The organism is Mycobacterium colombiense, assembly GCF_001672755.1.
In the GTDB taxonomy this organism is placed as follows: Bacteria; Actinomycetota; Actinomycetes; order Mycobacteriales; family Mycobacteriaceae; genus Mycobacterium; species Mycobacterium colombiense_C.
The window spans coordinates 1-57671 of sequence record NZ_LZKI01000115.1 but is presented as its reverse complement, the minus strand read 5'-3'; the positions used below and the strand labels follow the sequence as shown (position 1 = coordinate 57671).

At 65.3% G+C, this 57671-nt stretch carries 47 protein-coding genes, 3 tRNA genes and 1 pseudogene (1 of these 51 running past the window's edge); 26 read left to right on the top strand and 25 right to left on the bottom strand.

Annotated features, from left to right (window positions below):
- Both A5708_RS15530 and A5708_RS15525 read left to right on the top strand, forming a co-directional pair.
- A protein-coding gene (locus tag A5708_RS15530; RefSeq protein ID WP_065029475.1) for a pirin family protein crosses the window boundary here: on the top strand, positions 1-699 show its 3' portion. 297 nt of this gene lie to the left of the window's left edge; only the last 699 of its 996 coding nucleotides appear in the window; the start codon falls outside the window, past its left edge; the stop codon is at positions 697-699.
- Positions 686-1015, top strand: a complete 330-nt coding sequence (locus A5708_RS15525; protein WP_065029474.1) for a GNAT family N-acetyltransferase — start codon at positions 686-688, stop codon at positions 1013-1015. Before A5708_RS15530 ends, A5708_RS15525 begins: the two co-directional genes overlap by 14 nt.
- Positions 1016-1234: 219 nt before the next feature.
- On the opposite strand, the gene A5708_RS26310 is transcribed toward A5708_RS15525, so the two are convergent.
- Both A5708_RS26310 and A5708_RS15520 read right to left on the bottom strand, forming a co-directional pair.
- Positions 1235-1666 carry a hypothetical protein gene (locus A5708_RS26310; RefSeq protein ID WP_081292976.1) on the bottom strand — a complete coding sequence of 144 codons (432 nt, stop codon included), beginning with the start codon at positions 1664-1666 and terminating at the stop codon, positions 1235-1237.
- A 2-nt stretch (positions 1667-1668) separates the two neighbouring features.
- A complete protein-coding gene (locus A5708_RS15520; protein ID WP_065029473.1) occupies positions 1669-3522 on the bottom strand; it encodes a hypothetical protein in 1854 nt (617 codons plus the stop codon).
- Between the two features lie 291 nt (positions 3523-3813).
- Here A5708_RS15520 and A5708_RS15515 point away from each other — a divergent pair, with 291 nt between their 5' ends.
- Positions 3814-4311: a DinB family protein gene (locus A5708_RS15515; protein ID WP_081292975.1), complete on the top strand. Its 498-nt coding sequence runs from the start codon at positions 3814-3816 to the stop codon at positions 4309-4311.
- Between the two features lie 40 nt (positions 4312-4351).
- Positions 4352-4711 (top strand): nuclear transport factor 2 family protein, encoded by a 360-nt coding sequence (locus A5708_RS15510; protein WP_065029472.1) that lies wholly within the window; start codon positions 4352-4354, stop codon positions 4709-4711.
- Between the two features lie 79 nt (positions 4712-4790).
- Here the strand turns inward: A5708_RS15510 and A5708_RS15505 are convergent.
- Positions 4791-4873, bottom strand: a tRNA-Leu gene (locus tag A5708_RS15505).
- A 253-nt stretch (positions 4874-5126) separates the two neighbouring features.
- Here A5708_RS15505 and A5708_RS15500 point away from each other — a divergent pair.
- The 7 genes from A5708_RS15500 to pknB all read left to right on the top strand — a co-directional run bounded on the left by A5708_RS15500 (position 5127) and on the right by pknB (position 14917).
- Positions 5127-6782, top strand: a complete 1656-nt coding sequence (locus tag A5708_RS15500) for a DUF3662 and FHA domain-containing protein (protein ID WP_065029471.1) — start codon at positions 5127-5129, stop codon at positions 6780-6782.
- Positions 6783-6906: 124 nt separating this feature from the next.
- Positions 6907-7374 carry an FHA domain-containing protein FhaB/FipA gene (locus A5708_RS15495; protein WP_007771646.1) on the top strand — a complete coding sequence of 156 codons (468 nt, stop codon included), beginning with the start codon at positions 6907-6909 and terminating at the stop codon, positions 7372-7374.
- Positions 7371-8879 carry a PP2C family protein-serine/threonine phosphatase gene (locus tag A5708_RS15490; protein WP_065029470.1) on the top strand — a complete coding sequence of 503 codons (1509 nt, stop codon included), beginning with the start codon at positions 7371-7373 and terminating at the stop codon, positions 8877-8879. The genes A5708_RS15495 and A5708_RS15490 overlap by 4 nt, the downstream gene beginning before the upstream one ends.
- Positions 8876-10282 (top strand): FtsW/RodA/SpoVE family cell cycle protein, encoded by a 1407-nt coding sequence (locus tag A5708_RS15485; protein WP_065029469.1) that lies wholly within the window; start codon positions 8876-8878, stop codon positions 10280-10282. The genes A5708_RS15490 and A5708_RS15485 overlap by 4 nt, the downstream gene beginning before the upstream one ends.
- A complete protein-coding gene (gene pbpA, locus A5708_RS15480; RefSeq protein WP_065029468.1) occupies positions 10279-11757 on the top strand; it encodes a D,D-transpeptidase PbpA in 1479 nt (492 codons plus the stop codon). The genes A5708_RS15485 and pbpA overlap by 4 nt, the downstream gene beginning before the upstream one ends.
- Complete coding sequence (locus A5708_RS15475) at positions 11754-13040, top strand: serine/threonine-protein kinase (protein WP_065029467.1); 1287 nt, start codon at positions 11754-11756, stop codon at positions 13038-13040. Before pbpA ends, A5708_RS15475 begins: the two co-directional genes overlap by 4 nt.
- On the top strand, positions 13037-14917 hold the full coding sequence (pknB, locus tag A5708_RS15470) for a Stk1 family PASTA domain-containing Ser/Thr kinase (protein WP_065029466.1): 1881 nt from the start codon (positions 13037-13039) through the stop codon (positions 14915-14917). Before A5708_RS15475 ends, pknB begins: the two co-directional genes overlap by 4 nt.
- Here pknB and A5708_RS15465 read toward each other — a convergent pair.
- Together A5708_RS15465 and A5708_RS15460 are read right to left on the bottom strand one after the other, a co-directional pair.
- Positions 14895-15581 (bottom strand): aminodeoxychorismate/anthranilate synthase component II, encoded by a 687-nt coding sequence (locus A5708_RS15465; RefSeq protein ID WP_065029465.1) that lies wholly within the window; start codon positions 15579-15581, stop codon positions 14895-14897. The two genes, pknB and A5708_RS15465, sit on opposite strands and share 23 nt — an antisense overlap.
- Positions 15582-15619: 38 nt before the next feature.
- Positions 15620-16363, bottom strand: coding sequence for a DUF881 domain-containing protein (locus tag A5708_RS15460; protein ID WP_065029464.1), 744 nt, complete (start codon positions 16361-16363; stop codon positions 15620-15622).
- Between the two features lie 129 nt (positions 16364-16492).
- Here A5708_RS15460 and crgA point away from each other — a divergent pair, with 129 nt between their 5' ends.
- Positions 16493-16774 (top strand): cell division protein CrgA, encoded by a 282-nt coding sequence (gene crgA / locus A5708_RS15455; protein WP_065029463.1) that lies wholly within the window; start codon positions 16493-16495, stop codon positions 16772-16774.
- Positions 16775-16929: 155 nt separating this feature from the next.
- Positions 16930-17355, top strand: a complete 426-nt coding sequence (locus tag A5708_RS15450; protein ID WP_065029462.1) for a PH domain-containing protein — start codon at positions 16930-16932, stop codon at positions 17353-17355.
- A gap of 23 nt (positions 17356-17378) precedes the next feature.
- Here the strand turns inward: A5708_RS15450 and A5708_RS15445 are convergent, their stop codons facing one another.
- Positions 17379-17927: a peptidylprolyl isomerase gene (locus tag A5708_RS15445; RefSeq protein ID WP_065029461.1), complete on the bottom strand. Its 549-nt coding sequence runs from the start codon at positions 17925-17927 to the stop codon at positions 17379-17381.
- A 124-nt stretch (positions 17928-18051) separates the two neighbouring features.
- On the opposite strand from A5708_RS15445, the gene cwsA reads away from it, so the two are divergent.
- Positions 18052-18486, top strand: a complete 435-nt coding sequence (cwsA, locus tag A5708_RS15440; protein WP_065029460.1) for a cell wall synthesis protein CwsA — start codon at positions 18052-18054, stop codon at positions 18484-18486.
- Positions 18487-18488: 2 nt separating this feature from the next.
- Here cwsA and A5708_RS15435 read toward each other — a convergent pair whose 3' ends face one another.
- Positions 18489-19703, bottom strand: coding sequence for a cytochrome P450 (locus A5708_RS15435; protein ID WP_065029459.1), 1215 nt, complete (start codon positions 19701-19703; stop codon positions 18489-18491).
- 196 nt (positions 19704-19899) lie between these two features.
- On the opposite strand from A5708_RS15435, the gene A5708_RS15430 reads away from it, so the two are divergent.
- Positions 19900-20445, top strand: a complete 546-nt coding sequence (locus A5708_RS15430) for a TetR/AcrR family transcriptional regulator (RefSeq protein ID WP_065029458.1) — start codon at positions 19900-19902, stop codon at positions 20443-20445.
- Between the two features lie 42 nt (positions 20446-20487).
- Here the strand turns inward: A5708_RS15430 and A5708_RS15425 are convergent, their stop codons facing one another.
- The gene (locus tag A5708_RS15425; RefSeq protein WP_065029457.1) at positions 20488-23661 is read right to left on the bottom strand and encodes an ATP-binding protein; all 3174 of its coding nucleotides are present in this window, start codon (positions 23659-23661) and stop codon (positions 20488-20490) included.
- 128 nt (positions 23662-23789) lie between these two features.
- Positions 23790-24746 carry a phthiotriol/phenolphthiotriol dimycocerosates methyltransferase gene (locus A5708_RS15420; protein WP_231117922.1) on the bottom strand — a complete coding sequence of 319 codons (957 nt, stop codon included), beginning with the start codon at positions 24744-24746 and terminating at the stop codon, positions 23790-23792.
- Here A5708_RS15420 and A5708_RS15415 point away from each other — a divergent pair.
- Both A5708_RS15415 and A5708_RS15410 read left to right on the top strand, forming a co-directional pair.
- Positions 24676-26403, top strand: coding sequence for an AMP-binding protein (locus A5708_RS15415; RefSeq protein ID WP_065029456.1), 1728 nt, complete (start codon positions 24676-24678; stop codon positions 26401-26403). The two genes, A5708_RS15420 and A5708_RS15415, sit on opposite strands and share 71 nt — an antisense overlap.
- A complete protein-coding gene (locus A5708_RS15410; RefSeq protein WP_065029455.1) occupies positions 26403-27455 on the top strand; it encodes a rhamnan synthesis F family protein in 1053 nt (350 codons plus the stop codon). Before A5708_RS15415 ends, A5708_RS15410 begins: the two co-directional genes overlap by 1 nt.
- A gap of 14 nt (positions 27456-27469) precedes the next feature.
- On the opposite strand, the gene A5708_RS15405 is transcribed toward A5708_RS15410, so the two are convergent.
- From A5708_RS15405 to dnaA, 13 genes are all read right to left on the bottom strand, one after another.
- Entirely contained in the window at positions 27470-28174 is a 705-nt protein-coding gene (locus A5708_RS15405) for a GAP family protein (protein ID WP_065029454.1), read from the bottom strand.
- The gene (locus tag A5708_RS15400) at positions 28171-29427 is read right to left on the bottom strand and encodes a glycosyltransferase (RefSeq protein WP_065029453.1); all 1257 of its coding nucleotides are present in this window, start codon (positions 29425-29427) and stop codon (positions 28171-28173) included. Before A5708_RS15400 ends, A5708_RS15405 begins: the two co-directional genes overlap by 4 nt.
- Positions 29424-30866: a condensation domain-containing protein gene (locus A5708_RS15395; RefSeq protein ID WP_065029452.1), complete on the bottom strand. Its 1443-nt coding sequence runs from the start codon at positions 30864-30866 to the stop codon at positions 29424-29426. Before A5708_RS15395 ends, A5708_RS15400 begins: the two co-directional genes overlap by 4 nt.
- Positions 30867-30877: 11 nt before the next feature.
- On the bottom strand, positions 30878-37276 hold the full coding sequence (gene pks2 / locus A5708_RS15390; protein WP_269199397.1) for a sulfolipid-1 biosynthesis phthioceranic/hydroxyphthioceranic acid synthase: 6399 nt from the start codon (positions 37274-37276) through the stop codon (positions 30878-30880).
- A 255-nt stretch (positions 37277-37531) separates the two neighbouring features.
- Positions 37532-37604: transfer RNA gene (locus A5708_RS15385), tRNA-Ala, on the bottom strand.
- Positions 37605-37752: 148 nt separating this feature from the next.
- Positions 37753-37826 (bottom strand) — tRNA-Ile (locus tag A5708_RS15380).
- A gap of 71 nt (positions 37827-37897) precedes the next feature.
- On the bottom strand, positions 37898-38779 hold the full coding sequence (locus A5708_RS15375; protein WP_065029450.1) for a DUF3566 domain-containing protein: 882 nt from the start codon (positions 38777-38779) through the stop codon (positions 37898-37900).
- Positions 38780-38868: 89 nt separating this feature from the next.
- The gene (gene gyrA, locus A5708_RS15370; RefSeq protein WP_065029449.1) at positions 38869-41388 is read right to left on the bottom strand and encodes a DNA gyrase subunit A; all 2520 of its coding nucleotides are present in this window, start codon (positions 41386-41388) and stop codon (positions 38869-38871) included.
- Positions 41389-41431: 43 nt separating this feature from the next.
- On the bottom strand, positions 41432-43465 hold the full coding sequence (gene gyrB, locus A5708_RS15365; RefSeq protein WP_065029448.1) for a DNA topoisomerase (ATP-hydrolyzing) subunit B: 2034 nt from the start codon (positions 43463-43465) through the stop codon (positions 41432-41434).
- Between the two features lie 257 nt (positions 43466-43722).
- The gene (locus A5708_RS15360; RefSeq protein ID WP_065029447.1) at positions 43723-44280 is read right to left on the bottom strand and encodes a DUF721 family protein; all 558 of its coding nucleotides are present in this window, start codon (positions 44278-44280) and stop codon (positions 43723-43725) included.
- Positions 44277-45434 carry a DNA replication/repair protein RecF gene (recF, locus tag A5708_RS15355; RefSeq protein ID WP_065029446.1) on the bottom strand — a complete coding sequence of 386 codons (1158 nt, stop codon included), beginning with the start codon at positions 45432-45434 and terminating at the stop codon, positions 44277-44279. The genes A5708_RS15360 and recF overlap by 4 nt, the downstream gene beginning before the upstream one ends.
- Positions 45435-46634: a DNA polymerase III subunit beta gene (gene dnaN, locus A5708_RS15350; RefSeq protein WP_065029445.1), complete on the bottom strand. Its 1200-nt coding sequence runs from the start codon at positions 46632-46634 to the stop codon at positions 45435-45437.
- A 569-nt stretch (positions 46635-47203) separates the two neighbouring features.
- On the bottom strand, positions 47204-48739 hold the full coding sequence (gene dnaA, locus A5708_RS15345) for a chromosomal replication initiator protein DnaA (RefSeq protein WP_065029444.1): 1536 nt from the start codon (positions 48737-48739) through the stop codon (positions 47204-47206).
- A 598-nt stretch (positions 48740-49337) separates the two neighbouring features.
- Here dnaA and rpmH point away from each other — a divergent pair.
- From rpmH to A5708_RS15310, 9 genes are all read left to right on the top strand, one after another.
- Positions 49338-49481, top strand: a complete 144-nt coding sequence (gene rpmH, locus A5708_RS26305; protein WP_003874369.1) for a 50S ribosomal protein L34 — start codon at positions 49338-49340, stop codon at positions 49479-49481.
- Between the two features lie 23 nt (positions 49482-49504).
- Positions 49505-49864 carry a ribonuclease P protein component gene (gene rnpA, locus A5708_RS15340; RefSeq protein ID WP_065029443.1) on the top strand — a complete coding sequence of 120 codons (360 nt, stop codon included), beginning with the start codon at positions 49505-49507 and terminating at the stop codon, positions 49862-49864.
- Complete coding sequence (gene yidD / locus A5708_RS26300) at positions 49861-50208, top strand: membrane protein insertion efficiency factor YidD (protein WP_081292972.1); 348 nt, start codon at positions 49861-49863, stop codon at positions 50206-50208. The genes rnpA and yidD overlap by 4 nt, the downstream gene beginning before the upstream one ends.
- Positions 50192-51286 (top strand): membrane protein insertase YidC, encoded by a 1095-nt coding sequence (yidC, locus tag A5708_RS15335; RefSeq protein ID WP_081292971.1) that lies wholly within the window; start codon positions 50192-50194, stop codon positions 51284-51286. Before yidD ends, yidC begins: the two co-directional genes overlap by 17 nt.
- 82 nt (positions 51287-51368) lie before the next feature.
- A complete protein-coding gene (locus A5708_RS15330) occupies positions 51369-51935 on the top strand; it encodes a protein jag (RefSeq protein ID WP_065029442.1) in 567 nt (188 codons plus the stop codon).
- A gap of 77 nt (positions 51936-52012) precedes the next feature.
- Positions 52013-52753 carry a 16S rRNA (guanine(527)-N(7))-methyltransferase RsmG gene (rsmG, locus tag A5708_RS15325; RefSeq protein ID WP_065029441.1) on the top strand — a complete coding sequence of 247 codons (741 nt, stop codon included), beginning with the start codon at positions 52013-52015 and terminating at the stop codon, positions 52751-52753.
- The gene (locus tag A5708_RS15320) at positions 52750-53766 is read left to right on the top strand and encodes a ParA family protein (protein WP_081292970.1); all 1017 of its coding nucleotides are present in this window, start codon (positions 52750-52752) and stop codon (positions 53764-53766) included. Before rsmG ends, A5708_RS15320 begins: the two co-directional genes overlap by 4 nt.
- A 23-nt stretch (positions 53767-53789) precedes the next feature.
- A complete protein-coding gene (locus A5708_RS15315) occupies positions 53790-54776 on the top strand; it encodes a ParB/RepB/Spo0J family partition protein (protein ID WP_064953460.1) in 987 nt (328 codons plus the stop codon).
- A 266-nt stretch (positions 54777-55042) separates the two neighbouring features.
- Positions 55043-55852, top strand: coding sequence for an acetyltransferase (locus tag A5708_RS15310; protein WP_155766036.1), 810 nt, complete (start codon positions 55043-55045; stop codon positions 55850-55852).
- Here the strand turns inward: A5708_RS15310 and A5708_RS15305 are convergent.
- The 3 genes and pseudogenes from A5708_RS15305 to A5708_RS26870 form a co-directional block, all read right to left on the bottom strand.
- On the bottom strand, positions 55799-57037 hold the full coding sequence (locus A5708_RS15305; RefSeq protein ID WP_065029438.1) for an N-acetylmuramoyl-L-alanine amidase: 1239 nt from the start codon (positions 57035-57037) through the stop codon (positions 55799-55801). The genes A5708_RS15310 and A5708_RS15305 overlap by 54 nt on opposite strands.
- Before the next feature lie 132 nt (positions 57038-57169).
- Positions 57170-57523, bottom strand: coding sequence for a thioredoxin (gene trxA / locus A5708_RS15300; protein WP_065029437.1), 354 nt, complete (start codon positions 57521-57523; stop codon positions 57170-57172).
- A pseudogene (locus A5708_RS26870) lies at positions 57520-57671 on the bottom strand (thioredoxin-disulfide reductase); the annotation flags it as partial. The pseudogene A5708_RS26870 and the gene trxA, both read right to left, overlap by 4 nt.

Here is a 57671-nt window from a genome sequence, read left to right as displayed (position 1 = left end):
GTGCACGCGGTTGTCAGGCCCGGCGAGCTGAACCTGATGACGGCGGGGGCCGGCATCTGCCATTCGGAAGTCTCACTCGATTCCGGTGCCCTGTTGCACGGCGTCCAGCTCTGGGTCGCGCTGCCCGCAGCCGATCGCGACACCGGACGTGACTTCGCCCATTACACGCCCGCGCCCGTGGCGCTTCCGGGCGCCACCGCGCGGGTCTTTCTCGGCAAGCTGGCCGGCGACCGATCACCGGTGCCGACGGCTACGCCATTGCTGGGTGCCCAGATCGATCTCGACGCCGGGGCCGCCCTGGACATCGACGTGAACCCGGCCTTCGAGCACGGGGTGCTCTGCGATTCCGGGACCGTACACGTGGACGAGGTGGTCCTGGCGATCGCCGAATTGGCGTACCGCAGTCCCGGCCGCGCGCGGCTGCAGGTACGCAATGCGGGGGAGGGCCCCGCGCGGGTGCTGCTGCTCGGCGGCACACCGTTCACGGAAGAGTTGGTGATGTGGTGGAACTTCGTCGGCCGAAGCCACGAGGACATCGTCGATTACCGACAACTGTGGGAGGACGCCGACGACCGATTCGGCGCCGTCCAGGGATACCGGGGAGCGCTCGCCCGACTGCCCGCCCCGCCGCTGCCGACCGCCCGGCTGCGGCCCCGACCGACACCGCAAAGAAAGGGGAGCACAGATGACAACCGATAAGACCGGCGCCGAAGCCACGGTTCGCCTCGAGGAGGGCAAATACACGATCGCCGTCGAGGGTAAGACGGTGGGGCTGGCCGATTTCGCCGACCGCGGCGATCAGCGCGTCTTCTACCACACCGAAATCGATCCGGCTTACGGCGGACGCGGGCTGGCGACAATCCTTGTCGAGGAGGCGCTCAACGAGGCGCGGGATGAGGGCAAGCGCATCGTTCCGGTGTGCTCGATGATCGGCACGGTGCTCAAGAAGCATCCCGAATTCGACGACATCACGGATCCGGTGACGCCAGAGATCACGCAGTGGGTGCGCTCGTAGCGGGGTTGCGAATCATCGGTTGTTGAGCCGATACACGTCGCTCGGCCTCGGTCGTGCAATCAGCAGGGTGAATACTTTTTCGAATCTTATTACGTTGCGACGGGCGTTTGGCACGCCTCGACCCTGAGCTTCACCCCTAAATCACGCCGGCAGTCCGTAGCGCCAGGAAACAGCGATCGTTTCCGACAGCCTCGTGAGATCAGCAGTTGGGGGTCGCAGCTAGTTTGCTTCGTCTGGTTTCGGCCATCCCCACTTTTTTGATGAGTTCGAAAGGCGCAAAGTGGCAAGCTCGTCGCACACGCGCGACGCAGTCGGCTTATCCGCGAACAGCTCCTCAACTTCGTTTAAGTTCTGGGACAGCCAATTAGCCTGCTCCATAGGCTGAGCCACTCCTGCGTCGTCGCTGCGCTCCAAGTACTGACGGATGAGTGAAAGCGGAAACCAATCGGGGCTATCTTGATGTACTGGCACTGCTGCGAAGTAAATGATGCCACGATCATTAACAACATCCCATTTGAGTTGCTCGCTGGAAAAGGAAATCGACGCATCGATATCCGCGAGGCCTCGGTTAGAAGAGTCCGTGATTCTGTATTTAGGGTTGAGATAAAGAAACTCGACGTAACGCACGATAAATTCCAAAAGCGTCTTCACCGCTAATCTCCGATCTTGGGGGGTACGAGAGTATAGCCATCGATCACTTGGTATCCGTGCGCCTTCAGATAGTTGAGCTCGGCGGCCGTATATGTGTTGTCCAAAACCCTATCGATAGAAGTCGACAATCTAATAGTGTCGCGATTCGCGATTGCAATGTCGAGGACATGCTGGTTGGCCGCAAGTCGCTCAACGGGCGTAGCCGAACCCCACGCGTCGCCGATGTCGAAGTAGCTTGCCCCCCGCTGTTGAGCGACGTCGATGTAGGAAGGTCCACCCATGGGGTTTTTAAACGGTCCGAGGACGGTTTCTCCGCTCCCGGTCAGGTGCTGTTCCGATAGCGCCCGCAACTCGGGTGGCATGTAGTTGAGAGGATTGTCGAGGTGGAACTCCGGATGCGCCGGATCAATCGCAACGGGTGGCGGGCTGTCGGGCAACACAGGTGCGTGAGGCCCAGCTGGCGCATGGTCGAGGGGTGCATCGGCGGCCGGCGGAGCTTGCTCGACCGGAGGCGGCTCAAGAGAATGCGTGCCGGGGACGGGTTCACCTCCAACCCCAGGTGCACCGTGCGGAGGGAGATCCGCCTCGGCCAGGGCGGCACGCAACTCTGGCCCGCTCATCCCACTGGCCGTGAGACTTTCGGACGTCAGGCCCTCAAACGCTTCTCGACCGAATAGCGCCTTCGCGCCCTGTAAAAGCGCCTCCCCGCCAGCCTTCAGCCCCGGCCCCCCGACCGCCAGGGTGATGGCGGTCCATAGCGGTTCGGGGGTGGCTTCCACTTGCCCGGGATCCGGTGTGCGCATGCCGGTCAACTTGCCGCCGTTGAAGCTGTAGTAGGTGCCGGTGGCCTGGTCGAAGAACTCGCCCGTTCCGTTCTTGAGCTGGCCGGTGACCTGTACGGGCTGTCCCTTCTCGTTGTAGGTGAACATGAAATGCCCGTCGGGGGTGATGCTCACCGACGCGGGATCGATGCCGGTGTAGTCGGGTATCTTGCGCAGGTCGTCGAGAGCCTTCGCAAGATCGTCCTTGAGCTTGGGCAGCCTGGCATTGGCGGCCTCGGCTTCCGGTGACCCTGGGCCGTGGGTGTACGCGTCGGCCGCGGCCTTATTGAGAGCGTCCCGCGCAGCGCGTACCTTGGCCAGCTGGTCCGCCACCGCCTGTTTGGTGACTTGGCGGATCTCCGCCAGTGCGGCTTGTTGGGCGGGAGACGGCGGGGCGACACCGTCGGCGTCGGCGCCATGAAGGGGCGCGCCGTCATATCCTTCGGCATGAAGGCTGTTCAGCGATTTCTGCAGGCCGTCGGAGTAGCCGTTGCGAATTGACTGCAGTGCAGCGAGCGCCGCCTTGGTGTCCCGGAGGGCGTCGCCTTCGAGCGTGTCGATGAGGGCATGCAAGGCCTGTTGGTCCGCCGGACTGAGGCTCTTGTCCTGGTTCAACATGTCGACGGCCTCGGCAACCAAGTCCGAAATATTCTTCAACTGCGCATCTAAGGTGGCGATCCGCGCGGCCCCGGCCTTTTGCGCGTCGGCCAACCCCGCTGCGATGCCCTCCAGGTCCGCTCCGATCTTGGGCAGCCGCAAGGACTGCGCTCCCAATGCCTTCGTCACCCGCTGGACCTCTTCGGAGTCGTTGATCGGGTGACCGCCATCCTGGTGATTCCAGGCAGCTTGGAAGCGCGTACGGGCTTGCTCGAACGCGTTGTTGGCCTCCTGGGTGCACCGGCCCGCGCGATGAAAGGCTTCAGCCAAATTCGAAATTTGCAGCGGGCTGCCCGCCTGCAAACTTGCGTTGATCGCCCACGGGTCACCACCGGCTTCGGCGACCAACGCCTGCTCATCTATATAGGGAAGGCCCACGGCTCCGCCTCTGGTTGCGCAGCCCCAAGCATCCGCCCCGCGGATCCCGTCCCGAGCATTTCCGACCCTTCCTGAGCTGGTCATCAGGGTACTAACACCGACACTCCCGTCAATTCACTTTCGTCGTATCCGGCCGCCAGGGAAGTTGGACACCGCATAAAATGGGCCTGCACAGTGGCCGTCGGATGAAGCGATCTGCTATTTGGCGCGTTCCATTGCGCGACAACCAGATCCGGCCCATTCGGGCGCCGTTGCCTTCACACAACTATCGGGATTTGAAAAGATGGTCGGGTGACAGATCCGTGTGCGGGTTGCGCGTTCGTCTACGACCTGCGTCAAGCCGGGACCGCCGGTGTTTATATCTGCGCCCGGGCGGCCGCAGTCGTTGAGATACTGCGCGACAACGCAATTGACGTCCGGTCCCGCCCATGTCCCGACGTCTGGTCTCCACTGGAGTATGCATGTCATCTGCGCGATGTGTTGCTCGTGCAACGCGAACGGGTGCTCGCGGCGCGGCGCGTCAACGGCGCCGACTGCGCGTCCATGGGTCGCGAAGAGCGTGCCGAGCACGACGGCTACAACGAGCAGGATCCGCTCGCTGTCGCCCGCCAACTCAGCGACGCCGCAACGCTATTCAGCAATGTACTGGCGCGGCTTGCCGGCGACGACTGGGAGCGCACGGTGGTCTATCACTATCCCGAAACGAGTGAGCGGTCGTTGCGCTGGGTTGCGGTACACACCGCACACGAACTGCAGCACCACCTCCTCGACATTCGCCGCCAACTCTGAGCCGGCGCCGGCGTCTGCAGCCCGGCGCTAGAGTGCCGGCATGAATGTCGATGCGGCCGCTTTCAGCGACCGGTGGGTGCGCAACTGGAACGCCCACGACGTCGAAGCCGTTCTCGCCGACTTCCACGACGACGTCGTGTTCACGTCGCCGGTGGCCGCCAAACTTTTCCCGGAAACGCGCGGCGTGGTCCGCGGTAAGGCCGCGTTGCGGCGATACTGGACCGAGGCCCTCGCACGCATTCCGGATCTGCGGTTCTCCGTTGACGGCGTTTATCAAGGCATCGACACGATCGTCATCGCGTACCGCAACCAGAACGGCGACCCAGTCAACGAGGTCTTGAGCTTCAGGGACGACGCGGTCATCGAGGGCCACGGAACGTACCGGGTATCCGACTGGTAGCGCTCCGCCAGACCCACCCACAAAACACGAAAGTCACGACCTCTTTTCGAGGCCGTGACTTTCGTTGAACCGCTCAGTGTGGGCGAAGGGGGACTTGAACCCCCACGTCCCGAAGGACACTGGCACCTGAAGCCAGCGCGTCTGCCATTCCGCCACTCGCCCGGAAAAACAACCGATGGACCATATCACTCTAATGGCCCAATCCCCGAACCGCCGAAGTGGGCCCCGAAGCCGCGCCGCACCGCGCACCCGTCGACCCGCACCGGCCTGAGCTGCGCCGATGCGATTCTCACGATTTCGAAAGTGCCGCGCCGGCACGGTGTCCCGATACCATGCGAAAGTGATCCAGCTCCGGGGTGGTTCGTTTGCCGTCCACCGGCAATACCTGATGGCAAGTGCACGCGAACGGTAGGACATGAGTAGCCAACGGGGGCTGGTTGCGCGGATCGAGCGCAAACTCGAGGCGACGGTAGACAATGCCTTCGCCCGGGTATTCGGCGGATCGATCGTTCCGCAGGAGGTCGAAGCCCTGTTATGCCGCGAAGCGAGTGCCGGAGTCCAGAAGCTCCACGGAAATCGCCTTTTGGCCCCCAACGAATACATCATTACCCTCGGTATGCACGACTTCGAGAAGGTGAGCGCCGATTCGGATCTCACGTCGAGCGCTTTCGCGAGGTACTTGGCTGACTACATCCACGAACAGGGGTGGCAAACGTATGGTGAGGTGGTCGTTCGGTTCGACCAGGCATCGAACCTGCGCACCGGCCAGTACCGCGCCCGCGGTGCTGTCAACCCCGATGTCCAGCCCCGCCCGACGGTCGACGACCCCGTCCGGCCACAATCAAATAACGCGTTCGGCGAAGAACGAGGAGTAGCACCAATGACTGACAATTCTGGCTACCGCGGGGCTCAGGGGCCGGGGCGATCCGGCGACGAGTATTACGACGACCGCTACGGGCGTCCGCAGGACGACGCGCGCGGTGGCCCGGACCCGCAGGGAGCACCCGACCAGCGAGGTGGATATCCACCCGAGCAGCAGGGCTACCCGCCACAGCAGGGCTACCCGCCACCCCGCCAACCCGAGCAGGGTGGTTACCCGGAACAGGGCGGCTACCCGGAACAAGGGCACGGTGGCGGCTATCCGCCGCAGCAGGGCTACCCGGATCAGCGCGGCTACCCCGACCAACAGGGTCAGGGCGGCTACCCCCCACAGCAGGGCTACCAAGACCAGCGCGGCTATCCCGAGCAGGGACAGGGCGGCTATCCGCAGTCGTACGAGCAGCGTCCGCCCGCTCCCGGCGGCTATGGCGGCCAGGGTTATGACCAGGGCTACCGCCAGGGTGGCGGCTACGGCCCTCCCGGCGGCCAGCAGGGCGGCGGTCAGCAGGGCTACGGCGGTTACGGCGACTACGGTCGCGGTCCGGGCCGCCCGGACGAGGGCGGTTACGCCCCGCCCGAACACCGACCCGGCTACCCCGAGCAGGGCGGCGGGTACGACCAGGGCTACCAGCAGGGTGGCGGGTACGGCCGCCAGGACTACGGTTCCGCCGAGTACACCCAGTACTCCGAGCATGTGCAGGGCGGAACGTACGGCGGCCAGGGCGGGGGCTACCCCGACGCCGCCAGCCCGGAGTACGAGTACGGCCAGCAGGCGGAGTACGGCCAGCCGGCCGACTACGGCCAACAGGCGGACTACGGTCAACAGGCTGACTACGGCCAACCCGCCGACTACGGCCAGCAGGGCGGTTACGGCGGCTACGACCAGGGCGGCTACGGCGCCGGCGGGACCACGATCACCCTTCAGCTCGACGACGGCAGCGGCCGCACCTACCAGCTGCGCGAAGGCTCCAACATCGTGGGCCGCGGGCAAGACGCCCAGTTCCGGTTGCCCGACACGGGCGTGTCACGGCGTCACCTCGAAATCCGCTGGGACGGACAGGTCGCGCTGCTGTCGGATCTGAACTCGACCAACGGCACCACGGTGAACAACGCACCGATCCAGGAGTGGCAGTTGGCCGACGGCGACGTGATCCGCTTGGGCCACTCGGAGATCATCGTCCGGATCCACTAAGCCACTGGGCTTAACGCTGCCGTGCTTCGCCCCGTGTCGTCCGCCGTCCAAGTATCGTGACGTAGCCGATGTGCTCGGAGTCACGGGCGCCAGGGATGCGACGCTAGGACGGAAAGGACGCCAGATGCAGGGACTGGTACTGCAGCTGACGCGCGCCGGCTTTTTAATGCTGCTGTGGGTATTCATCTGGTCCGTGCTGCGAATCCTTCGGACCGACATCTACGCGCCCACCGGTGCTGTCATGGTGCGACGCGGTTTGGCGCTGCGGAGCACGCTGTTGCCTTCGCGCCAGCGCCGCCACGCGGCTCGGTACCTGGTGGTCACCGAAGGCGCGCTGGCCGGCGGACGCATCACGCTGAGCGGACAGCCGGTCTTGATCGGTAGGGCCGACGACTCCACGCTGGTGCTTACCGACGACTATGCCTCGACGCGGCACGCCAGGCTGTCTCAGCGCGGCTCGGAGTGGTACGTCGAGGATCTAGGATCGACCAACGGCACTTACCTTGACAGGGCGAAGGTGACGACTGCGGTACGAGTTCCGATCGGAACACCGATTCGAATCGGCAAAACGGCGATTGAGTTGCGCCCGTGACCCTGGTCCTGCGATATGCCGCGCGGAGTGATCGCGGCCTGGTACGCGCCAACAACGAAGACTCTGTCTATGCCGGCGCACGGCTGCTCGCGCTGGCCGACGGCATGGGTGGTCATGCCGCCGGCGAGGTGGCATCCCAGCTGGTGATCGCCGCGCTGGCCCACCTCGATGACGACGAGCCGGGCGGCGACCTGCTGGCCAAACTCGACAATGCGGTGCGCTCCGGCAACGCGGCCATCGCCGCACAGGTGGAGGCCGAGCCCGAGCTGGAGGGGATGGGCACCACGCTCACCGCGATCCTGTTCGCGGGCGACCGCATCGGGATGGTGCACATCGGCGACTCGCGCGGCTACCTGCTGCGCGACGGGGAGCTGACCCAGATCACCAAGGACGACACGTTCGTCCAGACCCTGGTCGATGAAGGCCGCATCACCCGGGAAGAGGCTCATAGCCACCCGCAGCGGTCGTTGATCATGCGGGCGCTCACCGGCCACGAGGTCGAGCCGACGTTGACCATGCGCGAGGCGCGCGCCGGTGACCGTTATCTGCTCTGCTCGGACGGGTTATCGGATCCGGTCAGCGACGAGACCATCCTCGAGGCCCTGCAGATTCCCGACGTCGCCGAGGCCGCCTACCGCCTCATCGAGTTGGCGCTGCGCGGCGGCGGCCCGGACAACGTGACCGTCGTGGTCGCCGACGTGGTCGACTACGACTACGGGCAGACTCAGCCGATCCTCGCCGGCGCGGTGTCGGGCGACGAGGATCAGATGACCCTGCCCAACACCTCGGCCGGCCGCGCCTCGGCGATCCGGCCCCGTGAAGAGTCCGCCAAACGCGTTGCGCCGCAACCGGAAACACCGAATCGGCCGCGCTGGTCGCCCCGGAAGATGTATATGGCAGTCGGCCTGGCGGTGCTGTTGGTGTTCGCGGGCCTCACCGTCGGATGGTGGATCATTCAGCGCAACTATTACGTCGCGGAGTACAGCGGCCGGATCTCGATCGTCCGCGGGATCCAGGGCACTCTGCTGGGCATCCCGTTGCAGGAGCCCTACCTGGTGGGCTGCCTCAACGCCCGCAACGAGCTCTCCCTGATCAGCTATGGGCAATCCAGTGGCCACCCCAATTGCCAGCTGATGACGCTGCAAGATTTGCGACGCCCCGGACAAGTGCAAGTCCAAACCGGACTGCCGGGCGGCAGCCTGGACCAGGCCGAGTCGCAGCTGCGGCAGCTTCTGGCCGAGTATCTGTTGCCGATCTGTCCGCCCCCGCGCGCGACGTCGCCGCCCGGCTCACCGGGCGCCCGCAGCGGAACACCAGAATCCGGCACCACAGCACCGCCCGCACCACCGACCACCAGCTCTTCGAGCGCCAGCCCCTCACCGAGCACGAGCGCCAACGGCCCCGCGAACTCTGCGCCGGCAGGTCCGACGACCACGTCGCAGACAGTCACCGCGCTTCCCGGGCCGCCACTTCAACCGGGCATCGATTGCCGGACGGTGGCATGACGACCCAACTTCAGCCGCCGGTCGCGGTCACGCCCCCGTTGCCTACCCGGCGTAACGCCGAGTTGCTGCTGCTGGGCTTCGCCTCACTGATCACCGTCGCCGCGCTGCTGATAGTTGAGGCCAACCAAGAGCGCGATCTGCACTGGACGGCGATCAGCTACGGGCTGGTGTTCCTCATCGTCTTCGGGTCGGCGCACATGGCCATCCGGCGCTTCGCGCCCTACACCGATCCGCTGCTGCTGCCGATCGTGGCCTTGCTCAACGGCCTTGGCCTGGTCATGATTCACCGGCTCGACCTGGTCACCAACCAGCTCAGCGGACGGCACCACCCCAGTGCGACCCAGCAGATGCTGTGGACCCTGATCGGTGTGGTGACCTTTTCGCTGGTGGTTACGTTTCTGAAAGACCATCGGCAACTGGCGCGCTACGGCTACATATGCGGACTGGTCGGCCTGATCTTCCTGGTGATCCCCGCCCTGCTGCCGGCATCGCTGTCCGAGCAGAACGGCGCCAAGATCTGGATTCGCTTCCCCGGCTTCTCAATTCAGCCCGCTGAGTTCTCCAAGATCCTGCTGTTGATCTTCTTCTCGGCGGTGCTGATCGCCAAACGCGGCCTGTTCACCAGCGTCGGTAAGCATTTCATGGGATTGACCCTGCCCCGCCCTCGCGACCTCGCGCCGCTGCTGGCCGCGTGGGTGATCTCGGTCGGCGTGATGGCGTTCGAAAAAGACCTCGGCACATCGCTATTGCTGTACACGTCGTTTCTGGTGGTGGTCTACCTCGCCACTCAACGCTTCAGCTGGGTGGGGATCGGCCTGGTGCTGTTCGTCGCGGGAAGCGTTGTCGCGTATTACATTTTCGCCCACGTCCGGGTCCGCGTGCAGATGTGGTGGGACCCGTTCTCCGACCCCGACGGCAGCGGCTATCAGATTGTCCAGTCGCTCTTCAGCTTTGCCACCGGCGGAATCTTCGGCACCGGCTTGGGTAACGGTCAGCCCGACACCGTGCCGGCCGCTTCGACCGACTTCATCATCGCCGCGTTCGGCGAAGAACTGGGGCTGGTGGGTTTTGCCAGCATCCTGATGCTCTACACCATCGTGATCGTGCGGGGCCTGCGCACGGCGATCGCCACCCGCGACAGCTTCGGCAAGCTGCTGGCCGCGGGCCTGGCGTCGACGCTGGCCCTTCAGCTGTTCATCGTCGTCGGCGGGGTGACCCAGCTCATTCCGCTGACCGGGCTGACCACGCCGTGGATGTCTTACGGGGGCTCATCCCTGCTGGCCAACTACGTGCTGCTGGCCATCCTGGCGCGCATTTCGCACAGCGCCCGTCGTCCCCTGCGCAGCCGCACCCGCAAGCCGCCGATCGCGGCGGCCAGCACAGAGGTGATCGAGAAAGTATGAACGCCTCTCTGCGCCGGATCTCGGTGACCGTGATGGCGTTGATCGTGTTGCTTCTGATCAACGCCACGATGACGCAGGTCTTCGCCGCCGACTCGCTGCGTGCCGACCCGCGCAATCAGCGGGTGTTGCTCGACGAGTATTCGCGACAGCGCGGCCAGATTGTGGCGGGCGGCCAGCTGCTGGCCTATTCCGCCGCCACCGACAACCGCTACCGCTTCCTGCGCGTCTACCCCAACCCGGCGGAGTATGCGCCCGTCACCGGCTTCTATTCGCTGCGCTATTCCAGCAGCGGCCTGGAACGCGCCGAGGATCCACTGTTGAACGGGTCCGACGAGCGGCTGTTCGGGCGCAGGCTGGCCGACTTCTTCACCGGCCGTGACCCGCGCGGGGCGAACGTCGACACCACCATCAACCCACGGATCCAGCGCGCCGCCTGGGACGCGATGCAACAGGGCTGCGGCGGCCCGCCGTGCAAAGGCGCCGTCGTTGCCCTCGAGCCCTCGACCGGCAAGATCCTGGCGATGGTGTCCTCGCCGTCCTATGACCCCAACCTGCTGTCGTCGCATGATCCCGATGTGCAGGCGCAGGCGTGGCAGAAGCTGCGTGACGACCCCGACAACCCGCTGACCAACCGTGCTATCTCGGAGACGTACCCGCCCGGATCCACCTTCAAGGTGATCACCACCGCGGCCGCACTGCAGGCCGGGGCCTCCGACACCGAACAGCTGACGGCCGCGCCCTCCATTCCGCTGCCCAACAGCACGGCAACTCTGGAGAACTACGGTGGGGAATCGTGTGGAAACGAGCCGACGGTGTCCCTGCGGCAGGCCTTCGCCCTGTCCTGCAACACCGCATTCGTCCAGCTCGGCATGCTCACCGGGTCCGACGCGCTACGCAACATGGCGCACTCGTTCGGGCTGGACAGCACACCCAGCGTCATCCCGCTGCAGGTCGCGGAGTCGACCGTGGGGATCATTCCGGACGCCGCGGCGCTGGGAATGTCGAGCATCGGCCAGAAAGATGTCGCGATGACACCCCTGCAGAACGCCGAGATCGCCGCGACCATCGCGAACGATGGGGTGACGATGCAGCCCTACCTGATCGACAGCCTCAAGGGGCCAGACCTGACCACGATTAGCACCACGGCACCGTATGAGCAGCGGCGCGCCGTGTCACCGCAGGTCGCCGCTAAGCTAACAGAGCTGATGGTCGGCGCCGAGAAGGTCGCACAGCAGAAAGGGGCCATTCCCGGCGTGCAGATCGCATCTAAGACTGGTACCGCAGAGCATGGCAGCGATCCGCGGCACACCCCGCCGCACGCGTGGTACATCGCTTTCGCGCCCGCACAGACCCCGAAGGTCGCTGTGGCGGTATTGGTGGAGAATGGCGCCGACCGCCTGTCCGCGACGGGGGGTGCACTCGCCGCGCCGATCGGACGGGCTGTGATCCAGGCCGCGCTACAGGGAGGACCATGAGCCCGCGAGTTGGTGTGACGCTGTCTGGCAGGTACCGCCTACAGCGCCTGATCGCCACCGGCGGCATGGGTCAGGTGTGGGAGGCGGTAGACAGCCGGCTGGGCCGGCGTGTCGCGGTGAAGGTGCTCAAGCAGGAGTTCTCCCAGGACCCCGAATTCATTGAGCGGTTCCGCGCCGAGGCGCGTACCACCGCGATGCTCAACCACCCGGGGATCGCGGCCGTCCACGACTACGGCGAAAGTCAGCTGGACGGGGAGGGCCGCACCGCCTATCTGGTGATGGAGCTGGTCAACGGCGAGCCGCTGAACTCGGTGCTCAAGCGCACCGGCCGGCTGTCGCTGCGCCACGCCCTGGACATGCTCGAGCAGACGGGACGCGCGCTGCAGGTGGCGCACGCGGCGGGGCTGGTGCACCGCGACGTCAAGCCGGGCAACATCTTGATCACCCCGACCGGCCAGGTGAAGATCACCGACTTCGGTATCGCCAAGGCCGTCGACGCCGCACCGGTGACCCAGACGGGGATGGTGATGGGCACGGCCCAATACATCGCACCCGAGCAGGCCTTGGGCCACGACGCCACCCCGTCCAGCGACGTGTACTCGCTGGGAGTCGTTGGCTACGAGGTTGTTTCGGGCAAGCGGCCGTTCACCGGTGATGGTGCGCTGACGGTGGCGATGAAGCACATCAAGGAACCGCCGCCGCCGCTGCCCGCGGAGCTGCCACCCAACGTGCGCGAACTCATCGAGATCACCCTGGTGAAGAACCCCGCGATGCGATACCGCAGCGGCGGCCCGTTCGCCGATGCCGTGGCCGCGGTGCGCGCAGGTCGTCGTCCGCCACGCCCCAGCGCGACACCGCCCGCCGGCCGGGCCTCGCCGGCGGCAATTCCGTCCAGCCCGACCACCCGCGCGGCCGCGGTGTCGCCGAGCCGAAGCGCGGCGCCCCGTCGGTCGCGGCCGACCACCGGAGGTCACCGCCCACCCCCGGCCCGGCGCACCTTCTCCTCCGGCCAGCGAGCGCTGCTGTGGGCGGCCGGCGTGCTCGGCGCGCTGGCGATCATCATCGCGGTGCTGATCGTCATCAATTCGAAGGCCGACCAGCAGCAACAGCCACCGACGGTGACCGACACCGGCACCCCGCCCGCCTCGGCTCCACCGCCGCCGAGCAAGACACCGAGCGGTTCGGGGGCCCGGCCCGAAATGCGACTCGATTGGCCGGATGACGGGACAATAGGAACCTCCGCCTTCCACACCGTGGCGGCCCGACACGGAACACATCAATGACCACGCCGCAGCACCTGTCCGACCGTTACGAATTGGGCGAGATCCTCGGCTTCGGGGGTATGTCCGAGGTTCACCTGGCGCGCGATGTCCGTTTGCATCGCGACGTCGCGGTCAAGGTGCTGCGCGCGGATCTGGCCCGCGACCCCAGCTTCTACCTACGCTTCCGGCGGGAGGCACAAAACGCCGCCGCGCTGAATCACCCGTCCATCGTCGCGGTCTACGACACCGGCGAGGCCGAGACACCCACCGGGCCGCTGCCCTACATCGTCATGGAGTACGTCGACGGCGTCACCCTGCGCGACATCGTGCACACCGATGGCCCGCTGCAGCCGCGCCGGGCCATCGAGATCATCGCCGACGCGTGCCAGGCGCTGAACTTCAGCCACCAGAACGGCATCATCCATCGAGACGTCAAGCCGGCCAACATCATGATCAGCACCACCAACGCGGTCAAGGTGATGGACTTCGGTATCGCCCGCGCGATCGCCGACAGCGGCAACAGCGTCACCCAGACCGCCGCGGTGATCGGGACCGCGCAGTATCTCTCGCCCGAGCAGGCCCGCGGCGACACCGTCGACGCCCGTTCCGACGTGTATTCGTTGGGCTGTGTGCTCTACGAAATCCTCACGGGCGAGCCGCCTTTCACCGGTGATTCACCGGTTGCGGTTGCCTACCAACATGTTCGGGAAGACCCGGTCCCACCGTCACAGCGGCACGAGGGTATTTCCGCCGAGCTCGACGCCGTCGTTCTCAAGGCGCTGGCGAAAAATCCCGACAACCGTTATCAGACCGCGGCGGAGATGCGTGCCGACCTTATTCGGGTGCACAACGGCGAAAAGCCCGAAGCGCCAAAGGTGCTCACCGATGCCGATCGGAGCTCGCTGCTGTCGTCCGGTCCCGGCGCCGCCGGCCCGTCGCGAACCGATCCGCTGCCGCGTCAGGTTCTCGCCGATGCGGGGGAGGATCGCAGCGTCGGCTCGGTCGGCCGCTGGATCGTTGCGGTCGCCGCGCTGGCGGTTTTGACGATCGTTGTCGTGATCGCCTTCAACACGTTCGGCGGCAACGCCCGCGACGTGCAGGTGCCCGACGTGCGTGGGCAGGTGTCCGCCGACGCCATCGCGGCGCTGCAGAACCGCGGCTTCAAGACCCGCACCCTGCAGAAGCCGGATTCCACGATCCCACCCGACCACGTCATCGGCACCGACCCGGGCGCCAACGCGTCGGTCAATGCGGGCGACGAGATCACCATCAACGTCTCCACCGGGCCCGAACAGCGCGAGGTGCCCGACGTGTCCTCGCTGAGCTACTCCGACGCGGTAACCAAGCTCAAGGCCGCGGGATTCAGCAAGTTCAAGCAGGCCAACTCGCCGTCGACCCCGGAATTGCTGGGCAAGGTGATCGGCACCAACCCGCCGGCCAACCAGACATCAGCGATCACCAACGTCGTCACCCTCATCGTCGGCTCCGGGCCGGAGACCAAGCAGGTTCCCGATGTCGCGGGCCAGACCGTCGACATCGCGCAGAAGAACCTGACCGTCTACGGCTTCAGCAAGGTCACCCAGGTGCAGGTGGACAGCCCCCGTCCGGCCGGTGAGGTGATCGGCACCAATCCGCCCAAGGGACAGCCGGTTCCGGTCGACTCGGTGATCGAGCTGCAGGTGTCCAAGGGCAACCAGTTCATCATGCCCGATCTGTCCGGCATGTTCTGGACCGACGCCGAGCCACGGCTACGCGCGCTGGGCTGGACGGGCATCTTGGACAAGGGCGCCGACGTCGACGCCGGTGGCTCCCAGTCCCATCGGGTGGTGTATCAAAACCCGCCTGTCGGCTCCGGGGTCAACCGGGACGGCATCATCACGCTGAAGTTCGGTCAGTAGCCGTCGGGTCGGCCGGGATATAGGGTCGCACCGCGGCGTGCACCTCGTTCTCGAGCCGCCGCACCAGCGTGTCGTTTTGCTCCCATCCGCAGTCGGCGAGCCAATTCGCCAGCATCCGGTGGCCGCCCTCGGTCAGGATCGACTCCGGGTGGAACTGGACACCGTGAATCGGTAATTCGGTGTGCCGCACGCCCATGATGACGCCGCTTTCGGTGTGGGCCGTGACCTGAAGCGCCGGCGGCAGCGACTCGGGCAGGATGGTCAGCGAATGGTAGCGAGTCGCCGTGAAGGGGTCTGGAAGTCCTTGCAGCACACCGATATTGCCGTGATGGACGCTGCTGGTCTTGCCGTGCAGTAACTCGGGGGCACGGTCGACAACGGCGCCGAAGGCGACGCCGATGGCCTGGTGCCCCAGGCAGACGCCGAGCAGCGGGGTCCGCTCGGCGGCACACGCGCGAACCATCGGAATCGACGCGCCCGCGCGTTCCGGGGTGCCCGGCCCCGGACTGAGCAACACCCCGTCGAACTGGCGGGCGACGGCGGCCTCGTCGGAGAGCCGGGTGTCGTCATTGCGCCAGACTTCGGCGTCGACACCCAACTGACCGAGGTACTGCACCAGGTTGAACACGAAGCTGTCGTAGTTGTCGACAACCAGGATCCGCATCGTGCCAGGTTACCGTCCGCCGGTGCTCGCGCCGCTGGTCAGTAGCCGATTGGGTCGTTGGGCTGCGCGAAATGCAACCGGTCGGGCTCGAAGTGACCCACCACCTGCACGTCGGACTTGACCTCTTCGGTGTAACCGAGGCCGAAGCGAACTACGTACTGCTTGTACAGGATCACCAGCGGCGCGGCCGCCAGGGCAGCCTGCATCGCCGTCGCGTTGCCGATCGCGGTGATCGTGTACGGCGGGCTGTAGGTGCGCCCGTTCAGCAAGAGGGTATTGCCGACGCAGCGGGGCACCGAGGTCGCGATGATCCGCTGGTCCTGCATCTGGATCGCCTCGGCGCCGGCGCTCCACAGCGCGTTGAGCACGGCCAGGATGTCTTGCTGATGCACCACCAGATCGTCCGGGGAGGCGTCGCGGGGGAAACGGCCGTTGGCGTCGCGCTGTGCGTCCGCGAGGGTGACCACCAGGCCCGGCCCATGCACCGGGCTCATTCCCGCCTCGCCGGCAAGCTGGCCGGAGCGCCGCAGCATGGCCGCCAGCGCGGCATCGGACGACCGCCCGTGCGCGGCATCGATCTTGCCCGCCAGCGCCTCGCGCTGGGCGCTGAGACGGTTCACCGACGACTGGGTCTCGCGGACCAGGTCCACCAGCCGCGGGGCGTCACTGCGGCGGATTTCGGCGCCCCCGGAGACGCCGTGGGTGGCGGCGAGCAGCAGTCCGGCCAGCAGGCACACGACCGGGACGCCCCAACGCCATGGCGACCGGCGCGTCTGGATCATCGCCTCTCCATTTCCTGGTCACCGCCCCAGGTGAGTTAGTCTCGTAGCCAAGCTATGGGTGCAGCTGCAGTGCTTATCGTTGCACCCCGTCCCGCTCACCGTGTCGTTGAGGTAATCCGCGAGGTAATCATGCCCAAGTCCAAGGTCCGCAAGAAGAACGACTTCACCGTCAGCACGGTCAGCCGCACCCCGGTGAAAGTCAAGGTCGGACCCTCGAGCGTGTGGTTCGTCGCGCTGTTCATCGGTCTGATGCTGATCGGCCTCGTCTGGCTGATGGTGTTCCAGTTGGCCGCCGTCGGGAGCCAGGCACCCACCGCTCTCAATTGGATGGCCCAATTGGGCCCGTGGAACTACGCGATCGCGTTCGCTTTCATGATCACCGGTTTGTTGCTCACGATGCGCTGGCACTGAGCGCGGCGACTACTCTAATGAATTCATTTTCGGCCTTATTTGTCACCGCGTCAGCAACTATGTAGCCACCCAATCACACGCGTGTGATTTATCCCCACTGTTGATAGCTGATGTGGATAACTGCATAGGCCGTGGTGGGAGGGGTTAAGGACCGCATGCAGCAAACACAATGGCAGCCGCACACGGCGGGAATCGCTGGTTGTGGAGCTGCGGGTGTTCTGATGGCTATCGCGGCTGTGACCGTGGTCACAGATCCACCGGGGCGCATTCTGGCGGGCGTTGCCGCGGCGGGTCTGATTCTGTTTGCCGGCGTGTCGTGGCACGCGCGTCCCAAGCTGGCAATCACGCCCGGCGGCCTGGTGCGCCGCGGCTGGTTTCGGACGCAGGTATTGCAGCATTCCGACATCAAGATCATCCGCATCATCGAGTTCCGCCGCTACGGACGCAAAGTGCGGTTGCTCGAGGTCGAGACGGCCGACGGCGAGCTGGCGTTGTTCTCCCGCTGGGATCTCGGAACGGACCCGCTGGAGGTGCTCGACGCGCTCACGGCAGCGGGCTACGCGGGCCGCCAGCAAGGCTGATCGGCCCGCGGCCTACCGCCGGCTCAGGAGATGGTGATCGACTCGATGACGACCGGCTCGGTGGGACGGTCGTTGCCGTCGGTGCCCGTCGTCGAGATCGCCTCAACGACCTGCTGCGAATCGGGGTCGGTCACCTCACCGAAGATCGTGTGTCGCCGGTTCAGGTGCGGGGTTTGGCCGACCGTGATGAAGAACTGCGAGCCGTTGGTGCCGGGGCCCGCGTTCGCCATCGCCAGCAGGTAGGGCTTGTCGAATTGCAGTTCGGGGTGGAACTCGTCGGCGAACTTGTAGCCGGGGCCGCCGCGACCGGTTCCGGTCGGGTCGCCGCCCTGGATCATGAAGCCCCGGATCACCCGGTGAAAGACCGCGCCGTCGTAGAACGGGCCGGACGAGCCTCCCGATGCGTTCTGCGTCGAGTACTCCTTGGTGCCTTGTGCCAGGCCGACGAAGTTGGCGACGGTCTTGGGCGCGTGGTTTCCGAAGAGGGCGACCTTGATGTCGCCGCGATTGGTGTGGAGCGTGGCGGTAGCAGTCTGAAAGGGGCTGTTGGTCACGGGATCAGAGTCTGCCACTACGGGCGGGCGTTGCCGCACGCGGTGTCACCCAAGACGACGCCGGCGTCCTTATGCTGGCAGTCTGTTCAGATAGCGGGCCGGCTCCACGCCAGGCTCTACTTACGGGACAGAAAGGCGACAGATGAGCGCGAAGACGGATTCCCGGCTGACGCCGCGGCAGCGACTGTCCCGCGGCCTGACCTATTCGGCGCAGGGACCGGTGGACGTCACCCGGGGAGTGGTCGGCCTGAGCGTCCAGTCCGCGCAGCAGACCGCCTCGCAGCTGCGTCGCCGGTATCAAGAGGGGCGGCTGGCCCGAGACCTCGCCGCGGCCCAGGAAACCCTGGCCCAGGAGTTGGCCGCGGCGCAGGAAGTGGTCACGAGCCTGCCCCAGGCGTTGCAGGACGCGCGGCGCGCGCAGCGTCGCGGCAAGCGTCCGTTGGTCTTTGCGGGGGCGGCCGTCGCGGTCCTCGTCGGGGGCGCCGTCGCGTTCAGTCTCGTCCGGCGCTCCGTGCGGGCGAAGCCTCAGGACCCGCAGTCGCGTCCGCCCAGCGTCGACGTGCAGCCGCGTCCGTAGGATCACCGCACAGCCAGCTGAAGCCGTTCGCGGCGCCGGACCAGGATGCTCGGCAGCCATTCGCCGATGTCGGTCGCGTCGATCCATGTGGTGCGCTCGAGCAACATCCGCAGCACGATGTGGGCCTCCAAACGGGCCAGCGCGGCACCTACGCAGAAATGCACGCCCCTGCCGAAACTCACGTGGCTCTTGGCGGCCGGGCGGTCGAGCCGAAACTCGTTCGGATTCGCAAAGTGCGTCGGGTCGCGGTTGGCTGCTCCCCACATCAGTAACAAGTGCGCGCCGGCCGGCACCTCGACCCCAGCCAGCGTGGTGTCGCGCCACACGTGGCGGTAATGACCGCGAAACGGCGACTCGAAGCGCAGCGTCTCTTCGATGAAACTGCTTAGTAATTCTGGGTTTTCGCGAAGCTGCCGCTGGACCGCGGGGCGATCGGTGAGGATCCAGGCCGCGCTGCCCAGCAGCGACGCCGTCGATTCGCCCGCGGCACTGAAGAGGGTCAGCATGATCCCGAGCGCCGGCAGCTGTTCAAGTTCACCCGAGGCGTAGCGGGCTGCCAGGTCGGCGATCAGACCGTCTTCACTGTTGTCGCTTGCCTTTTCGAAGTGCTCGAGGACATAGCCGGAGAGCTCCATCGCCGCGGCCCCGGCCGCTGCGAGCTGATCGGGCGTGACGATCCCGTCGAGCAGCGTGGTGGTGGCGTAGCCGAGGCGAATGAGCCTGTCGACATCGTCGTCGGGCAGACCCAGCAGCTTGCAGACCACCATCATCGGCAGCCGGTTGGCTATCGCGCTCATCCATTGGATCCGTCCATCGCGCAGGTTCTCTTCCCAGAGACGGTCCGCGGTCTGGGCGGCGAATTCTTCAATGATCCGAACACGTTTGGCCGACAGGTGGGGCAGCAGAATCTTGCGGTGCATCGCATGTACCGGATCGTCCGCCGTGGCCAGCGCATGCATCGGGGCGCCGGGCGGGCCCATGTCGAGGGGGGTGACGGTTCCGTCCTCGTGGAAGACCACGGTGGCGGTGAGATTCGAGGAGAAGTCTTCGACGCGGTCGACTGCCTCCAGCACGGCGTCCCAACCGCATATCGCGTAGAACACGGAATCGCCGATGCGGTGCAGCGGCGCCTCGGCACGCATGCGGTCGAACAGCGGGTAGGGATCCTGGATCGCCTCGCTGCTGAAGAATTCGATCGCACTGTCCAATACCGCCATGTGTTTCAGGCTCGATGCGGCTCACCGCGGCGTCAACGGGATGCCGACAAGTTGAGGAACCCTCGCGCCTCCGGTCGACGGGAGACGACCGCGTGCACCCGCCGCCAGCAGCCAGTTCGCGTGATAAGGAGTACGTAGAATTTCTCAAGCTGCGAAAAGTATTTCTGCATCGTGCAATTTGGTGGAGCATGGGTAGATGCCGCGTGACGACTGGTTGGTGGGTCGCGATCGCCGTAGCGAAGCCGCCGAACGGATCTACACCGCGGCGGCCGACCTCATCGCGCGCCAGGGATACGAAGGATTCACGATCGAGGCCCTGGCGGCCCGGGTGCACTGCTCGCCCGCAACGATCTACCGGCATGCCGGCGGCAAGGCGACCATCCGCGACGCCGTCGTCGGTATTCAAGCCGCTCGCATTGTCGACGCCACGCGGCAGGCCATCAAGAACCTTCGAGGCCCCGAGCGGGTCGTGACCGCCACGATGATGGCATTGGAACGCCTGCGATCCGATCCGCTGGCTCAGCTCATGCGGTCGATCCACGCGGCCCCGGTCAGCGATTGGGTCATCAGCTCACCCGCGGTGACCGCCTTGGCCGCCGAGATGCTGGGGCCCGACAACGACGACCCGCTGGCCGCGCAGTGGCTGATCCGCGTCTTCCTGGCACTGTGGGCCTGGCCGCTCAAAGATCCGATCGCCGAGCGCGCCTTGGTCGAACGCTTTCTCGGTTCGTCCTCCATGTAGGCCATGCAGGAAGATTAGTCACGGGCGGCCGAGGGGCCGCTTCTATTGCATCGCCTCTGCCCACGCAATGTGTCCTTCGAAGCCAAGCGTTCTCGCCAGGTCGCGGTAGCGATCCCTGAAGCGGGTATAGGCGCCGCCATCGCCTTGAGCCCGCGCCAGTAAGGCCCGCGACCGCTGCAGCCAGATCTCCCTTATCAGCAGGCCCTCGTCGGCCGGCGCAGTCGCCAACCGCTCGATCGCGGCCTCGGCTTCGGCGACATCAGGCTCCGTCCCGCGTTCGAGCAGTGTCTCCACCAGAACACCCGTGGCCAAAATGCCCCACGACAGTAGTTGTCCCGCCCGAGCGAGATGGTCGACGCCCGCACGCATCAGCGCTATCGCCCGGTCGTGGTCTCCACGCCGCGCTGTCTCGCGGGCCACGTACACGTCAATCATCGGGATATCGCACAAGAAGTGCCCCCCGCGCAGGAACACATCGCGGACCTCCGCCAATAACTGCTGTCCGCGATCACGCTCGGCATCCGAATGCCGGTGCACCAGCGCAAGGCCCAGGGTCAACCAGGCGACCCCCAACTGGAGGTTGTCGCCCGATCGTTCGGCAATCGCCAAGGCATCCTCGATCTCGCGCAACGTCGAATCGTGGGGCCGCAGCGCGCCAGCCGGTACCGCCGCGGTGTACACGTAGCTGACGACGGTGACGTAGGACAACGAGTCGGCGCCCTTCGCCACGGCCAGGCCGCGCCGCTGGTCATCTCGCCACCCGGGCCGTCCCAGTGCGTAACGGGCGGTAGCCCGCTGCGCAAAGGCGAGCGCCAGGGGGCACCCGAAGAGGAAGTTGCCCTTCGTGGGGTCTCCTTCGGCGAGATCAATGACTCGCTGTGACAAGCGCAGCATCTCGGACCACTCGCCACTTGCCATCTTGGCGCGGATAGGCGTGAAGGACAGCCCGACCGTCAACGTCGGATCGCTGATGGACTCGATCAGAGTGACGGCTTCGGAAGCCAGCCGCGACGCCTCGCGCACCCTGTCCTGGAACGCGTGATCCACCACCAGCCCCGCCATCGCAATGGCCAGTGACGGCTTGTCCCCCGCGGCGCTGCACAATTTCCGCAACTCGTCGAAACGGTGCCCGACGTTGCTCACATGCAACCGCCACGCGATCCCGCACAGCATGGTGCGGGGAGCAATGCACATGGCCGCCAGGTCTGGGTCTGCGGCGGTCAGTGCGTCGGCGATCCGCGTGGCACTTTCCCAACTCAGACGAGCCGCGGCGATATCGCGGTATCTCGCCCACATTGCCGCGCGCATGTGCCAGCCGTAGGCGTCCCGCAAGTCACCCGCGGCTTCCAGATGTTCGGCGATCAGCGCCGCGTTCTGGTCGCTCGATTCCGGCTCGCGGGCCTTGATCGCGGCGGCCAGACGGCGATGCATCTGGGCGCGATCGGCTTTCAGTTGTGATTCGTAGGCCACAGCGCGAATCAACGGGTGGCGGAACGCGAACTCGGTGCAGGGTGTGAATCGGACCTGATCGATCAGCGCAGCCTTCAGGAGTGCTTCGAGAGCAGGCGCATTGCCCACCGCGGCGAGTAGTTCGGGCGTGAAGCGCGATCCGATCACCGCCGCGGCGTTCAAAGTCTGCTTGGCGTCAGGATCCAACCGGTCGATGCGCGCGGCGATGGTGGCCTGCAGGGTGGCCGGAACGGTGACCTCGGCCAGATCTGTGGCGCAGGTGAAACCGCCGCGATCACCCGTTAGCACGGCACGCTCCGCCAGCTCGCGCACCATCTCCTGCGCGAAAAACGGGTTTCCGCCCGCCCTTTCGGCGACGAGCGCTTTGATCCCGGCGACCGACGGATCGGTGCCCAGCATTTCGTCAAGCAGCACCGCAGCTTCCGAATCGCTCAGCGGCGCCAGCGAGATTGTCTGTGTGCCAGGTACTTCCGCTAACGCACCACGATAGTCGGGACGGTAGGTGACCAGCACCATCGACGGCGTTTGGGGTACGACGGTGAGGAACTCGGCCAGCATCGACTCACTGACCTCATCAATCCAATGCACATCCTCGATGACGTAGAGAACCGGTTGGGTGCGGTTCAATGACAACGAGTTGATCAAAGCGCTCAACCGTCGGCGCCGTGCATCGGGATGGATTGTAGGGGGCGGTGTGTCGGGGTCGCGGATTCCCATCAGGTCGTAGAGCAGCAGCACATCTTCATCGGAAGCGTTGGGGACGCCGGCGCGCACCTGTATGCGCGCTGCCTCGTCGTCGAGACCGGTTATCCGGGCGGCTTCGCGCAACAGCCCCGCTGCCACGAGAAAGGGGACATCGCTGGTATGCGACTCGCAGAAAACCGAAGACACCACAACACCGCGACTATGGGCCATCGCGACCGCCTCATCAGTGAGTCGCGTCTTGCCGATGCCTGCCGGCCCCGCAACACAGACGACACACCCCCGCCCGCTCATCGATCGATCCAGGAGACCGGCGATCGTTGTCACTTCGAGCTCTCGCCCGACCAATGCGCCTTGCAAGTCGTCACTTCGCTGGGAACCGCCGGTCAGGCCGAGAAGACGGCGGGCCAGTACCGGAAAGGCCTTGCCCTTGATGCGCACCTGCTCCGTTTCGCCCAGCAGGGCGCCCTGCTGAACGAGCCGGGCGGTGGATTCGCTGAGCATCACACCACCCGGCGGTGCCACAGACTCCATCCGTTGCGCCATCCCGACTTGCGCGCCGATTGCGGTGTAGCCCAACGGCCCAGAACCGACGTCACCCGCGATGACCTGACCCGAGTTCAGTCCCACCCGCAACTGAAGGTCCACCCCGTCGCGCTGTTGGACGTCGGCCGCAAGCTGCTTGATGTCTTCCTGAACGCCCAAGGCCGTCAGACAGGCGCGAAGAGCGTGGTCTTCCATTGCTACGGGAGCGCCGAACACCGCCATGATTCCGTCGCCGGTGAACTTGTCGACCGTGCCCCCGTAGCGGTGCACTACCTTGCTGCAGCGGTCGACCAGCTCGGCCATGATTTCGCGCAGCCGCTCCGCACCAACCGCCGCGGCGATGTCCATGGAATGCACCACGTCGGCGAACAGCACCGACACTTGCTTGTACTCCGCACGTGCGGCGGGGTCGGTGACGGGCGAGCCGCATCCGTGACAGAACCGTGCATTCTCGAGGAACTCGGTGCCGCACGTCTGGCACGCCGCTTCGGCCGTCATCCGACCCTCCGCCAACTCCGACCCCAGACGTTTGCTGGGGTCTTCAAAGAATAAGCCGTTGGACCGCCACCCGGCAGCCCGAGTTTCGCTCGCGGTGACGCCGAGCCGAAGCTTCGGACAACCGCGCCTCAATCCTTGACGAAGCAGAACAACCGGTACGACGCCTCGCCGCTTTCCAGCCTGCGGTAGATCAACGACCCCGGCCCACCCGCGTAGTCATTGGCTATGCCGCGCACCAACGCGATATTCGGTAGCCGACGAATGATCTGGTCGAAGAACCGATTCTTCTCCAGCCCGCGCATCACCTCAGCGTTGATGGTCTGCTCCGACACCCGGCGCATTGGGATGTTGGCCAGGTCCGTCTCCCAGGCGCCGATTTCGTCGGCGTAGCGGATATCGGCGTACAGGAAATGCCCTCCCGTGCGCAGCACACGCTCCACTTCGGCGAAGAACTTGGGCACGTTCTGGTAGTTGATCGCGGCTTCGACATTGATCACCGCGTCGAAGGACCGATCGGGAAAGGGCAGGCTCTCGGCATTGCCCGGCACGAAGTTCAGACCGGGCAGGTTGTGCCTCTTCTGGCAGAATTCGATGCCGACCGTGTTCAGATCCAGGCCCGTGTAGCAGGCCGGGCGCAGCGTCCGCATCAGATACGAAGCCCCGCCGCCATGGCCGCAACTGACCTCGAGCACCTTTTTGCCGGCGAGCTCCACCTGGGTCGCCGTGCGGTGGTAGAGCTGGATGGGAAATCGATCGGGCTCATCGGACGCCGCCAGTGGCAGGGCCATCGGCGGGCTCTCCTCGTACCCGTAATTGAGGAACAGTACGTCGTCCCTTATGAGCAGGCGGCTGAGGAACCGGTAACCGTATTTGAACCGCAAATTCAACATTTTCAGCAGGATTGGGTTGCTGTTCAGCCGGTCGATCAGGCTTTCCACTGGCGTCCGCTGGAGCCGCCCATCGTCTCTGGCGCAAAACCGGCGCAACGGTAATCGCCGAGGTAACCTGACGCCCATGCTTAAGTGTCCCATTCCGACACTGCTGCGCGAACGTGCCAGTCTGCAGCCCAACCAGACGGCGTTCACATTTATGGATTACGAACAGGACCCGGCCGGAATTGCCGAAACCCTGACGTGGTCGCAGCTGTATCGACGGGTGCTTAATGTTGCACAGGAGCTCAGGCTGCACGGAACAAATGGCGACCGCGCTGTGATACTGGCGCCGCCAGGACTTGACTACGTCAGCGCGTTTCTCGGCGCATTACAGGCCGGGCTGATCGCGGTCCCGCTGGGTGGGGCCAGCGATGAGCGTATTGATGCGGTGCTGGGTGACGCATCGCCCGCGGTCATTCTCACGACTTCCTCTGTCGCGGGCGATATCGCCGCGGGTCTCGAATCCAAGTCCGGGGTGGCCGCCCCGTCATTCATCGAAGTTGATTCGTTGGACCTCGACTCGAAGAAGGCGTCCGCTGCGCGGGTCGAGAATTCAACAGAGACAGTGTATTTGCAATACACGTCCGGATCGACCCGTACCCCCGTCGGCGTCATGGTTACGTACAAAAACGTGATGGCGAATTTCGGGCAGATCAATGCCGACTTCTTCGGGGACCATGGAGGCGTTGCCCCGCCGGACACCACTGTGGTGTCCTGGCTGCCCTTCTACCACGACATGGGTTTGCATCTCGGAATCATCTTTCCGGTGCTGACCGGATTTCGCACCGTCCTTGCCAGTCCGGTCGCGTTTCTGCAGCGGCCGGCCCGGTGGATGCAATGGCTGGCGGGAAACAGTCACGCACTGTCGGCAGGACCTAACTTCGCTTTCGAATTGGCGGCGCGAAAAACATCGGACGATGACCTGGCCGGTCTCGATCTCGGAAACGTGCTCAGCATCCTCAACGGCAGCGAGCGGGTGCAGCCCGCGACCCTGCACCGCTTCACCGAGCGGTTCGCGTCGTTCAACCTGCACGACAGGGTGCTACGGCCGTCGTACGGGATGGCAGAGGCAACGTTGTATGTCGCGACCCGCGAAGCGGGTCAACCACCCCGGATCCTTCATTTCGACTCCGAAGAGTTGACTGCGGGACATGCGAAGCGTCGCCCAGACGGGGGCGGGACAGCGCTCGTCAGTTACGGCGTTCCGCAGTCGCCTATGGTGCGAATCGTCAATCCCGAGACCAGTATCGAGTGTCCGGCGGGAACGACCGGTGAAATCTGGGTGCACGGGGACAACGTCGCAACCGGCTACTGGCAGCGGCCCCACGAGTCGACGCAGATATTCGGCGCAACGCTTGTCGCTCCGTCCGCCGGCACCCCGGAAGCGCCCTGGCTGAGAACTGGAGATTCGGGCTTCATCTACGACGGCGAGCTGTTCATCATCGGCCGTATCAAGGATCTCTTGATCGTGTACGGGCGTAACCACTCTCCCGACGACCTTGAAGCAACGATTCAGAGCATCACGCCCGGACGATGCGCGGCGATCGCGGTTCCGGACGAAGGCACGGAAAAGGTCGTCGCCATCATCGAGCTCAAGGATCACGCCGGCTCCCACGAGGACGCGGCTGACAAGTTCAACGTCGTCAAACGTAAAGTCACTTCTGCGATTTCCAACACGCATGGCCTCAGCATCGCGGATCTCGTTGTGGTAGCGCCTGGTTCGATTCCCATTACCACTAGCGGCAAGGTGAGGAGAGCAGCCTGCGTCGAGCGGTATCGCCAGAATCAGTTCGCCCGCTTGGACACTTAGTGCCGCGACGGCGGGCGGTCGCGCTGCGGACCGAATTCGAGCGCACCTTGGCCGTCGCGCAACACCGGCTGGACCGCAACGCTTTACGCTTCCTGTGCGAAAGCCACCTGGGGCTTCCACCGCAGCCTCCGTCGGGTCGCCGCACGCTCGTTCTGTTCGCACACTTCGATCCTCAGGGCATCGTCGATCCTTACGTCACCTATTACCTGAAGGCGCTGCACGGACTCGGCGCGACCATCGTCTTCGTCTCCGGCTCGCCCACCCTCTCGGCGGAATCGGTCGCACCCATCCGGCCCTTCTGTGCTGGCATTTACACTCGCCGCACGCTCGCCTACGACTTCGGCTCGTGGCACCTCGCCTGGTGCATCCTCCGGCAGCGCGGCTGGTCGCTCGATCAGTTCGACCGGTTCGTCATCGCCAACGACAGCGTGTTCGGCCCCCTCTTTCCCCTCGAGGAGATGTGGAACTCGTTCCACGATGCCGACATGTACGGCGCCATCGAAAATACCCAGATGGCCCCCCACCTCCAATCTTTCTTTCTGGGATGGGATCTCAACTCACGCACTCGCGCCTTCCTCGACGATTTCTGGGACAACTTCCAGTACGCCGTCCATAAAGGCAGCCTTGTCTGGCGGTACGAGGTCGGCTTATCCAAACGCGCTCGCAAAGCAGGGCTGCGAATCAAACCGTTCGTGTCCGCCGCGACGGTCAAAACCACCTATGGGTGCCCATCGGCGCGGCTGTGGGCCGGCGAGCGCTCCGCGCGAAATAACAGCACTCTCTATTGTTGGAACGGCCTGATCGAGGATTTCCAATTCCCTTTCCTCAAGACGAACCTGGCGCGGTACGACATGCCGTGGCACGCGTCGATGGCGGACCTCCGCGCAGTCGTCGAGCAACGCACCTCCTACCCCTTCCCATTCATCCAATCGAACGTGGACAGGCTCGGACGGAGAGCGCCCCCACTAGTCAGCGGCTATGCCCGCCCAACGGCTCGGTGGACGCACCCCGAAGCGCGCAAGACCTCGCCGCGGGCCGGCGGGTCACGATGAACGCCCTTCGCCGCTCAAATGCTGCTTATACCAGCGCTCAGCAGCATTAACCCGGCGACGGCGGGGACGGCGATCAGAATCCGCCGACGGTTGACGAGGGCCCACCTCTGCAGCTGCAGCATGGCGAACTCGGTTTTCGCCGGCATTACCAGACAGCTGACAAGCGGGACCTCAACGAGAACAAGAACCATGACGGTGAATATCACGACTGCGCCGAGCTGAGTTCCGATTCCGGCTCCCGAGGAGACGATGATGACGAGCACGAAGAGGTAATCGATGGGCGGCATCGTCGATACCACGCCAATCCCAAACGCCACCCACGGATTTCCGCCTTGCAGCGCATGACGCATGCGGGCAAGTACCCAGGCGGATGGGGTCTGTGTTGGCTGCAGACTCGGGGCCGACGGAGCGCCCCCGTAGGGCCCCGCCGACACGACTGCCGCGATCAACAGCATGAGCACACCGACGACGATTTGGAAATACCCACTCGTGAAGCGTGCGAGCGTGGACCTCGCATTTTCCATATCCTTCAGCAGCGAACCGTGCAGCAGGACAAGCGCGCCAACGCCGGGAGCGACACCGGCTGCCAGACCGCCCAACCAGTAGGCAACAAGGTTGTGCCGGGCCCGCGGCCGTGACATCAAGACTCCGCCGATGACCAGACGCGTGGGGTCGATCGACACCCAGAGTGCGATCGCCAGCACCGTGCCCCACATCATCCGACGCCCTCCCCGCGGGCGATATTCTCTATCAGATCGGCGGCCGCGCTGACGCTTTCGGCAGGCTTGGTCATTCGGGTCGCGATTTCGCCGGCGCGGGCCATGTATTGCGGCGCTCGAATACGACGTAGGTGTGAGATCAAGGATTGTTGCGTGATGGTCGATAAGCGCTGAGCACGAGCGACTTTCATGCGCGTCGCCTGCGCTGCCCACAGCGGCTGATCGGCTACGTCCCAAAGGATCAGCATGGGTATTCCTGCCCGTAGGCCCGCAGCCGTGGTGCCAGCTCCGCCGTGGTGGACCATCGCGCGACAGATCGGAAGGATGGACGAATAGTTGAGCAGATCAACAAGTTTCACGCGCTCGGGAGGTGACATGCAGTTGGACCCGCTCGCACCGGAATAAATCAAAGCCCGTTCGCCGACCTCGGCGCAAGCTGCGGCGATCATGGCGATCGTGTCGACGGGAGCTTGGACCGGCGTGCTGCCGAAACCGAAGTAGATGGGCGGCGTCCCGGCGGCAATCCACGAAGCGACCTCACCGTCGGAATCCGACGGCAACTCCATGGTCAGCGCGCCGACGAAGGGGCGCCGGCCATTCCATTCGGCTGCGAGGCCCGGAAAGCAAGCCTCGTCGTAGGCCTGGATTTCGAGCGATCCACGTTCCGCCATCCGCTTCGCCGCGGGGGCCGCCGCGCGCGGCAGGCCGAGTTCACGACGTTGCGCAGCGTCGGCGTCCTTGGTGATGCGCCAATACAGCCGCCACGCTGCCCGCAGAGTGGAGCGGACCAGGGGCGCCGGCGACGGTATCGATGGCAGGGCGAGTTGTCCATTGACGCAGATCGGCATGTGGTGGAGCGCTGCCAGCGGAATGTTGTAGTACTCCGCAACATTGGCAACGACGCCGTGGTACGTCTGGCCCGTTACGAGAAGGTCGGCCCCGTCCGCCAGCGAAGTCAGCGTCCTGCTCATCTGCGCCCAACCCTCGACGAAGAGCTCCTTGCCTGCGCGCACCACATTGACGGGATTCTGCGGCCTGAAGGCGTGATGAACAAAGTCCGCGACCGCCCTGACCTGCTCCTGCGAATCTGGTCCGTAACCGACCGCGGTAAGGCCGGCCGACTCCACGAAGCCGAGTAGGTTGGGTGGTGCCGCTATGCGCACTTCGTGGCCTCGGCGTAGCAGCTCCAAACCGACTGCGGCGCACGGTTCGACGTCGCCGCGAGTGCCATGGGCGGCCAACACGACTTTCATCCGGATAGTTCGATTGCTTGATTTGCGCGACGTCCATCCGCTACGCGCTTCAGGACGGATTTCATCGCTTGCAGGTAGCGGGTCACGGAGTCTTTGGCGATCGGATTCTTCGGGAGGTTCACCCACATCGACACCTCATCGAACAGCCGGATCACCGAGAAATAAAGGTGCGCCGGATCCCTGGGGTCGCAGTAGATGCTGACGTTCGCGTCCTTCATGTGGGAGGCAACGGTGGCGGAGAAGGGAGGAAGACCCGCATCCATATAGTTGACCATCGTGCAGTTCGGGCCCCATGCCCTGAGCCAGGGCGCCAATTTCAATATTTCGTTGAACGACACGTTGGCGAGGTCCAGATTCGAATCGAAGGAAGCCTGCGCGGCGCGGGCGGTCTCTTCGAAGGATGTCGGGTTGACAGGCACAGTGAACGGCACCACGCCGGTGAACCAGCCCATTGTGGAGAATTCAGCCAGCGACCTGCGCTTGTCGGTTGGCGCAAGGCCATAATACGTTGTGGCGCCGGTCAACTCATGCTGCGCGAGAGCTATACAGGCAAACAAGCCGCCGCTGACGCGTGCCCCCGCCGCGATGCAGCGGGATTCGAATTCGGCCGTCTGGTCCTGATCCATCAGCCGATCGACTACCAGGTCGCCACCCGTGGCCTGCGACAGATCACCGAGCGGCAGTGGGAAGTCCGGAAGTGTTCCGCCGTTGTTCTCGGCGAACTCGATCCACCTGCGCACCTGGGCGGAATCCAAGGTCAGAGACGATACGTGCTGCTGCTCCCGGATGCAGAAATCGTCATGGCTGGCCGCGGGCGGTGCCTGAACGAGCGCACGACCGGCTACCAGGACACGGTAGTTCATCACGATTTCGGTGTATAAGCCCGCGATGATTGTCGGGTCACAGTGCAGGTGATCGACAATCGCGAAAATCGTGAAGTGGTCCTCACGCTGAATAATGCCGAACCTGAAGCAATCCCACTCCACCGGATCCGGAGTGGACAGCACAAACTGGTGCCACTCGGTTGGCGTCATGTTGCCCTGCCGGATCGGGACGAACTCGATGTCGGCCGGCTCGACGATCGTGTGCCGCACAATGTTGTCCGCGTCTTCGTACTCGAACCAACTGTGATACGTCTTGTGCCGCCGCAGATGCGAGTTGATGACGTAACTCATGGTGCGAATGTCGCATCGACCGGGCTCGTCTCCGGTGCCGATTACCAAGCGCGCATAGTCGAGGCCGCGGGCCGCGTACCGGGAAAAGCCGCGAAGGTGCGCTTCTTGCATTGCGCTGAGCGGTACATCACTTATCGGGGCTTGCCGGGCCTTCGCCAGCGAGGTGGGCGATGCTTGCCAGGACACGATTCTGCCCGTCTCCGGCGCCCAGTCATACACCGTTCCCACGAACAGCCCGTGCGCTGGACCTGCACCTACGAACACCCGGCCCTCCTCTAGTCGGCTTGCGGCTCGGCCGGCGTTTCGAGGTGCTGGCCTGTTGTCACGGGTCCGAGACTGCCTGTGGGAGCCAACCTTTCGCATAGCAGCCCGGCCAAGCCCTGAATGGTGGTGATGTCGTTGGTGGTGACGCGTATCCCTGTTTCGGCCTCGACGCGGGTGCGCAGCTCGAGGTTTCCCATGGAATCAAGGCCATATTCGGAGAGCGGGTGGTCAGGATCGATGGTGCGGCGCAGAATCAGGCTGACCGCATCGGAGATCATGCGACGTAGTCGGACGGGCCACTCCTCCGATGGCAGAGCATACAATTCGTTGAGCAATTCGCCTGTTTCCGATGCGCTTTGATCGTTGGACCGGAACAATTCAGCGAACCGGCTGCGCTGCGCGTAGGCGCCGAACCACGGCGTTCCCGTCAGCTTTGCATACCCGGAGTACGCGCGGTCATGGCACAGCAGGGCCTCGAATGCGTAGCCACCCTCGTCGGCGGTGAACGCGGTGTCACGCCAGTGCGCGATGGCGGTCCCTTCTCCGTCGCGCCCGGGCGCCATCGCCTCGCCGGCCTCGGCTCGAAGTTCTGCGGCGCGGCCCACCTCGGCCCACAATGCCCACCCGATCCCGGTGGCGGGTAGGCCCCGGGTTCGGCGCCACCGCGCGAATGCGTCCAGCCAGCCGTTGGCGGCGGCGTACGCCCCTTGCCCGGGCGAGCCCACCAGACCTACCGCCGAGGAGAACAAGCAGAACCAATCCAGGGGCAGAGTGGACGTGGCGTGGTGTAAGTTCCACGCGCCGTGCACCTTTGGAGCCCAGTTGCGGTCGATGAGCTCGTCGGTCATGTTCGCCAGCATCGCGTTTTCGAATACCGCAGCGGCGTGCAGCACCCCACGCAACGGAAGGCCGGTGGCGGTCGCCGCGCCTACCAGACGCGGCGCTGTGTCGACTTCGGTGATGTCGCCGCATTCCACCGCGATGTCGGTGCCCATCGCCCGGATGAGCTCGATCGTCTCCAGCGCCTTGGGATTGGGCTGGGAACGGGAGCTGAGCACGATGCGCCCACAGCCGGCGGCGGCCATTTTCTCGGCGAGAAACAATCCGATGCCACCGAGGCCGCCGGTGACGATGTAGGAGCCGTCCTGCCGGAAAGGTCGTGCCTGCTCGGGCGGTACCACGACGCTGGTGTGTCCGGACTGGGGCACGTCGAGCACGATCTTGCCCGTCTGCTCGTCGGCGCTCATCGTGCGGACGGCCGTGGCCGCATCGCCGAGGGGATGGTGAGTGCATTCCGGTAATGGCAACTCACCGTCTGCGACGAGCCGGTACACCGTGCCCAGCAGGTCGCCGATCCGCTTTGGATGGCTCTGTGACATCAGCGCCAGGTCGATGTAGTGGAACGTGAGATTGCGATGGAACGGGAAGAGCCCCACTCGGGTGTTGGCGTAGACATCGTGCTTACCGATCTCCACAAATCGTCCGCCGACGGACAGCACTTCCAGCCCGGCGCGCTGTGCGGCGCCAGGAAGCGAGTTGAGCACGATGTCGACGCCTTCTCCGTCGGTTTCACGCCGGATATGCTCGGCAAAGTCGGTATTGCGGGAGTCGTAGATATGCTGGATATCCAGGCCGCGCAGGAGTTCTCGGCGCTGCTCGCTGCCGGCGGTAGCGAAGATCTCGGCGCCCGCGGCACGGGCGATCGCGATCGCCGCCCGCCCCACGCTGCCCGTGGCGGAGTGGATCAACACCCGGTCACCGCTGGTGATCCTGGCCTGATCGTGCAGGGCATACCAGGCGATGGCGTGCGGGGTGCTCACCGCCGCCGCTTGGGCCTCGGTGAGGCCCCGCGGCAGCGTCACGGCCAGGCGCGCATCACATGTGATGAACGTGGACCAGCAACCGTTCTTGGAGAAACCGCCGACACGGTCGCCCAAGCGATGAGTTGTCACGTCGGAACCGACCGCGGTCACAACGCCGGCAAAATCCATACCAAGCTGCGGTACATCCCCGTCGATACTGGGATACCGGCCATCGGCCAAGAGGACATCGGCGAAGTTGACGCCAGATGCCCTCACCTTTACTTCGATCTCGCCGGGCTGCGGCGAAACCCGTTGGAAGGCTGCGAGTTCCATGGTTTCCAAGTCACCGGGCGTGCGGATCTGTATGCGCATGCCATCGTGCCGGTGGTCCACCACGGTGGTTCGCCGTTCCTCAGGGCGTAGCGGTGCGGGACTCAGGCGCGCCGTATACCACTCGCCGTTCCGCCAGGCCGTCTCGTCCTCCTCCGAGCTCCCCAGCAGTTGCCGTGCCAGCCGCTCGGCCTCGCCGTCCTCACCCATGTCGATCTGGGTGGCGCGCAGATGCGGATACTCCGTGCTGATCGCTCGCATCAGCCCGCGGAGCCCAGCCTGCTCGAGGTTCGGCACGTCGCCCGGCAACACGGTCTGAGCGTTCCGCGTTACGAGGTAAAGTCGCGGGGGCTCTTCGTCAATGTCCGTGATTTTCCGGGCGATTCGCACCAGGTGACGCACATAGTCGCCGCCGAGCAGCCCACACTCCTGCTCCGGGTTGCCATTCTTGGGGCCGGTGAGTATGACGGCCCTGCTGACCTGATCGGCAAGATGCGTGCCGAGCAATTCGGTGTTCGCATGGTGATCGGCATGCTGCGGCCATGTCATGGTCGCGCACCTGGCGCCCTCGGCCTTCAGTGCGTCGGTCAGGCTTGTCGCCATGACATCTGCAGTAGCGGAAGTACTGATCAACAAACACGTTCCGGGGCCGACGTGATCCACATCTGGCAGGGTTCGCTGTTTCCACTCGATGCTCAGCAGCCGCTCGTTCAGCACGCGATCACGGTTTGCGCTCTCCGGGGACCCGGTCCCGAGTTGCAGTCCGCGCACGGCCAGCAGGACCGTCCCGTGCTCATCGAGCACATCGAGGTCGGCCTCCAACCCGACCCCGTCGGCCCGAGTCAACGTCGTGTAGCAATAGCGCGCGGTGCGAGCAGAACCATAGGCACAGACTCGACGTACGCCCAGCGGCAGCAGCAACCCGGCGTCACCTGCGACCTGAGCGCCGGAATGAGCGGCGACCGACTGAAAACAGGCGTCCAACAAGGCTGGATGGACGCCGTAGGCGCTGTGTTGCGAGCGGATAGGGCCGGGTAGGCCCACCTCGGCCAGCACTGTGCCGATCGACTCCTCTGCACCGTGCGCTGCGGCCAGTCCGGCGAACGCCGGACCGTACTGCAAACCGTGTCCGTCGAACCGCTGCCGCAGTTCGGCCCCGTCGAGCCGGCATGAGTGGGCCGTGAGTAGGGCGGCCATGTCGTGCGCCGGTGGCTGGTCCTCATCCATTCCGGCGTGTAACACCGCTGTCGCCCGGCGAATGTGCGTGCCGTCCTGGAAGGTCTCCACCACGAAGTCGGCAGCGCCCGCCGCGGTCACCGATGCGACCGCCGATACCGGCGTCTCGTCGTCCAGCAACAGCATCGCCTCGAAACGGATATCGCGAACCTCAGACTTCTCGCCATGGATCGTGCGAGCCGCGGCCAGTGCCATCTCGCAGTAGGCCGCCCCCGGAAGGGCCGCCACATTGTGTATCCGGTGGTCGCCCAGCCAGGGCTGGGCCGCGGTGCCGACCTCGCCCTGCCAAACGTGACGTTCCGGCTCCTCGTGCAATCGCACATGCGCCCCCAGCAACGGGTGCGCGGCAACCGTGCCGGCCCCGCGCCCCCGCGGATCCGGGGCTTTGCGGGTCAGCAGCAGCGGGCGGTGACTCCATGCCGGCAGCGGTGAATCTACCAGCACGCCGCTCGGGTAGATCACCGAGAAGTCAATCGCTGCACCGGCACTGAACAAATCCGTCAGCAAGCTGCGCAGGCCGTGCGGTAGCGGTTGCTCGCGGCGCATGGCGGTGAGCGCGGCCACCGGCATACCGGCGCCGCCGGCTGTCTGCTCGACGGCGTGGGTGAGCAGAGGGTGCGGAGCCAATTCCGCGAAGACCCGGAAGCCGTCCTCCAACGCCGCCTGTACAGCCGCGGCGAAACGCACCATGTGACGCAAATTGTCCGACCAGTACCAGGCATCGCACACGGGCTGCTCGCGCGGGTCGAACGCGGTCGCGGAGTAGAACGGCAGCTGTGGTGTCGTGGGCCTAATCTCGGCGAGCACGTCGCACAGTTCGTCGAGGATGGGATCGACCTGGGGGGAGTGGGAGGCGACATCGACGGCGATCTCGCGTGCCACCAAATCCCTTTGCTCCCAGGCAGTGACCAAATCCCGCACCGTCTGCGCGGCGCCGCCGATCACCGTGGAACGTGGCGAGGCCACCACCGCCAGCACGACGTCTTCGACGCCGCGGGCCGTCAGTTCCAAAAGCACTTGCTCGGCGGGCAGTTCCACCGACGCCATCGCCCCGGAACCGGCGATCGTGGACATCAGCCGCGAGCGGCGGCAGATCACGCGGACCCCGTCTTCCAGCGTTAGCGCTCCCGCCACAACCGCGGCCGCGGCCTCGCCCATCGAGTGGCCGATCACGGCGCCCGGCTGAACGCCGTATGCCTTCATCGTGGCCGCCAGCGCGACCTGCATGGTGAACAGCGCGGGCTGAATCCGATCGATCCCGCTCACCGTCTCGCGCGCCGAAATCGCCTCGGTGACAGAGAATCCCGACTCAGCGGCGATCATCGGCTCGACCTGGGCCACGGTCGCGGCGAACACCGGCTCGGTTGCGAGCAGGTCGGTGCCCATCGCCGCCCACTGCGAACCCTGCCCGGAGAAAACCCATACCGGGCCTCGATCGTCCTGCCCGACCGTGGGCTGATACGGGAAATCGGTTTCGGCGACCTTGCGCAGACCCTCGTTCAGTTCCTTGATGCCTGGTGCGATGACCGCTGTGCGCACCGACCGGTGCGCACGCCTACGCGCAAGCGTGTACGCCAGATCCGTTGCCGCAAGGTCCGCCCCGTGCACGTCGACCCAGTCAGCGAGGCGCCCGGCCGTTTGCCGCAGTCCGCCGGCCGACGTGGCCGACAACGCGAACAGCAGCGAGCCGTCAAGGGCGGGAGTGGTTGGCGCGGCGTCCGGTACGACCGTCTCGGGTGCCTGCTCCACAATGGCGTGCACGTTGGTTCCGGAGAACCCGTATGACGACACCGCCGCTCGCCGGGGTCCATGGTGACCATTGCTGGGCCACGGGGTATTCTCCTGCGGCACAAAGAGATTGGTCTCGATCCGGGCCATCTCATCAGGCAGTCGGGTGAAGTGCAGGTTGCGTGGAATCACACCGTGCTGCAGCACCAGGACCGCCTTCATCAGCCCCAGCGCTCCGGCAGCCGATTGGGTGTGGCCGAAGTTGGTCTTCACCGATGCCAGCGCGCATGGCCCGTCAAGGCCGTACACCTCTGCCAGGCTGGCGTATTCGATGGGATCGCCCACCGGGGTGCCGGGACCGTGTGCCTCCACCATGCCGACGGTGCGGGCGTCCACACCGGCCCCGGCCAGTGCTTCCCTATAGGCTTCGACTTGTGCGGCTCGCGACGGCGTCACGATATTCGGCGTGTGGCCATCCTGGTTGGCGGCGGTGCCGCGTAGCACAGCCAAGATCCGGTCGCCGTCGCGCAGCGCATCCGCTAACCGCTTGAGCAACAGCACGACACAACCCTCGCCGGCCACGAACCCGTCGGCGGCGATGTCGAATGCGTGGCAGCGTCCGGTTGCGGACAACATTCCGATCGCGGAACCCGAACAGGATTTGCGCGGTTCAAATGACACCGAGACGCCGCCGGCCAGGGCCATGTCGCTTTCGCCGTCATGCAAGCTGCGACAGGCCACATGCACCGCGGCCAGGCCGGACGAGCACGCGGTGTCCACCGTCATCGCCGGACCCTGCAGGCCCATCGTGTAGGCGATCCGCCCGGAACCCATGGCGAAGCTGTTGCCCATGTATCCGTACGGCCCCTCCAAGGCGTCGGCTTCGGCGTGTACGAGTTGGTAGTCGTCGTGCATCAATCCCACGAACACGCCCGTCCGCGAACGGGCCAGCCTCTTGCGCGTCAGGCCGCCGTGCTCCATGGCCTCCCACGCGGTCTCCAGCAACAAGCGGTGCTGGGGATCCATCGCCGTCGCTTCTTTTTCGGTGATGCCGAAAAATTCGGGGTCAAAGCCAGCCACGTCATCCAGGAAGGCGCCCCACTTACACACCGATCGACCCGGCACGCCGGGCTGGGGATCGTAATACTCGTCGGCGTCCCACCGGTCGGGTGGAATTTCGGTGACCAGGTCGTCGCCGCGCAGCAGCGCCTCCCATAGCCGTTCGGGAGAGTCGATGCCGCCGGGGAGTCGGCAAGCCATGCCGATCACCGCAACCGGGGTACAGGATGCCTTGACTACGGGGACCACAGACACAGCCGGTCCTGAATCCGCCCCCGATGATGAATTGGCCCGAACAAACCCGTTCCTCCTCACAGCAACGGTCGAGTTGCGCTGTGGGCTGCCTTATCGCTGGGTAGCAACCGGTCAGTTGTCGGGCATGCTAGCGGATCGCAGCCGGTTTGCGGCGCGGGTTAACCGCGAGCCGAGTGCGAAGCGAGAGTTAACTGAGTGCGGGAACGACTGGGCGACCCCGCCAAACGCGAGGTTGCAGGGAAGGGACTTGACTTGTGGAGCCTAGGGGAATCGAACCCCTGACACCCGCCTTGCAAAGGCGGTGCTCTACCAACTGAGCTAAGGCCCCTCACCGTGACTGAGTGGCTGACCTTGGTCATCCACAGCCACGTGCCAGACCTCGACTCCACGTCGTGACCACGCCACCGCTGCCAATACGGCGATGAGTCCCAGTGGCAGTGCGAGCCTTACGCAACGTCTTGACGGGCACATGGTTGTGGGCCTAGGAGGACTCGAACCTCCGACCTCTTCGTTATCAGCGAAGCGCTCTAACCGCCTGAGCTATAGGCCCGTACTCGCGTACGGCCGAGCGACGAGATTACCGCAATCCCTGCCCTACTCCCAAAAGCGCAGCATCCACTGCTAGTCGCGGTCCGCCAGCGTGACCTCGACGCCACCGATCAGATCGGTCGTCAGGTTGTAGACGAACGCCGCGATGGTCGCCATCGCGGTCAGCAGCACGATGTTGACCAAGCCGATCAGGACGGCGCCGCCGAAGATCGTGCCGCTGGACACCAGTTCGCCGCTGCTGCCGCTGGTGTTGTTCAGCAGGTCACCGACGTTGCTGTTCAACTTCGACCACACACCCATGCCGCCGAGCACGAGGTAGAGAAACGCGACGGCGATCATCCAGACGAAGAACAACGCCACCGAGAGCAGCAACGACACCTTCAATGTGCTCCACGGGTCGATACGGCGGATCTGCATACTCGCGCGTACCGGACCCCGCGTGCGCCGGGACACCTGCACCCGGTTGTCGCGGCTGTCCCGTCCCTCCCGGGTTTCGGCGGTAGCCGAACGTCCGGCGCCCGACGAGCTCGACGACTCCGCGGGCCGCTCGGGGGTGGGCTTGCGGTGCGGGCCGCGTGGCAGCGGGCCGGACAGATCCGGTAGCTCGCTGGCGTAGGCCTCCGTCGGTGATGCCTCACCACGCGTGGACTCGGGCTCTTTGGCATGCGACGGAGCGCCGGGTGCCGCAGTGCCGGAGATGAAACGGTTCAGCCGGGCTTCGACGCCGCCGGCCTGACCGGATGGCCGCTTCTCGGTGGGCGGCTCACCCTGCCGAGGTCCCGGCTGCTGGGGACGGGCGCCGCCGCGCTGCCAGGGCGGCCCATCCCCGCCCTCTTGGCTGCGGCCACCCTGCGCAGGCGGCGCGGCGCGGCGCACCCCGGCACGCTCGACCGAACCATCCCCGTTGGGGCCGTCCCCCTTATTGGGGGCGCCCGGCTCGTTCGGTGAGGTCACCCCGACTCCTTAGGTCTCCTACCCTGGCCGCCCACGCGGTGGCAGTCGCATTATGTCTGGTCGGGCTGAGTCTAGTGGCTCGGCGCCGGCTAGCTGTCCGACTCCGCGGCACCGGCGCTTTCCTCGACGACTTCGTCCGCGTTTTCTTCCGCGTTGCGGGCGATGGCCAACAGCGTGTTCTCCTCACCCAGGTTCATCAGGCGCACGCCCTTGGTCTGCCGTCCCGCCTTGCGAACCTGGCCCGCTGCGGTGCGGATGACGCCGCCTCCCGAGGTGATTGCGTACAGCTCGCTGTCCTCATCGACAATCAACGCACCAACCAGCCTGCCACGCCGGCGGTCGTACATCACCGTCAGGACTCCCTTGCCGCCGCGGCCCTGCACCGGATACTCCTCAATCGCGGTGCGCTTGGCGTAGCCGCCCGACGTCGCCACCAGCAGGTAAGTGTCCTCGCGCACCACGTTCAGCGACAACAGGTAGTCGTCGGCGTTGAACCGCATGCCCTGCACGCCGGAGGTCGCGCGGCCCATCGGGCGCAGCGCTTCGTCGGTCGCCGAGAACCGGATGGACTGGCCGTTGGCCGAGACCAGCAGCAGGTCCTCGTCGGCGGAGCAGAGCACCGCGCCGACCAGTTCGTCGTTGTCGCGCAGGTTGATCGCCACGATTCCACCCGAGCGGTTCGAATCGAAGTCGGTCAGCTTCGTCTTCTTCACCAGACCGTTGCGGGTCGCCAGCACCAGGTACGGGGCGTCCTCGTAGCCCCGGATCTGGATGACCTGCGCGATGCGCTCCTCGGGTTGGAACGCCAGCAGGTTGGCGACGTGCTGACCGCGAGCCGTCCTCGAGGCCTCGGGCAGTTCGTACGCCTTGGCGCGATACACCCGCCCCTGCGTGGTGAAGAACAGGATCCAGTCGTGCGTGGAGCATACGAAGAAATGCCGCACGATGTCGTCCTGCTTCAGGCCGGCGCCCTGCACGCCCTTGCCGCCGCGTTTCTGGCTGCGGTACAGGTCGGTCTTGGTGCGCTTGGCGTAGCCGGTCTCGGTGATGGTGACGACGACGTCCTCGCGGGCGATCAGGTCCTCGTCGTTGACGTCGCCATCGGCCGCGATGATCCGGGTACGACGCTCGTCGCCGTGCTTGTCGACGATCTCGGACAGCTCGTCGTGCACGATCGCGCGCTGCCGCTCGGGCTTGGCCAGGATGTCTTCCAGGTCCGCGATCTCGGCCTCGATCTTGGCCAGGTCGTCGATGATGCGCTGGCGTTCCAGGGCGGCCAGCCGGCGCAGCTGCATGTCCAGGATCGCCTGCGCCTGGATTTCGTCGATATCGAGCAGCTCGATCAGGCCGGCCCGCGCGATCTCCACCGTCTCCGACGCGCGGATCAGGGCGATCACCTCGTCCAGCGCGTCGAGCGCTTTGACCAGACCGCGCAAGATGTGCGCGCGTTCGTTCGCCTTGCGCAACCGGTAGGTGGTGCGCCGGACGATGACGTCGAGCTGATGCGCGACGTAGTAGCGGATCATCTGGTCGAGTCGCAGCGTGCGCGGCACCCCGTCGACGATCGAGAGCATGTTCGCACCGAAGCTGGTCTGCAGCTGGGTGTGCTTGTAGAGGTTGTTCAGCACCACCTTCGCCACGGCGTCGCGCTTGATCTCCACCACGATGCGCAGACCGACGCGGTCGCTGGACTGGTCTTCGATGTTGGAGATGCCGGCCAGCTTGCCGTCGCGGACCTGCTCGGCGATCGAGGTGATGAAGTTGTCGTGGTTCACCTGGTAGGGCAGCTCGGTGATCACCAGCGAGGTGCGGCCACGTGAATCCTCTTCCACCTCAACGACTCCGCGCATCCGGATCGAGCCACGGCCGGTGGTGTAGGCGTCGTGGATGCCTTGCGATCCGACGATCAGACCGTGGGTGGGGAAGTCCGGGCCCTTGACCCGCTCGCAGACCGCTGCCAGCGTGGCCTCTTCGTCGGCCTCGTGATTGTCCAGGCACCAGTAGACGGCTTCGGCCAACTCGCGCAGGTTGTGCGGAGGGATGTTGGTCGCCATGCCGACCGCGATGCCGCCGGAGCCGTTGGCCAGCAAGTTGGGGAACCGGCTGGGCAGCACGGTCGGTTCCTGCACACGACCGTCGTAGTTGGGGATGAAATCGACTGTCTCCTCGTCGATTTCGCGCAGCATCTCCATCGCGAGCGGGGTCAGCCGCGCCTCGGTGTACCGCATGGCGGCCGGCGGGTCGTTACCCGGCGAACCGAAGTTGCCCTGCCCGTCGACCAGCGGATAACGCAGCGACCACGGCTGCGCCATGCGCACCAGGGTGTCGTAGATCGACGCATCGCCGTGCGGGTGGTAGTTACCCATCGTCTCGGCGACCGAACGCGCCGACTTGGCGTGGCTGCGGTCCGGGCGGAACCCGGAGTCATACATCGCATAGAGCACCCGGCGGTGCACCGGCTTGAGGCCGTCGCGCACCTCGGGCAGCGCACGGCCGACGATGACGCTCATCGCGTAATCGATGTAGCTGCGCTGCATCTCCTGCTGGATGTCGACCGGCTGGATGCGGTCGACGGAGTCGTCACCTGGCGGCAGCGTGGTGTCAGTCATGTATTCCTCGTTGGTTGGTCAACGGTGGGCCGGGTCTGATCGCTCAGACGTCCAGGAAGCGAACGTCCTTGGCATTACGGGTGATAAAGCTGCGGCGCGCATCCACGTCCTCGCCCATCAGGATGGAGAACAGTTCGTCGGCGGCCGCGGCGTCGTCGAGCGTGACTTGGCGCAGCACCCGGACGCTGGGATCCATTGTGGTTTCCCACAATTCCTTGGCATCCATTTCGCCGAGACCCTTGTAGCGCTGGATCCCGTCGTCCTTGTTGATCTTTTTGCCCGCCTTCTGCCCGGCGTCCAGCAAGCCGTCGCGCTCGCGGTCGGAGTAGGCGAATTCGGGATCGCTGCGCTGCCACTTCAGCTTGTACAGCGGCGGCTGTGCCAGGAACACGTGTCCGTGCTCGATCAGCGGCCGCATGAACCGGAACAGCAGCGTCAACAACAGGGTCGAGATGTGCTGGCCGTCAACATCCGCGTCGGCCATCAGCACGATCTTGTGATAACGCAGCTTGGTGATGTCGAACTCGTCGTGGATACCGGTGCCCAGCGCGGTGATGATCGCCTGGACTTCGGTGTTCTTCAAAACCCGGTCGATGCGCGCCTTTTCGACGTTGATGATCTTGCCGCGCAGCGGCAGGATGGCCTGGAACATCGAGTCGCGGCCACTCTTGGCCGAACCACCGGCCGAGTCGCCCTCCACCACATACAGTTCCGACTTCCGCGGGTCGGTGGAGCGGCAGTCGGCGAGCTTGCCGGGCAGCCCGCCGAGATCGGTGGCGCTCTTGCGGCGCACCAACTCTCGCGCTTTGCGCGCGGCGATGCGGGCCTGCGCCGACGACACCGCCTTATTGACCACGACCTTGGCGTCCGCGGGGTTGGCTTCGAACCAGTGCGTGAGTTGTTCGTTGCAGACCCTCTGCACGAACGACTTGACCTCGGTGTTGCCCAGCTTGGTCTTGGTCTGGCCTTCGAATTGGGGTTCGCTGACCTTGACCGAGATCACCGCGGCCAGTCCTTCACGGATATCGTCGCCGGTGAGGTTCGGATCCTTGTCCTTCAGCAGCTTCTTGTCTTTGGCGTACTTGTTGACCACCGTCGTCAACGCACTGCGGAAGCCCTCTTCGTGGGTACCGCCCTCGTGCGTGTTGATGGTGTTGGCGAAGGTGTGCACCGATTCCGAGTAGCCGCCGTTCCACTGCATGGCGATTTCGATCTCGTGGCCGGGGCCCTTGCCGTCGAAGTCGATGATGCTCTGCTGGATCGGGCTCTTCGTGCGGTTGATGTGTTTGACGAAGTCGACCAGCCCACCGGGGTAGTGGAACGTGCGGTGCTTAACCTTGTGGTGCGCAGTCGATTCCGCAGCTTTTTCCTCAGCCGACTTGGGTGCTTCGGCGGTGTCGCTGACGACCTCGTCGACGACCTCCTCCTTGGTCACCCGTTCGTCGGTGAGGTTGATCGTCAGTCCCTTGTTGAGGAAGGCCATTTCTTGCAGCCGGCGCGCCACCGTCTCGAAGTCGTAATCGGTGGTTTCGAAGATGTCGGGATCGGCCCAGAACCGAATCGTCGTGCCGGTCCGCTTCGTCGCCTCACCCTGCTTGAGGGTTCCGGGCACCGCGCGGTCGTAATACTGCGACCATTCGTGGCCGTCGCGCGCGATGTCCACCTCGAGGCGGGTCGAGAGGGCGTTGACCACCGACACACCGACGCCGTGCAGACCACCGCTGACGTTGTAACCGCTGTTCTCACCGCCGAACTTGCCACCCGCGTGCAGCTGGGTCATCACGACGTCGACGGTGGGGGCGCCGGTCGCGTGCATGGCCACCGGGATGCCACGACCGTTGTCGGAGACCTCGACGCTGCCGTCGTCGAGAATGCGAACGTCGACCTTGTCGGCGTAGCCGGCCATCGCCTCGTCGACCGAGTTGTCGACCACCTCCCAGATGAGGTGGTGCAGACCACGCTCACCGGTGGACCCGATGTACATACCGGGGCGTTTGCGGACGGCTTCCAGGCCTTCGAGCACGGTGATCGCTGAAGCGCCGTATTCGTCTTGCGCCTTCTTCTTCTGGGCAGCCACGGTCGGAATGCTCTCCTTGGGGTTTCATGCGGGCGGTTCCAGTCACCGCAACAGTCGCATCCTGCCAGTCTAGCGTGATCAACCGTCCGCACCGATTTTCTGGCCGCGTTTCTACCCAGCTAACCGCGCCGTGCGCACGATTTCTTTATTCTGGCCGCGTCCCGACGTGCGTCGAGGGGCTCCGCGTCGTCCTGGCGGATTTCAGGGGCCTGTGGACGAACCCCCGTCCGGGGATCCGCGGACGGGAATCAAACTCCCTAACCGTAGGTGTCGCGCGGGCCTCTTCCAGCGATGTGACGCGGCCCCTTGCGCCACGAGGGCGCAGCCGGGCCGGTGATTTTCAACGATGTCACCACATCGTTGCCGACGGCGGCGGCGATCTTGGCCAGTAACTGCGACTGGATCATCCGCAACTGGGTGGCCCATGCCGTCGATTCGGCGGCCACACTCAGCACACCATCATTGAGGGCGGTCGGCGTCGCATGGTCGGCGATCTGGTGTCCGACGACGGTCGACCAGTTGCCCAGCACGGTGCCCTCGGCGACTTGCGCCGACCAGCCGCGTTTCTTCGCCAGATCACGCGCCAGACTGCCCAGCGGTTGGGGATCGCGAGCATCGGGTCCTGGTCCCGACCAACTGCGCCGCTGGCCCGCCACCCGGCGCGCAGCGGGGGCCACCGCCCGGCCACGACCGGCGTCTTTTCCCTGAGCCCGCGCGGCGGCACGCGCCTCCTCGAGGGTGCGCCGCACCAGATCGATCCCACTGAGCGCACTCAACGGCTCGGTAGGACGCGGACCGTCATCCGTGCCGGTCACGAGCGCATCTCCGATATCCGTCCCGAGTCGCTGTCCCGTAAGTCGACGTATACCTGCCGGGCCTCCCAGCCCGCCGGAATGTCTTCCAGCACCGCCGCGGTGACCAACACCTGTTCGGCCGACTCGGCCACCGTGGCCAGCGCCCGGCGCCGCGCCGCGTCGAGTTCGGCGAACACATCGTCGAGCAATAACACGGGATCGCTCTCTTCGGCCCGCAGCAATTCGTAAGCGGCCAACCGCAGCGACAACGCGAACGACCACGATTCCCCGTGGCTGGCAAAGCCTTTCGCGGGCTGGTCGCCGAGCCACAATTCGAGGTCGTCACGGTGCGGGCCGATGAGGCACATGCCGCGTTCCAACTCCGCGTCGCGGCGCGCCGACAATGCCGCGAGCAAGGCGGCTTCCAGGAACTCGCGGTCGGCACCGGCGATATCCGCCGCGGCCTCGGCGCCCAGGCTGGATCGATAGCCGATGGAGGCGGCGCGCGATCCCGGCGCCAGCAGCTGATAAGCCTTCTCGACCTCCGGTGCCAACTGGTTGACCAAATCGATACGGACGGCCATCAATTGGGCTCCGTATTCGGCCAGCCGGCTGTCCCAGACGTCCAGCGTGTCCAGGGCGCTCTGATCGCCGCGGTAGCGCGCACCGGACAGGGATTTCAACAGCGCCGTGCGCTGCCGCAAGACTTTTTCGTAGTCGGCACGCACCCCGGCCACCGCCGGACGGCGCACCGTCGCCAAATCGTCGAGGTAGCGGCGCCGATCGGACGGGTCCCCGCGGACCAGGGACAGATCCTCTGGAGCAAACAGCACCGCACGCAAAACCCCGACCACCTCGCGCGTACTGCGCACCGGTGAGCGATTCAGTCGCGCCTTGTTTGCCCGGCCGGCCGCGATTTCCAGATCGACCGCGCACTCCCTGCCTTCGTTGACCACGATCGTGGAAACCACCGCCCGGTCGGCGCCGGCGCGGATCAACGGCGCATCCGTGCCCACCCGATGCGAGCCCATGGTGCTCGAATACCACAGAGCTTCAAGTAGATTCGTCTTCCCAAACCCGTTGGACCCGATGAAGACCGTCCGACCAGGCTGCAATTCGAGGTCGGCGTGTGCCCAGGACCGGAAATCGCGCAGTCCCAAATGCCGGACGTACACCTAGCCAGGCAACCGGACGGGCATCAGCAAGTAGACGTAATCGGTCGGCAGGGCGCTGTAGGGCCCCGTGCCGGTCGGGTGGCTGTCGTCATTCAACGCCGGACGCAGCAACGCCGGCTTGCCCGGCGTCGTGAAACCGAACGACACCCGCTCAGAATGGACCGATCCCAGTCCGTCGGTCAGATACGTCGGGTTGAAGGCGATCGTCAGCGGCTCCCCGACGAAATCGACCGCCAAGTCCTCCTCGGCTCGGCCGACGTCATCGGCGCCCGCGGACAGCCGCAGCGATCCCTCGCTGAATTCCATCCGCACCTGGGCGCCCCGGTCGGCCACCAGCGCCACCAGCTTGATCGCCTCGGTCAACTCCGCGACGTTGATGGTCGCGACCGCGGTGTGCTCCGCCGGCAACAACTGACGGAATTTCGGGAATTCCGCATCCAGCAGGCGGGTGGTGCTGCGCTTGCCGTTACCGCTGATGCCGAGCAATCCGTCTTTGCCGACACCCGACCCCGCACCCAATGACAGCCGAACCTCGGAACCGTCGGCGCCGGTCCGCGCGGCCTCGGCCAGCGTCTTGGCCGGGACCAGGACCGCGGCTTCGATGTCGGGCGAGCCCGCCGACCAGGTCAGCTCGCGAACTGCCAGGCGGAACCTGTCGGTAGCGGCCAAAACCACCGTGTCACCCGAAATCTCGACTCTGATTCCGGTCAGCATCGGCAACGTGTCATCGCGGCCGGCCGCGATGGCGACCTGGCTGATCGCCTCGGCGAACAGGTCGGCCGGCAGCGTCCCGGTCTCTTCCGGCAGCGCCGGCAGCGTCGGGTAATCCTCAACCGCCATCGTCGGCAGCGAGAACCTGGCGTTTCCGCAGTGCAGCGCCACCCGGTTACCGTCGACGTAGAAGTCGATCGGCTTGTTCGGCAGCGCCCTCACGATGTCGGACAACAACCGACCGGATACCAAAACGCTTCCCGGAGAAGCTATTTCGGCTGCAACCTGCGCTTCGGCCGAAACCTCGTAATCGAATCCGGAGATCGTCAGGCCCTCATCGGTTCCCGAGAGCAGCACACCGGAAAGCACCGGCACCGCAGGCCGGGACGGCAGGTTCTTCGCCACCCACGACACCGCGTCTGCGAAAGAGTCCCGCACCAAACGAAATTTCAAGTCGCTGAGGCCAGCCGTTGTCGTCGCCGCGTCCATAGCGTCCCTTCACCTACCCAGCGTTTTTTCGAATCCATTGGCTAGCCGCCCCCGCTAGCACGGGGCTCCGCCACGAACGCCGATGACACGTAATGCCAACGACGATCGCAACGGCAGTCGAAGAACAACCGTAGATCCTCCGACGCCATCTTGAAAGCTAATCGCAAAGCCCGACAACCCGAGCCGACGAAGCCTCGGCCGGCGAGTGTGCGCCGCGCGTCCCCAAGCCTGTATTTCAAAGAAGAACCGATGAAGAGATCTCAGTACCAGTATTAAGGCCTGTGCATTCTGGGGACAGCACCGTCTCGGCGCAGCTAGCGCCACGATCGGGTTGTGCATCACGGCGGGAAGGCCTGTGGGTGACATGTTGGGCGGATGGGGACGGACGGCGGCTGTGCACGCAAGGCTTGTTACTACACCGGCGTTTAGTTGCGTTGTGCACAGCCCTGCGCACATGCCGTGGGTGTGGCGGATGTGACAGGCGGGTGTGAAGTTTCTCGAAAAAAATTACAACAGAGGGCAGCGGAAGCACGAAATTCGGTGCTCGCAGCGCCGGGGGAGCGGGGAAGTCAGCGCTTGGAGCGCTGACGGATGCGAGTGGTGAGCTCCTTGACGTGATCAAAAACCTCACGCCGCTCGGCCATCTCGGACAAGATCTTGCGCTGCGCATACATGACCGTGGTGTGGTCCCGGCCGAATGCCTGCCCGATCTTGGGCAGTGAGAGGTCGGTGAGTTCGCGGCACAGATACATGGCGATCTGACGAGACTGGGCCAGCGCCCGTGTCTTGCCGGGCCCGCGGAGCTCTTCGACGGTGGTGTCGAAGTATTCGGCGGTGGCCGCCATGATGGTGGCCGCGCTGATCTGCATGGTGCTGGCATCGGCGATCAGATCGCGCAGCACAATCTCGGCGAGCGACTTGTCGATCGGCGTCTTGTTCAGCGACGCGAACGCGGTCACCCGGATCAGGGCGCCCTCGAGCTCACGGATGTTGCGTTCGATGCTGCTGGCGATCAACTCGAGCACGTCGTCGGGGACCGCCAGTCGCTCCATCTGCGCTTTCTTACGCAGGATGGCGATGCGGGTTTCCAGCTCCGGGGGCTGGACATCGGTGATCAAGCCCCACTCGAACCGCGTCCTGAGCCGGTCTTCCAGTGTGGCCAGCTGTTTGGGCGGCCGGTCCGACGAGATGACGATCTGCTTGTTGGCGTTATGCAGGGTGTTGAAGGTGTGGAAGAACTCCTCTTGGATCCCTTCCTTGCCCTCGATGAACTGGATGTCATCGACCAGCAGCACGTCGACGTCGCGGTAGCTGCGCTTGAACGCCACCTTGCGGTCGTCGCGAAGCGAGTTGATGAAGTCGTTGGTGAATTCCTCGGTGGAGACGTACTTGACCCGCATCCCGGGGAAGAGCCGCTGCGCGTAATTGCCGGCGGCGTGCAACAGGTGGGTCTTGCCCAGACCCGACTCACCCCAGATGAACAACGGGTTGTAAGCCCGGGCCGGCGCTTCGGCGATGGCCAGGGCGGCGGCATGGGCGAACCGGTTCGAGGCGCCGATGACAAAGGTGTCGAAGGTGTAGCGACGGTTGAGGCTCGTTCCGGCGGCGACGGCCGGATCGATGGCGTGCGGCCGTTCGGTGAAGTAGTTGGGCCAGCCGGGCTGGTTGTCGTTGACGGTCTCGCTGTTTTCGAAGGCTTCCTCGGTCTCGACGGCTGCGGCGTCAGCGGTGAACGACGGATCGGATTCGGGGAACGGTTCCGCCGCCGAGATGAGCGCATCCTCGACATCGTCGGGCGGGGGAGCGATGCGGACGCCCAGCTGGATCTGCTGCCCGAGCCGGCGGCTCAGCGCGTCGGTGATCGGGGCCCGCAGATGTCGTTCGATCTCGTTTTGGACAAAACTGCTCGGCACCGACAGCAGAGCAAATCCCTCGACGATGGTCAGCGGGCGGACCAGATTGAGCCACGCTCGTTGCTGTGGGGTGAGGGGAGTGACCAGAGTCGTGCGGTTGGCGGCCATGCCGTCGGCGGTGGGCTCTCCGTTGAGTTCGGAAACGACCGCATTCCACACTGTCGTGAAACTGGAACCGGGGTCATCGGTCAACGACGCATCTCCCTGGTTCTCGAACGTCCCGACCCGAGTTACACCACGCTTGGCGACAAAACAACTGTCCACATAGTTATACACAGGTGTGGACAGGATGATCGTAGGCGAGCCACAACCTACCGGCGACGGCTCGCGATCTCCGCGCTGGAAGAGAACCTCGAAAGGTTGTCTAGGCAGCTAGTCGATCCACCATCCTCGCTTCGTTGTCGAGCGCTGCTTCAGTCTAAAGCGACTTCGCAGAAGCTAACAGTTTTCCGTTCGGCTGCCAACCGTTCCGCTGCATTCCAATCGGGTCGTTTAGGGTACGTGGGGCCTGCTTCGGCTCGTTATGGTAGCCACCTCGATAGCGGGTGTGACCGAAACGGAAATCTTTTTCTGGCCGCCGCGCGGGTTCGTTGCGGGAAGCCAGGTTTGACCAGGCGAAGGCTCGTCAGTACCCTCAAACAGTCGCCCGAAAGTCGGCGATACGGCTGCGACCCGAACCACTTGGGGACCGCGCCGGCCAGCAGCACCAAGACCACCTCCGGTCGAACCGCAGACGAGCCCGATGCGAAACGTCTGAGCGGCCGGATGGCAACACAACGAGGAGAACGTCGTGGCCAAGGGCAAGCGGACCTTCCAGCCGAATAACCGGCGCCGAGCCCGCGTGCATGGTTTCCGCCTGCGGATGCGCACTCGTGCCGGACGCGCGATCGTGTCCGGTCGGCGCCGCAAGGGTCGCCGCGCGCTCTCTGCCTGATCGCAACGTCAGGTCTTTCGGCGGTGCTTCCCGCACGCAACCGCATGACGCGGTCAATTGACTTTGACGCGGCGGTGAAGCACGGGATTCGGGTGGCGCAGCCCGATGTCGTCGTGCACTTACGCCGCGGAGTGGACTGCGACGAAATCGGTGCGCCGCGCGTCGGATTGGTTGTGGGCAAGCCCGTCGGATCCGCCGTGGAACGCCACCGGGTCTCCCGCCGGCTGCGGCATGTGGCCCGCACGCTGCTGAGCGAGCTCGGCCAATCCGATCAGTTGGTGATCCGTGCGCTGCCCAGCAGCCGCACCGCATCCTCGGCCCGGCTCGAGCAGGAACTGCGCCGGTGCTTACGACGCGTGCCGACGGCGGGGAGCAAGTCGTGACGGCAGCGGCGCGGCTGCGCGCGTTCACCCGCACGACCGGACGGGCCGTCGCGCGCGGAGTGATTTTTCTGATCCAGCTGTACCGGCATATGGTGTCGCCGCTACGGCCGGCAACGTGTCGCTTCGTTCCGACCTGCAGCCAGTACGCGGTCGATGCGCTCAACGAGTATGGCCTGATTCGGGGGAGCTGGTTGGCTGCGGCCAGACTCGCCAAGTGCGGACCATGGCATGAAGGCGGATGGGATCCGATACCGGACCGCCCTGAAAGCCACGTGAATTGCCAAAACGCCAGCGACGCTTGGGTTGTCCGGGCGGCGCGAGGGGAGAGTGGATCTTTTGTTTGATTTCTTCAGCCTCGACTTCGTCTACTACCCGGTGTCGTGGATCATGTGGGTTTGGTACAAGTTGTTCGCCTCCATGCTGGGGCCGTCGAACTTCTTCGCCTGGGCGCTGTCGGTGATGTTCTTGGTCTTCAGCCTTCGGGCGCTGCTCTACAAGCCGTTCGTTCGGCAGATCCGGACCACGCGTCAGATGCAGGAGTTGCAGCCGCAAATCAAGGCGCTGCAGAAGAAGTACGGCAAGGATCGGCAGCGCATGGCGCTCGAGATGCAGAAGCTGCAGCGCGAGCACGGCTTCAACCCGATCCTGGGGTGCCTGCCGATGCTGGCGCAGATCCCGGTGTTCATCGGTCTGTATCACGTGCTGCGTTCGTTCAACCGAACCACCGGCGGCTTCGGCCAGCCCCACTTGTCGGTGGCCCAGAACCGCCTGACCGGAAACTACGTCTTCACCCCGACCGATGTCGGACACTTCCTGGACGCCAACCTGTTCGGCGCACCCATCGGCGCCTTCATGACGCAGCGCACCGGGCTGGACGCGTTCACGTTCTTCAGCCGGCCGGCCGTCATCGCGGTGGGCCTGCCGGTGATGATCCTGGCCGGCGTCGCGACCTACTTCAACAGCCGGGCATCGGTCGCCCGGCAGAGCCCGGAGGCGGCGGCGAACCCGCAGACCGCGATGATGAACAAACTCGCGCTCTATGTCTTCCCGCTCGGCGTGGTGGTCGGCGGGCCGTTCCTTCCGCTCGCGATCATCCTGTACTGGTTCGCCAACAACATCTGGACCTTCGGGCAACAGCACTACGTCTTCGGCATGATCGAAAAAGAGGACGAAGCCAAGAAGCAGGAAGTGATCCAGCGTCGGGCGGCCAATGCGCCGGCGCCGGGAGCGAAGCCGAAGCGGAGTCCCAAGGCCGCATCGCCGGGCGGCAACGGCTCGTCGACGGCCGACCGCGATACCGATACATCCGGTTCGGCGACGGTGGATTCCGATGGAGCCGACGGCCCGGCCGCCGACGCGAGCAACGAGCCGACCAACCGCACGCCGCGACCCGGGGCGCGACCGAAAAAACGCAAACGCTGATCCGGACGCAATAGCTATCGGGGGCCGCCCGGACAGGGCGACCCCAATTGGGCAGGAGCCCATGGAATGAGGGAGAGAAGACATGACAGACGCCGACACCACCGAGCGCGACGTCGACACGGAGCTCGACACGCAAGCGGCCGCCGAGGATGCGGCGGAATCCGGTGCGGAGGAAATCGATGATCTCGAGGAGCGGTTGGTCGCCGAGGGCGAGATAGCCGGCGACTACCTCGAAGAGCTGTTGGACCTGTTGGACTTCGACGGTGACATCGACTTGGACGTCGAGGGCAGCCGCGCGATCGTCAGCATCGACGGCAGCGACGACTTGAACAAACTGGTCGGCCGGGGCGGTGAGGTGCTCGACGCGCTGCAGGAACTCACCCGGCTCGCGGTGCACCAGAAGACGGGCGTGCGGAGCCGGTTGATGCTCGACATCGCGAGCTGGCGCCGGCGGCGGCGGGAGGAACTGGCGGCGCTGGGCGACAAGGTGGCGCGCCGGGTGCTCGAATCCGGGGACCGTGAAGAGCTGTCGCCGATGACCCCGTTCGAACGCAAGATCGTCCACGACGCCGTCGCGGCGGTCGCCGGGGTGCACAGCGAGAGCGAGGGCGTCGAGCCCGCGCGCCGCGTGGTCGTTCTGCACGACTGACCGCCCATAGTTACAGCCGTGTAGTTCCCGTCGCCGTCCGGCCTCCGAAGGTTGCAAGTGCACGCTCCAACTAGAGGATGTTTCACGTGAAACATGTCGGTCCCGCCGACGCCGCGGCGGGACCGCCGGGGGAGAGCGCCGGGGTCGGCGCGGCCCCTGACTCGGCGGCCGCGATCTTCGGCGACCGGCTCGCAACCGCTCAACGCTATGCGGAACTCCTTGCCACTGCCGGGGCGGAACGCGGGCTGCTCGGTCCACGAGAGGTGGACCGTGTCTGGGACCGCCACATTCTCAACAGCGCGGTCCTCGGTGAACTACTCGGCTCGGGCGAACGGATCATCGATATCGGCAGCGGGGCGGGCCTGCCCGGGATACCGTTGGCGATCGCACGCCCCGATCTGGACGTGGTATTGCTCGAGCCTCTGTTGCGGCGCAGCGAATTTCTCAACGAGGTCATCAACGAACTAGGGTTAGCCGTCGAGGTGGTCCGTGGCCGTGCGGAGGAGCCGGTAGTGCGCAACCGGTTCGGGGAGAGGGATGCTGCGGTGTCGCGAGCGGTTGCGTCGTTGGACAAGCTGACGAAGTGGAGCCTGCCTCTGCTACGCCCTGACGGGCGGATGCTCGCCATCAAGGGGGAGCGGGCTTTCGATGAAGTTGAACAGTACCGGCGTGTGATGGCAGCATCGGGCGCCGCTGATGTCAGGGTGGTGACATGTGGCGCGAACTATTTGCGTCCCCCCGCAACCGTAGTTTCAGCGCGACGCGGAAAGCCGCCACACCACAAGCCGGCACGGACCGGGAAGGCCGGAACCCGATGAGTTCTTCAGGAGATTGGCCGGTGGCTCCGCACGCGCCGGCAGACGTTCACCAGGCGGCAGCGCCAGCTCCAGCGTCGGCGAGTCCGGACGTATCCGCGCCGCCGCCGGTTGCCCTCCCGCCGACCGCAGGGACGAATGTTTCACGTGAAACAGCGGACGAATTCGACACCCCGATCGGGGCCGCCGCCGAGCGCGCGATGCGGGTGCTGCACACCACCTACCCGCCGCTGCGCCGGCCGTCCCATCGCCGGGTGTTCACGGTCGCGAATCAGAAGGGTGGCGTCGGGAAGACGACGACCGCCGTCAACCTCGCGGCCGCCCTCGCGCTCCAGGGACTCAAGACCCTCGTAATCGATCTCGATCCCCAGGGCAACGCCAGCACGGCGCTCGGCATCACCGACCGCCAATCGGGGACGCCATCGTCGTACGAGGTTCTGCTCGGCGAGGTCGCGGTGCAGGACGCACTCCGACAGAGCCCGCACAACGAGCGCCTGTTCTGCATCCCGGCGACGATCGACCTGGCCGGCGCCGAAATCGAATTGGTCAGCATGGTGGCGCGCGAGAACCGGCTGCGCACCGCGCTGGCGGACCTCGACAGCCTCGACTTCGACTGCGTCTTCATCGACTGCCCGCCATCGCTCGGGTTGCTGACCATCAACGCGCTCGTCGCCGCGCCGGAGGTGATGATCCCGATCCAGTGCGAGTACTACGCCCTCGAGGGTGTCTCGCAGCTGATGCGCAACATCGAGATGGTGAAGGCCCATCTCAATCCGAGACTCGAGGTGACCACTGTCGTGCTGACCATGTACGACGGCCGCACCAAACTCGCGGACCAGGTCGCGGAAGAGGTACGCCGGTACTTCGGAAGCAAGGTGTTGCGCACAGTGATTCCGCGCAGCGTGAAGGTTTCCGAGGCGCCTGGCTACAGCATGACAATCATCGATTACGACCCCGGCTCACGCGGGGCGATGAGCTATCTCGATGCGAGCCGCGAACTCGCCGAGCGCGATTGACCACCATCCGCGAAGGGACGACTATGACGCAGCCGCTACGCAAGAAGGGTGGCCTCGGCCGGGGCCTGGCTTCGCTGATTCCGACCGGCCCCGCGGAGGGTGACTCCGGGCCGGCGACGCTCGGCCCGCGGATGGGCGACGCCGCCGCCGACGTCTTGATCGGGGGACCGCCGCCACAGGACGCCTCGTCGGTGGGAGCGGTCTACCGCGAGATCGCGCCGGCCGACATCGAACGCAACCCGCGTCAGCCCCGGCAGGTCTTCGACGAGGAAGCGCTATCGGAACTGGTGCACTCCATTCGCGAGTTCGGCCTCTTGCAGCCGATCGTGGTGCGGGCCGTCAAGGACTCCGCGAGCGGTGCGCGTTATCAGATCGTGATGGGGGAGCGGCGCTGGCGCGCGGCCCAAGAGGCCGGCCTGGCGACCATCCCGGCCATCGTGCGCGAGACCGGCGACGACAATCTGCTGCGCGACGCCCTCTTGGAAAACATCCATCGGGTGCAACTGAACCCGTTGGAAGAGGCGGCCGCCTACCAACAGCTGCTCGACGAGTTCGGGGTCACCCACGATGAACTTGCCGCGCGCATCGGCCGGTCGCGGCCGTTGATCACCAACATGATCCGGTTGCTGAAGCTGCCGATCGCGGTGCAGCGTCGAGTGGCCGCCGGCGTGCTGTCCGCCGGTCACGCGCGCGCACTGCTGTCGCTGGAGGCGGGCCCGGAGGCGCAGGAGGAGCTGGCTACCCGGATCGTCGCGGAGGGGCTGTCGGTGCGGGCCACCGAGGAGGCAGTCACCTTGGCCAACCGGGGTGGTGCGGCCACGCCGACAGCTCCGCGTCGCAAGCCGATCCAGATGCCGGGCCTGCAAGACGTTGCTGACAAGCTCTCGACAGCCTTCGACACCCGGGTCACGGTCAGTCTGGGCAAACGCAAGGGCAAGATCGTCGTCGAGTTCGGTTCGGTGGACGATTTGCAACGGATCATCGACGTCATGTCCCCGCCCAAGGCATGAACTAGGACACCGTGTAATTACGTCACTGTGACACCGAGGCCGCTTTTGCGGTGACTTCACACGCGTCAGGTGTTCCGGGTCGACGAATCGGCATGCGTATCAACAACTTTCGACCGTAAGCGCGATGCGGCGGCATGGCACCGGTCGTTTCGGGCCCGCCAACCCCCGTGGCCGGGCCAAAGCTGGCCCGATCACGACAACCTCTCCTATTCTGGAGGGGTTGCCGGCGCAGATCGCGGCAGTACCGCACAGGAGCCAGGAGGCTAGTGTCCGCTCGAATCATGCCGCTACGGCTCGAGGCGTTCGAGCAGCTTCCCAAGCACGCACGCAGGTGCGTCTTCTGGGAAGTCGACCCCGCGACCCTCGGTAATCAGGATCACCTCACCGACCCCGAATTCGAAAAAGAAGCGTGGCTGTCGATGGTGATGCTGGAGTGGGGCTCGTGCGGACAGGTCGCGACCGCCGTCCCTGACGAGCGAAGTCAGGCCGAGCCGCCGTGCTTGGGTTACGTGTTCTATGCGCCGCCGCGGGCGGTGCCGCGGGCGCAACGATTCCCGACCGGTCCGGTGTCCGCGGACGCGGTGCTGCTGACGTCGATGGGCATCGAACCGGGGCCGGCGGCCGACGACCTACCGCACGGCTTGATCGCCCGGGTCATCGACGAACTGGTGCGCCGCGGCGTCCGCGCGCTCGAAGCATTCGGCCGGACCCCGGCGGCTTCGGAATTGCAGGATCCGCGCCTCGTCGGTCCGGACGTGCGGCCGGTCCTGGAAGCCGTCGGCGACTGCTCGGTGGATCACTGCGTCATGGATGCGGAATTCTTGAAGGACGCGGGTTTCGTTGTGGTGGCGCCACATACGTACTTCCCGCGGCTGCGCCTCGAGCTCGACAAGGGCCTCGGGTGGAAGGCGGAAGTGGAGGCCGCGCTGGAGCGCCTGCTGGAGAACGCACATTTGGAGCAGCCGGTGGGCGCGGGGTCTACGACAGCGAATGCGTTGAAAACCACCGAGGGTGGTGAGAACCTAGGAACCGCCGAGTTGGCTGGTTCGCTCCACCGACAGTTCGTGGGCCAGTAATTCGGCGAAAGTGAATGTGCCGGTGGGCCGGTCGTTCTTGCCCAACAGGTAGAGCCGCTTGACCGCGGCCAGGATCCCCTCGGCGATGGCGTCACGGGTCTGGGTCGAGACCAGCATCGAGCGATCCCGCGGGTTGGTGATGTAGCCGACGTCGACCTGCACCGTCGGCATCCGGGTCAGGCGCAGCAGGTCCCATGTCCGGCCGTGCGTGCGGCAGTCTCGTAAACCGGTGCGGGCCACGACTTCTCGTTGGATGAAGTCGGCGAGGTTACGCCCGATGGTGGAGACCGATCCGTGCGAGTTGCCGAAGTGAAAGGAAGCCACCCCGTTGGCGGCGGTGCTGATCTGACTTTCGCAGCGCAGGCTGATCATCAGGTCGGCGCCGACGTTGTTCGCGGTGGCCGCGCGTTCGGCATCGAGGGGGCTACGGCTGACCGGTCGGGACAGGAAGGTTTCCATGCCGATCGCGGCCATCCGTCCCTCCAGGCGGCTGGCCAAGTCCCACAACACATCTGCTTCACTCACGGGTCCCGACGGGCCCTGCATGATCGTGCCGTGGTCCGCGCCGCCGCGGCCCGGATCGATGATGATCCGCTTGCCCGACAGTTTGGGACCCGATGAGCGAACCAGCTCCTCCTCACGCAGCGCGTGCGGAGATCCGCCGGTGACCCGTGAACTCAGGAAGTGAAAGGAGCGCAACGTTTCCGGGCCGCAGATGCCGTCGGCGGAGAGCCCGTACTCGCGCTGATACGACATCAAAGCGTTGTGGGTCTGCAACCCGAAATAGCCGTCGACCAGACCGGTGTAGAAGCCGAGATCCTGCAGCCGTGCCTGCAGTGTGGCGACATCATCGCCGAACAGCGGGGCGCCGAATTGGTGGTACAGCGTGCGGGCACCGAGCCGGTACGACGCCTCCTTCAGTGCCCGGTAGGTTGCCTCGCCGACGATGCCGTCCACCAGTAGACCGCGATGCTGTTGAAAGGCGCGAACCGCCTGGTCAAGTTCGGCGTCGAAAAGTTCGAGGGCCACGTGCCGCCCGGGGGCCACGTGCCGCCCGGTGTTGAGATCGTCCTCGGAGCTATCCAGCAGGCCCAGTGTGGCCAGCGTTGCCCGGATCTCCGTCACAGCTGCGCTGCGGTCACCACAGCGCAGCGCGTCGCCGTATTCGCGGCGCGGACTCGACATACCAAGGGCCCTCCGGGACTAACTGACAAGCTCAGATGTAGGCAACAGCTAACCGTATTGTCGCAGATGCTTCGTAAATTCGGGAAAACCCCAGGCCATGCGCGGGGCGTGGTGCGACGAATTAAATGTATGTCAGCCGAGGTCGGGAACCGCGTCCGCGAGCTCACGCAGTAAAGACGCCTTGCCTTTCGCGCCGACGATCCGCTTCACCGGCTGCCCGCCTTTGAACAGGATCAGGGTGGGGATGGAGACCACCTGGAAGTTCTGCGCGGTTTCGGGGTTGGCGTCGACGTCGAGCTTGGCAACGGTGAGATGTTCGCCGCGCTCGCTGGCGATCTCCTCGAGAACCGGCGCAACCATCTTGCAAGGGCCGCACCAGGTCGCCCAAAAGTCAACCAGCACAGGCTTACTGCTGGACAACACGTCGGAGGAGAATGACGCGTCGGAGACTTCTATTGTGGCACCGGCTTTTTCGGCGTCGGTCATTGTGGCGCTCCAATCAATGTGTCGGTACTGCCGGGAAATTCGGTGGCGTCGCCCTGTGCGGCGACGCTGTCTTCTTCGTTGTCGGCGAGCCAGCGTTCGGCGTCGATGGCGGCCGAGCAGCCGCTGCCCGCGGCGGTGACGGCCTGCC

Coding starts and splice junctions, on each gene's coding strand:
- A5708_RS15525 (WP_065029474.1), top strand. CDS start 686: ATGACAACCGATAAGACCGGCGCCGAAGCCACGGTTCGCCTCGAGGAG.
- A5708_RS15510 (WP_065029472.1), top strand. CDS start 4,352: ATGAATGTCGATGCGGCCGCTTTCAGCGACCGGTGGGTGCGCAACTGG.
- A5708_RS15500 (WP_065029471.1), top strand. CDS start 5,127: ATGAGTAGCCAACGGGGGCTGGTTGCGCGGATCGAGCGCAAACTCGAG.
- A5708_RS15495 (WP_007771646.1), top strand. CDS start 6,907: ATGCAGGGACTGGTACTGCAGCTGACGCGCGCCGGCTTTTTAATGCTG.
- A5708_RS15485 (WP_065029469.1), top strand. CDS start 8,876: ATGACGACCCAACTTCAGCCGCCGGTCGCGGTCACGCCCCCGTTGCCT.
- pbpA (WP_065029468.1), top strand. CDS start 10,279: ATGAACGCCTCTCTGCGCCGGATCTCGGTGACCGTGATGGCGTTGATC.
- A5708_RS15475 (WP_065029467.1), top strand. CDS start 11,754: ATGAGCCCGCGAGTTGGTGTGACGCTGTCTGGCAGGTACCGCCTACAG.
- pknB (WP_065029466.1), top strand. CDS start 13,037: ATGACCACGCCGCAGCACCTGTCCGACCGTTACGAATTGGGCGAGATC.
- A5708_RS15465 (WP_065029465.1), bottom strand. CDS start 15,581: ATGCGGATCCTGGTTGTCGACAACTACGACAGCTTCGTGTTCAACCTG.
- A5708_RS15460 (WP_065029464.1), bottom strand. CDS start 16,363: ATGATCCAGACGCGCCGGTCGCCATGGCGTTGGGGCGTCCCGGTCGTG.
- crgA (WP_065029463.1), top strand. CDS start 16,493: ATGCCCAAGTCCAAGGTCCGCAAGAAGAACGACTTCACCGTCAGCACG.
- A5708_RS15450 (WP_065029462.1), top strand. CDS start 16,930: ATGCAGCAAACACAATGGCAGCCGCACACGGCGGGAATCGCTGGTTGT.
- cwsA (WP_065029460.1), top strand. CDS start 18,052: ATGAGCGCGAAGACGGATTCCCGGCTGACGCCGCGGCAGCGACTGTCC.
- A5708_RS15435 (WP_065029459.1), bottom strand. CDS start 19,703: ATGGCGGTATTGGACAGTGCGATCGAATTCTTCAGCAGCGAGGCGATC.
- A5708_RS15430 (WP_065029458.1), top strand. CDS start 19,900: ATGCCGCGTGACGACTGGTTGGTGGGTCGCGATCGCCGTAGCGAAGCC.
- A5708_RS15425 (WP_065029457.1), bottom strand. CDS start 23,661: ATGACGGCCGAAGCGGCGTGCCAGACGTGCGGCACCGAGTTCCTCGAG.
- A5708_RS15415 (WP_065029456.1), top strand. CDS start 24,676: ATGCTTAAGTGTCCCATTCCGACACTGCTGCGCGAACGTGCCAGTCTG.
- A5708_RS15405 (WP_065029454.1), bottom strand. CDS start 28,174: ATGATGTGGGGCACGGTGCTGGCGATCGCACTCTGGGTGTCGATCGAC.
- A5708_RS15400 (WP_065029453.1), bottom strand. CDS start 29,427: ATGAAAGTCGTGTTGGCCGCCCATGGCACTCGCGGCGACGTCGAACCG.
- gyrA (WP_065029449.1), bottom strand. CDS start 41,388: ATGACTGACACCACGCTGCCGCCAGGTGACGACTCCGTCGACCGCATC.
- dnaN (WP_065029445.1), bottom strand. CDS start 46,634: ATGGACGCGGCGACGACAACGGCTGGCCTCAGCGACTTGAAATTTCGT.
- A5708_RS15330 (WP_065029442.1), top strand. CDS start 51,369: ATGACAGACGCCGACACCACCGAGCGCGACGTCGACACGGAGCTCGAC.
- rsmG (WP_065029441.1), top strand. CDS start 52,013: ATGTTTCACGTGAAACATGTCGGTCCCGCCGACGCCGCGGCGGGACCG.
- A5708_RS15320 (WP_081292970.1), top strand. CDS start 52,750: ATGAGTTCTTCAGGAGATTGGCCGGTGGCTCCGCACGCGCCGGCAGAC.
- A5708_RS15315 (WP_064953460.1), top strand. CDS start 53,790: ATGACGCAGCCGCTACGCAAGAAGGGTGGCCTCGGCCGGGGCCTGGCT.
- A5708_RS15305 (WP_065029438.1), bottom strand. CDS start 57,037: ATGTCGAGTCCGCGCCGCGAATACGGCGACGCGCTGCGCTGTGGTGAC.
- trxA (WP_065029437.1), bottom strand. CDS start 57,523: ATGACCGACGCCGAAAAAGCCGGTGCCACAATAGAAGTCTCCGACGCG.